Here is a 57,671-nt window from a genome sequence, read left to right on the forward strand (position 1 = left end):
AACAGGCCAGTATTTTGCAGCGATTTCAGATCCATCAACAGGCTGTGAGAGCATTTCAAGATTGACAGTTGATGTGATTGTAAGCGATCCGGGAACGCCAACTTTAGTAACAGCAGGACCACAAAGTTTCTGTAAAGAAGACCTTCCGACATTTGCAAGCATTCAGACAAACGAAACCAACATAGTTTGGTATACAGCTATAACAGGCGGAACATTGATTCCATCTACTACAGCTTTAACAACAGGCCAGTATTTTGCTGCAATCTCAGATCCATCAACAGGCTGCGAAAGCGCTTTAAGATTGACAGTTGATGTGATTGTGAATGACCCAGGAACTCCAACATTGGTGACTGCTGGAACGCAAAACTTCTGTAAGGAAGACCTTCCGACATTTGCAAGTGTTCAGTTCAATCAAGCAAATATTGTTTGGTATACAGCCATAACAGGCGGAACATTGATTCCATCTACAACAGCTCTTACTACAGGCCAATATTTTGCCGCGATTTCAGATCCATTGACAGGCTGCGAGAGCGCTTCAAGATTGACAGTTGATGTGATTGTAAATGACCCGGGAACTCCAACATTGGTGACTGCAGGAGTACAGAACTTCTGTCAGGAAGACCTTCCGACATTTGCAAGCATTCAGACAAACGAAACCGGCATAGTTTGGTATACAGCTATAACAGGCGGAACGTTGATTCCATCTGCCACGGCTTTAACAACAGGACAATATTTTGCAGCGATTTCAGATCCATCAACAGGCTGCGAAAGCGCTTCAAGATTGACAGTTGATGTGATTGTAAATGATCCGGGAACACCTACATTGGTTACAGCAGGACCACAAAGTTTCTGTAAAGAGGATCTTCCAACATTTGCAAGCGTCCAGTTTAATCAAACAAATATTGTTTGGTATACAGCCATAACAGGCGGAACATTGATTTCATCAACAACAGCTTTAACAACAGGCCAATATTTTGCCGCAATTTCAGATCCAGCAACAGGCTGCGAGAGTGCTTCAAGATTAACAGTTGATGTGATAGTTAATGATCCAGGAACACCAACATTGGTGACTGCGGGAGTACAGAATTTCTGTCTAGCAAATACTCCGACATTTGCAAGCATCCAAACAAATGAATCTAACATTGTTTGGTATACAGCTTTAACAGGCGGAACAGTGATTGCTCCAACAACAGCTTTAACAACAGGCCAATATTTTGCAGCAATTTCAGATCCAGCAACAGGCTGCGAGAGCGCTTCAAGATTGACAGTTGATGTGATTGTAAATGATCCGGGAACTCCAACATTGGTGACTGCGGGAGTACAGAACTTCTGTCAGGTAAATGCTCCAACATTTGCGAGTGTTCAGTTCAATCAAGCAAATATAGTTTGGTATACAGCTATAACAGGAGGAACATTGATTCCATCTACTACAGCTTTAACAACAGGCCAATATTTTGCAGCAATCTTAGATCCTGCAACAGGCTGCGAAAGCGCTTCAAGATTGACAGTTGATGTAATAGTTAATGATCCGGGAACACCAACATTGGTGACTGCAGGAACACAAAATTTCTGTAAAGAAGACCTTCCTACATTTGCTAGCATTCAGACAAACGAAACTAACATTGTATGGTATACAGCTATAACAGGCGGAACATTGATTCCATCTGCAACAGCTTTAACAACAGGCCAATATTTTGCTGCAATCTCAGATCCATCAACAGGATGCGAGAGCGCTTCAAGATTGACCGTTGATGTGATTGTAAACGATCCGGGAACACCAACTCTGGTGACTGCAGGAACACAAAACTTCTGTTTAGCAAATGCTCCAACATTTGCAAGTATCCAAACAAATGAATCTAACATTGTTTGGTATACAGCTTTAACAGGTGGAACAGTTATTGCTCCAACAACAGCCTTGGTAACAGGCCAATATTTTGCAGCAATTTCAGATCCAGCAACGGGCTGCGAGAGCGCTGCGAGATTGACAGTTGATGTGATTGTAAACGATCCGGGAACACCAACTCTTGTGACTGCAGGAACACAAAACTTCTGTCTGGTAAATGCGCCAACATTTGCAAGTGTTCAGTTTAATCAAGCTAACATCGTTTGGTACACAGCTTCAACAGGCGGAACAGTAATTCCATCTGCGACAGTTTTAACTAGTGGTACATATTATGCAGCAATTTTAGATCCAGCAACAGGCTGCCAAAGCGCTTCTAGATTAACTGTTGATGTGATTGTTAATGATCCAGCAACGCCAACAACAAATGCTGCCGCGCAGACTTTCTGTACAGGTACAAATCCAACAGTTGCTAATATTCAAGTGAATGAAAGTAACGTAGTTTGGTACACAACTCAAACAGGAGGGACAGCTTTAGCTTCAACAACCGCACTTACTACTGCAACTTATTTCGGAGCAATTAAAGACCCAGCAACAGGATGTGAAAGCAGTGTAAGATTACAAGTAGCTGTAACAGTTGGTAATACAATAAACCCAACAACAAATAATTCAGCACAGACTTTCTGTTCTGCAAACGCGCCAACAATTGCAAATATTCAAGTAAACGAAAGCAATGTAACATGGTTTACAGCTGCAACAGGAGGAACAGCAATTCCGGCAGGAACAGTACTTACTTCTGGAGTATATTTTGGAAATATTGTTGACCCAGCAGGTTGCGAAAGCTCAACTCGTCTTCAGGTAACAGTAACGATAGTTAACCCGGCTCCTACACCGACTACAGCTAATACAACTCAAAACTTCTGTACTTTAAATTCGCCTACAGTAGCAAATATTCAAGTAAATGAAGCAAACGTTGTTTGGTATAGTACAGCTACGGGAGGAACTGCAATTCCGCCAACAACAGCTCTTGCAACTGGTACTTATTATGGAGCAGTTTCAAGTGCAATAGGTTGCGAAAATCCAGCAAGATTGGCTGTTACGGTAAATGTAAATTCACCAAGCGTGATAACAACACCAAGAACAACACAAACTTTCTGTTTATCTGCAGTGCCAACATTGGCTAATATTTTGGTGAACGAAACAAATGTAGTTTGGTATGCGTCTGCAACTGGAGGAACTCCATTAGCAAATACAACTCCACTTACGGCAACTACTTACTATGCAGGATCGTTGGCTAACACATTTAATGGCTGTGATAACGGACCAAGATTAGGAATTACAATTGCATTCGAAAATGATGCTGCAGTTCAGCTTACTACTACAGATGATACACCATGTGTATTCAAAGGGGTGACTTATTCAATTGCAAATGGTAAATCTAATTATGTATGGACTATTAACGGAGGTACAATTGTTTCAGGCGGAGGTACAAACGATGGATCTGTAACCGTTTCTTGGTCAGATATTGGACCAGGAACTGTAACAGTGGCTTATGTTAACAATTGTAACGAAAGAACAATTAAAACTTTAAATGTTACTGTAGCAAGCTGTTCAGATTTAACGATTACTCATACAGTTGATAATCCAACTCCAAATTTTGGTGATCAGGTTACATTTACTATAACTGTAAATAATGTTGGTGAAGGAGATTTTATCAATACTCTTGTTAGTGATTTACTTCCTAGCGGTTTACAATTAGTAAGTTCATCTGCAACATCAGGAACATACGACCCAGCAACGCAGCTTTGGACAATCCCAACGTTAAATGCAGGTCAGAGTGTAGTATTGACAATTGTTGCAGAAGTATTGCCAAACGGTACTTATACAAGTGTAGCAACTGTAGAGACTTCAACTCCTTTAGATGTAGATGCTTCAAATAATTCAGCTTCAGTTACATTAGAACCAATTTGTTTAACTGTTTACAATGAGTTTACTCCAAATAATGATGGTAAAAACGATTTGTTCAGAATAGACTGTATTGAGTCTTATCCAAACAACGAGTTGAAAGTATTTAACAGATACGGAGCGTTAGTGTATAGTAAAGCACATTATGAAAATGATTGGAACGGAACAGCAAATGTATCCGGTGTAATTAATAGAGGAGATATGCTGCCAACAGGTACTTATTTTTATGTGATAACCATTGGAGATGGAACGGTTAAAAAAGGCTGGTTGTCTATCATGAGATAACCCACTTCTATTAATCATCTAATTAATTAAACTAAATAAGTATCGTTATGAAACTATATATAAAATCATTAGAAACATATTTCATTTTAATATGTTCTTTTATTACGGTTTGCGCTTCGGCACAGCAAGATCCCGAGTATACGCAGTATATGTATAACACTATGGCGGTAAATCCAGCGTATGCTGGATCTACCGGAACCATAGAAGCAGCACTTTTGTATCGTTCTCAATGGGTAGGAATGCCCGGCGCTCCAGAAACACAATCTTTCTCTGTTCATTCTCCACTTAGAAATGAAAAACTAGGAGTAGGTTTGAGTGTTGTAAATGATAAAATCGGACCTTCAAATGAACTATATCTTGATGGAAACTTCTCTTATTCGCTGCCTCTTGGTTACGAAAAAAGATTGGCTTTTGGTATTAAAGCTGGTACAAGAATGTTAAACGTCGATTGGTCTAAAGGAAGATATTATGATAATGATGATGTTTTATTAAATCAGAACATTAACAATCAGATGAAACTAGCAGTAGGAGCAGGGGTTTACTATTATACAGATAAATGGTATGTAGGATTTTCTATTCCGAGTTTTATTCAGAATGATTATTATGACGATGTTCGTGAATCTATTGATTATGATCGTTTGCATTACTATTTAATGGGAGGTTATGTTTTTGATTTGAATCCAAATTTGAAATTTAAACCAGCATTTTTAGTAAAAGCAGTAAGTGGGGCACCGCTTACAGCAGATATATCGGCAAATTTCATGATTCAGGAAAAGTTTGTTATAGGAGGAGCATATCGAACAGATGATTCGGTAAGCATATTGGCAGGTTTTCAAATTTCACCAAGTTTCTTTCTTGGATATTCTTTCGATTACACTGTAAGCCAATTGAATAAATACAACGATGGTTCACACGAATTCATCTTACGTTATCAATTTGTGCAAAAACAAAGTAAAATTAAATCTCCTCGATTCTTCTAAAAACAAAACTTATGAGAAAACTATATATCCTATGTTTAATTTTGAGCGTTACGTTTAGTTTCGCTCAAAAAACTAACTTAAAGAAAGCTGATGCTTTGTTTAGAAGCTTTTCTTATTTGGATGCTTCTAAAGCTTACGAAGAATGTTTGCAAAACATAAAAGATCCATCGGCGCAAACTTTGAAAAATGCAGCAGATTCCTATTATTTTATTTCTGATTCTAGAAATGCACTTAAATGGTACAAAAAGCTTTATGAAGTGCAAGGAAATAATCTGACTGATATTTACTATTTGCGTTACATCCAATCTATGAAAGCAGTTATGGATTATGATGAAGCAGATAAAATGACAAAAGAATATTTAGATAAAAAAGGTGATAAGGCAGAGATTAACAGATATGTTGCCCAAAAGAAATACATGGACAGCGTATCAAAAGCAAAACCTCTTTATACCATTAAAAATTTAGATATTAATACCAGTAAATCAGATTTTGGAGCTACATTCTTTAAAGATAATGTTGTGTTTACATCAGCTCGTGATACCACAAAGTTCAGTGAGAAATTGTATACTTGGAACAATCAGCCTTTTCTTAATCTGTATATCGCAGAAAGAAATCCAGCAGATGGAAGTTTATTTAATGAAACAGTTTTTCTTCCGAACATAATGACGAAGTATCATGAAGCTACGGCTAGTTTTGATAGTAAAGGAAATACAATTTATTATTCGACCAATATTGTAAAGAAAAACAAATTGGTGGTTGATGAAGGTAGAGTAAATAATTTCCAAATTGTCAAAGGATCAATTGTAAACAATAAATTAGAAAATCCTGAGAAAGTATTTTTTGACAGCGATGACTACTCTGTTGGACATCCAGCATTGAGCGAAGATGGAAAATTGCTTTTCTTTGCTTCAGACATGCCAGGCGGGCAAGGAGAAACAGATTTATATCTGGTAAAAATTGCGGCAGATGGTACAATGAGCTCACCTCAAAATCTAGGGCCAAATATTAATACCATTGGTAATGAGGTTTTTCCATTCTTCCAAAACGGAGTTTTATACTTCTCTTCTGACGGGCATTATGGCTGGGGAGATTTGGATGTTTACGAAAGTAAGCTTCAAGCAGACGGAACTTTTTCAGTGCCAAAAAATCTTGGTGCACCTATTAACAGCAACAAAGACGACTTTTCTTTTATAATTGACAAGACAGATGCTTATGGTTATTTTTCATCAAATAGAGCAGGAGGAAAAGGAGATGATGACATTTATTCTTTTGTAAAAGGAAAACCAGTTTGTAACCAAAGTATTTCTGGAATGGCAATAGATCGTAAAACGAAAAAGCCTTTAACAGATGTTACCATAATGGCATATAACTCTTTTAGTGAAGTTTTAGGAGAAACTAAAACAAATTTTGACGGAAAGTATGCGATTGAAGTTCCTTGTAACAAAGTAATCAAAATGATTGCTGCAAAACCAAATTACAGCAGTGATGACAAAACTGTAGAAACCACTGGTGAAAATGGAGGCGAGATAAAAGATGTCAATTTTGAACTGAGCAATTACGATGATTTGGTTGTTAAAAAACAAGGAGTAGAAAAAGTAGATGTAAACCCAATTTATTTTGACTACGATAAGTATGATATTACGCCAAAAGCAGTAGAAGAATTGTCTAAAGTTGTATTCATCATGCAGAAGTTTCCAAACATCAGAATCAAAATAGAATCTCATACCGATTCGCGTGGAAAAGATTCGTACAATTTGAAACTTTCAGACAATAGAGCAAAATCAACACGAGATTATATCCTTTCGCAAGGCATAGATGCTTCTCGAATTGAAAGTGCTATTGGTTACGGAGAAAGCCGATTAATTAATAAATGTAAAAATGGTGTAAAATGTTCTGAAGAAGAGCATCTCTTAAATAGACGTTCAGACTTTATCATTATTCAAAAATAATTTTATATTTTCGCTGTAATATATTGATTTTCAGTTAAAAATATAAAACGTTGAAACCATTTGGAAGTTGGTTTTTTTAATTCTTTTTTAAGAATAATGGACAAGGAGGAAATCAGATTGCATGAATTTGCAATCTGATTTTTGATTTTCTAAAACTTTTATTTTTTCTGCATTTGAACAAAAATAAATTCTAATTTTGATATTCAGTTTTTCATTACAATAATCTGCAATATTTTACTATTTATGAGCATTCAAGAGACCATTCAAGCATTACGAAATGAACTTAATCAGCACAACTATAATTACTATGTGTTAGACAATGCCACTATTTCAGATTATGACTTTGATATTAAGCTGAAAGAGCTTCAGGATTTAGAAAATAAACATCCTGAATTTTTTGACGAAAACTCGCCAACGCAAAGAGTTGGTGGAGCAGTGACCAAAAACTTCAAGACGATTGCACATCAGTATAGAATGTATTCTTTAGACAATTCATATTCTAAAGAAGATCTTTTAGATTGGGAGAACCGCATTCAGAAAGTCTTAGGAAACGTTAGTTTGCAGTACACTTGCGAATTAAAATATGATGGAGCTTCAATAAGCATTACATACGAGAACGGAAAATTAGTTCAGGCGTTAACACGTGGAGATGGTTTTCAAGGTGATGAGGTAACAACCAATATTAAAACTATAAAATCGGTTCCTTTACATTTAAAAGGAAATTATCCAGATAAATTTGATATCCGAGGAGAAATAATTTTGCCATTTGCTGGTTTTGAAAAAATGAATCAGGAATTAATCGAAATTGGTGAAACACCTTATTCAAATCCAAGAAACACAGCTTCTGGAAGTTTAAAATTGCAAGACAGCGCTGAGGTTGCCAAACGTCCGCTTGAGTGCTTGCTGTATTTTGTAACTGGAAACAATCTACCATTTAAAACACAATACGAAGGATTAGAATTGGCTAGAAGCTGGGGCTTTAAAGTGCCAAAAGAAGCAAAACTAGTCAACAGTATGAATGAGGTTTTCGACTTTATTGATTATTGGGATGTTCATCGTCATAATCTTCCTTACGAAACAGATGGAGTCGTTATTAAAGTTAACAGCATTCAGCATCAGGAAGAATTAGGCTATACAGCAAAATCGCCACGTTGGGCAATTGCATATAAATTCAAATCAGAACAGGTTTCAACCAAATTAAAATCTATATCATATCAAGTCGGAAGAACCGGAGCTATAACTCCAGTTGCTAATCTAGAGCCTGTTCAGCTAGCTGGAACTATTGTAAAAAGAGCTTCGCTTCACAATGCCGATCAAATTGAAAAATTGGATATTAGAATAAACGATACTGTTTTTGTTGAAAAAGGAGGAGAAATTATCCCGAAAATCATCGCAGTAGATTTAGAGAAACGACCTGAAAATTCAGAACCAACAAATTATATTACACACTGTCCAGAATGTGAGACAGAACTAGTTAGAAACGAAGGAGAAGCCAATCATTATTGTCCTAATTTTTACGGATGTCCTCCGCAGATTATTGGAAGAATCCAACATTATATTTCAAGAAAAGCAATGGATATTGAAGGACTTGGAGGAGAAACAGTTGCTTTACTTTTCAAAAATAATCTAGTGCACAATTATGCAGATTTGTATGAATTGAAAGTTGAGGATATTCTGCATTTAGAAAGAATGGCTCAGAAATCAGCAGAAAATTTGGTAAATGGAGTTCAGAAATCAAAAGAAATTCCATTTGAAAGTGTTTTGTTTGCACTTGGAATTCGTTTTGTAGGAGAAACTGTGGCGAAAAAACTAGCAAAACATTATAAAAATATAGATGCTTTGAGCCAAGCTTCGCTGATGGATTTAGTTTTAGTTGATGAAATTGGAGAAAGAATTGCCAAAAGCGTTATCGAATTCTTCGAAAATGAAGAAAACAGAAAAATTATCGATCGATTAAAAAGTTATGGAATTCAATTTGAAATTGAAGAAAAAATAAACCCAAATGCTACTGATAAATTTGTTGGGAAAACTTTTGTGGTTTCTGGCGTTTTTAGTCAATTTTCTAGAGACGAACTAAAGAAAGCCATTGAGGATAACGGAGGGAAAGTTGGAAGCTCAATTTCTGCAAAGACAGATTTTGTAGTTGCGGGAGATAATATGGGACCAGCAAAACTGGAAAAAGCGACAAAATTAAATATCACCATATTGTCTGAAGAAGATTTTATAAACAAATTAAATGAAGCCTAATAAACCATCATTAATTTTGTTTTTTCTGGGACTGTTTTGTACCATCATTTTTGATTGGACAAAGCAGGACTTTTTTGCGACCTATGCAAAAGCGATTGTACTTCCCGCGATTTTTATTTATTATTTAATCAGCAGTGAGTTTCAAATCAGAAAAACAGAAGGTTTAATTTTCTTCTTTTGTTTTGTTGGTCAGGTTTATGATTTAATGGATGTCGAGAGCTCTGAAATTGGAGGAGTACTCAGTTTTCTGATTGTCTATTCTTTAATCGTGACCATATTTATTCGGGAACACGAAAGAATAAAACTAACCAAACGGGATATTTTGCCTATTTCTATCGTAGTAGTTTTTATTGTCTATTTATTGATCTCTGTTTTAAGTCTACAGCTTGACAGTATGAGAAAGTTTATTACACTTTATACTGTATACGGAATCGTTTTGAGTGTACTTAGTTATTTCTGCTTTGTCAGCTACATTACAAAAGGCACACACATGGCATTGCTAATGTCGCTTATGGCAATAAGCTACATTTTCTCTGATATTTTTTATATTTTTAATGAGTATTTCTCGTATTCGGTTGTTCTAGTCCTAATACGAGATACAACTCAAATTCTAGCTTATTTCTTTATGGTAGAATACTTTTTAGAAAAAGCTAGAATTCAAAAAAAGACTATACCACAATAGTGGTGCTTTGGTTTGTATGTGCTTTGTCTTTATCAAAATAAAAGTCAATACGACCTAAATTAATTCCATAGCATCCCACTTGATTTACCAGAACATCTTTTCCAGCCTTGTTCTTTACAATTGTTGGTTTATCTAAGAAGGTATGTGTATGACCTCCGATAATTAAATCAATATCCTGAGTTTGTTCAGCAAAAGTCAAATCACTAATTTTTGTTGGCTCATCTTTATATTTATAGCCTAAATGCGAAAGACAAATAACAAGATCACATTTTTGTTCTTGCTTTAATAGTTTTGTCATATCCTGAGCAACTTCAACTGGATTATTGTAAACTGTTTCCAGATATAGTTTTTTATCAACCAAACCTTGAAGTTCAATTCCTACTCCAAAAACACCAACTTTAATTCCGTTTTTATTAAAGATTTTGTACGGTTTCACATGTCCGTCCATAACCGTGTTTTTAAAATCATAATTAGAGTTAATAAAGTCAAAAGTTGCATGCGGAAGCTGAGCATATAATCCGTCAAGACCATTGTCAAAATCATGGTTTCCAATTGTCGAAGCATCATATTTCATCATGCTCATCAATTTAAACTCCAATTCTCCTCCATAATAATTAAAATATGGAGTTCCTTGAAAAATATCTCCAGCATCTAATAAAAGCACGTTCGGATTTTCTTTACGGATAGCTTCAATTAATGTTGCACGACGAGATACGCCACCTTTATTAGGATTACGTGGATCATCGGCAGGAAAAGGATCGATATGGCTATGCACATCGTTTGTATGTAGAATTGTTAGATGTTTAATATCGTTGCTTTCAAAACTGCTCAAAGACAATCCTAAACTTAATAGGGCAGTACTTGCTGCTGTTTTTTCGATAAACTCTCTTCTTTTCATTTTGTATATTTTTTTGCCAGAGGCGCTATGTCGTTTTAATTTTTTTATCCACCAATTTCACGAATTAACACGAATTGGTTTTTCAATCATTTAAAAATTTGTGCAAATTGGTGTAATTCGCAGCAAACTCTTTTATTCTTCTGTAATTCTGATATTTTTTGGAGCAACTACCGTGTCTACTTCTTTAAAATAGTCAATTAGAACATCCCTAAGTTTGTAATTTAAGTCAAACTTCTGAGTGCTTTTTGAAAAGAAAGCCATACTGTCTCCGCCATTTGCTAAATAGTCATTTGTGGCAACATAATACGTCTTGTTTAAATCAAGCGGCTTGCCTTGTACCATGATATCCTTTGCCTTATTGTCTTTTGTGATAGTAAAAGTCATTCCAGATAATGGCTGAGGTTTTTTCTCCTTAATAATATATGCTGCAATATCTAAAATCTGATCACCTTTTAAAGCCATCACAACTAAACTGTTTTCAAAAGGCATAATTTCAAAAGCTGTTCTGGTTGTAACATTTCCTTTAGGAAGGATTGCACGAATACCGCCATGGTTTAAAAGACATACATCAATATTTTTCTTTTCTCTAGCATTAAAAACAATGTTTCCTCTTTGCACACAAACATCGGCCATCAAGCTTCCAATGCCAGTTTGCCATTTTCCTGTGCTTTTGTCAAGAGTTTCAGGGCAATACGCCAATACATTATCTAAATCCTTATTAATGTGATCGCGATAAGGTTTAATAAAGTTTTCAATTTCAGAAGTTTCTCCAGTCTTTTCGGTAACTGGAACTTGTTTTCCTTCGATTTTAGTTAAATTGTAGTTCTTCGTACTACAAGAAGAGATTGAAAAAAGTGTTAAGAATATAACAAAAAGTTTTAAAAATCCGTTATACTTTTTTAGTTTTACCATTTTAAATGCAACTTAAATAATTAATTTTGTAATCTAGTAAAAGTACTATGTTTTTAAATTATATAAAGGAATTTTTTGTAAAAAAATCATTAAATGTTAATTTAAATAATGAAAAAAGCGAAGTATTTACTAAAAACGTTCAAACAATTGGTTTATTGATAGATGAGAGCACTTTTGAATCTTCAGAAGCATTAATTACGGAGATAACACTCCATGGAATTGCTTTAGAAAACATAAAAATTCTTGCCTATAGAGAAAAATTTAAGGAAAAAGAGACCTATTTACGCCCAACTTTTGGTAAAAAACACATCAATTGGAAAGGGGAAATTGAAGAAGGTTTTTTGAATGAATTTGTAAATTCAGAATTTGATCTTTTGCTGAGCTATTACGATGTTGAAAATATATTTTTAATGTTTGTCACAAGTAAGTCAAAAGCTAAATTTAAAGCCGGATTTTCGGCTGTAGACCAAAATTTAAACCGTTTGATGATTAACACAGGATTAGGGAACTATAAACTATTCATATCAGAATTGTTTAGGTATTTAAAAAATATAAAATAAATTATAATTAATAATATGCAATCATTAATAGGAACTGGTGTTGCGCTTGTAACGCCATTTAAAAAAGATTTTTCAGTTGACATTGAAGCTTTACAACGAATTGTAAACTTTTCTATAGATGGCGGAGTGGAGTATCTTGTTGTAATGGGAACAACAGCAGAAAATGCAACCCTTACGGCAGAAGAGAAAGAATTGGTTATAAAGACTGTAATCGATGTGAACAAAGGAAGACTGCCTTTGGTTCTTGGAGTTGGAGGAAATAATACTATGCAGATTGTAGAAGAGTTGAAAACAAGAGATTTTTCGGCTTTTGAAGCGATATTATCTGTTTCTCCTTATTATAATAAACCAACACAGGAAGGGATCTATCAGCACTTTAAAGCAATTGCTGAAGCTTCTCCAGTTCCAGTAATTCTATATAATGTTCCGGGAAGAACGGCAAGTAATATGCTTCCTTCAACAGTGGTTCGTTTGGCTAACGACTTTAAAAATGTTGTAGCAATTAAAGAAGCTGCAGGAGATATGGCTCAAGCTATGCAGATTATTAAAAACGCTCCAAAAGATTTTTTAGTGATTTCAGGAGACGATATGTTGGCGCTTCCAATCGTTTTAGCGGGTGGAGCAGGTGTTATTTCTGTAATTGGACAAGGTTTTCCTAAAGAATTTTCAGAAATGATTCGTTTAGGATTGAATAAAAAAGCAGCAGACGCTTTCAAAACACATTACTTTTTATCAGACAGCATTGATATGATTTTTGAGCAGGGAAATCCAGCGGGAATCAAACAAATCTTCCAAGCACTTGGAATTGCTGAGAATACTGTTCGTCTACCTTTAGTTTCTGTTGATGAATCTCTAGCGACAAGACTAAATGACTTTGTAAAAAACAGCATTAAATAATTGTTAAAGTGTTAGTATTTTAAGATACTAAAAAATTATTTTGCAGTAGCTAAATTAATAACTAAATTTGCCACCGAAACTTCGGTGCGATTTCACTTTGGCATAATTGTCTGAGAGATTGTAATAACAGTAAGAAAATGAAAAAAACACTATTGCTTTTAATTGTTGTAACTCTTTTTTATTCTTGTGGAGAATATCAAAAAGCGTTGAAAAATGAAGATGTTGCAGCAAAATTTGAAATGGCAACAAAAATGTATGATGCCGGTAAATACACAAAAGCGATTCGTCTTTTTGAGCAATTAGCCACTTCTTACAGAGGAAAACCTCAGGCAGAAAAACTGTTTTACATGTTTTCGCAATCGTATTATAAAACGAAACAATATTATCTAGCTGGTTATCAGTTTGAAGCTTTTGTTTCAGGTTATCCACGAAGTGAAAAAGTGCAGGAGGCTGCTTTTTTGGGAGCTTATAGCTACTCTAAGTTGTCACCGGTTTACAGTTTAGATCAGGCAGATACAGTAAAGGCTTTAGAGAAATTACAGGCTTTTATTGATAATTATCCAAACTCAGAATATATTCCTCAAGCAAATGAGGCTGTACAAAAGCTAAATGGTAAATTAGAGAAAAAAGCATACGAGAATGCTAAAGGATACAATACAATTTCAGATTATAAATCGGCACTAATTGCTTTTGATAATTTTATCGCTGATTTTCCTGGAACACCTTTCAAAGAAGATGCATTGTTTTACAAATATGATTCAGCATATAAATTGGCAATTAACAGTATTCCTTCAAAAATGGAAGAACGTTTACATGTTGCGCAAACAGCTTATGCTAATTTGATCAAATTTAAAAGCGATACAAAATACAAAGAAAAGGCAGACGAAATGAATGCCAGAGTTGAAACAGATTTACAAAAATTTACTAAATAAAATAAAGTCATGGATTTAAAAAAGACGAATGCTCCTGTAAACACAATAACTTACAACAAAACAGTTATTGAAGAGCCAACAGGAAATGTGTATGAGGCAATTACCATTATGGCTAAAAGAGCAAATCAAATTAATTCAGAGATTAAAAAAGAATTGACTGAAAAATTAGAAGAGTTTGCTACTTACAATGATAGTCTAGAGGAAGTTTTTGAAAATAAAGAACAAATTGAAGTTTCTAAATTTTACGAAAAATTACCAAAACCACACGCTTTAGCTGTTCAAGAATGGTTAGACGGTAAAACTTACCACAGAAGTTCAAACAAATAATAGTACAATGTCAGTTTTAAACGGGAAAAAGATTTTACTGGGTGTTTCCGGTGGAATTGCAGCCTATAAAACAGCCACTTTAGTACGACTTTTTATAAAAGCAGGTGCACATGTCCAAGTGATCATGACACCTGCTTCTAAGGATTTTGTAACCCCACTTACATTATCTACCTTATCAAAAAATCCAGTACATTCAAGTTTCTTTAATCAGGATGATGAAGACGAGGTTTGGAACAATCATGTAGAATTGGCTCTTTGGGCAGATTTTATGCTGATTGCGCCAGCTACTGCGAATACTTTGTCTAAAATGGCGACAGGAAACTGTGATAATCTTTTAATAGCTACATATTTATCGGCAAAATGTCCAGTTTATTTTGCGCCTGCAATGGACTTGGATATGTATAAACATCCTTCAACTTTATCTAGCTTTGCTGCGCTAAAACAGTACGGAAACATTATGATTCCGGCTGAAAGCGGAGAACTGGCTAGTGGTTTGTCTGGAGAAGGCCGTATGGCTGAGCCTGAAAATATCGTTGCTTTCTTAGAAGCTGATTTAGAAAGCAAACTGCCTTTAAAAGGGAAAAAAATACTAGTTACAGCTGGTCCAACATATGAAGCAATAGACCCTGTACGTTTTATTGGAAATCATTCTTCTGGTAAAATGGGATTTGATATCGCCAATGAAGCGGCAAGCCTAGGAGCAGAAGTATTTTTGGTTGCAGGACCAACTCATTATAAAGCTAAAAATAGCTTGATAAAAACAGTTGATGTTGTTTCGGCACAAGAAATGTATGATGCCTGCCATTTGTATTTTAATGAAGTTGATGCGGCGATTGCAGCGGCAGCTGTTGCAGATTATAGACCAAAATTTGTTGCAGATCAAAAGATTAAAAAGAATACAGAAGAGTTTTCGATAGAACTGGAAAAGACAAAAGATATATTGTCTTCTTTGGGTGCTATCAAAAAAAATCAGTTTTTAATAGGCTTTGCATTAGAGACTGAAAATGAAATTGAAAATGCTAAGTTGAAAATTCAGAAAAAAAACTTAGATTTGATTGTTTTAAATTCCTTACAAGATAAAGGTGCTGGTTTTAAAAAAGAAACCAATAAAGTTACTTTTATTGATAAAAATTTTGAAATAGAACCAATGGAATTAAAATCAAAAGAATCTGTAGCGGTTGATATTCTGAATAAAGTTATTCTGCATTTTTCAAAATCATAAATTTAGAATATACGCCGAAAACATAAATTGGGAACAACTTATGTTTATAAAATTAATATCTAGACGATTATGAATAAGATAGTTACACTATTGGTGTTTTTAAGCTTTGGTTTTGTACAAGCTCAACAGCTAAATTGTACAGTGACTATTAATACAGAACGATTAACAAATCCTAATAATCAGGTTTTTAAAACGCTTCAGACTTCTTTAGCTGAATTTGTCAATAAAACTGACTGGACAGGATCGGTTTTGAAACAAAATGAAAGAATAAACTGTTCGATGTACATCACTTTGTCGTCAAATAGTTCAGATCAGTTTACGGGAACCATTCAGGTGCAATCATCAAGACTGATTTTTAATTCTACATATTCTTCCCCAGTTTTAAATTATAATGATAAGGATTTTAATTTCAGATATACAGAATACGAGCCATTACTATTTAATCCCAATACTTATGATTCGAATTTAGTTTCTGTAATTTCTTTTTATTGCTATATGATTTTAGGTATGGATGCTGATACTTTTCAAATGGGTGCAGGAAATCCGTATCTTCAAACTGCTCAGAATATTGCCAATGTGGCGCAGCAAGGCGGTTTTAAAGGATGGAATCAATCTGACGGACTTCAAAATCGTTACTACTTAATTAATGATATGATTGCGCCAACTTATAGTGATTTGCGTCAGACAACTTATGCTTATCATACAGGATTGGATGCAATGACTATGGATCAGAAAGCTGCAAAAGAAAAAATAAAAAATGCTTTACTTTTAATCGGAAAACTAAATTCAGTTAAGCCGAATGCTTTTATAACACGAGTTTTCTTTGATGCAAAATCAGATGAAATTGTTTCTATTTTTTCAGGAGGACCGAGCATTCCAATTACAGATTTAACAGATGTCTTAAATAAGGTTTCGCCGTTAAACTCTACTAAATGGTCACAGATTAAATATTAATCTTTTTTTTTATCCACTCAAACTTTTTGTTTCTCATTTTTACAAAATTGCCCTATGATTACATCACTGTCAATTAAAAATTATGCTCTTATCGAAAAGCTTTCCATAGATTTTTCTAAAGGTTTTTCTATAATTACGGGTGAGACAGGTGCAGGAAAATCAATTATTTTAGGAGCTATTGGTCTTGTTTTGGGCAAAAGAGCAGACCTTACTTCGTTAAAAAATAAAGAAGAAAAATGCGTTATTGAAGCGCAGTTTGAAATTGGAAAATACAATCTTAAAGATTTTTTTGAAGCCAATGATTTAGATTATGAAGATGAGACGATCATAAGAAGAGAAATTCTTCCTTCAGGTAAATCTCGTGCTTTTATAAATGACAGTCCGGTTAATCTTCAGGAATTGCAGGATTTAAGTTTGTATTTAATTGATATTCATTCGCAGCAGCAAACTCAAGAGCTGTCAGATGAGAGCGTTCAGTTTAAAATTATTGATGCTATTGCAGATAATTCAGAAGTAATTGCTGATTATCAAAAACTGCTTAAATCGTATAAAGCTGATAAATCTAAGCTAAATGCATTGTTGAAAAAACAAAGTGACGCGGGCAAAGAGCAAGAGTACCACACATTTTTATTAAATGAATTAGTTGCGGCGCAATTAAAATCTGGAGAGCAAGAAGAATTAGAAGTCGACTACGAAAAGCTGAATAATGTTGAGATTATTAAAGAGTCTTTAGATAAATCTTTAGCAATTGCAAATGAAGAACAATTTGGTGTTTTTCATAATTTGAATGAAATAAAGAATGCATTGCAAAAAGTGGCTCCTTTTGCATCAGAATATCAAAATCTATTCGAAAGAATTACAAGTTTGACTATTGACTTTGATGATATTTCTAAAGAATTAGAAAATTGCTCAGAGAAATTATTAAATGATCCTGCACAGTTAGAATTGATAAATCAAAAACTGCAAATGATTTATAATTTGCAGAAAAAGCATCAGGTGAGTTCTGTAGATGAGCTTCTTCAGATTCAGTCCGATTTAGGGAATTCTTTATTGGAATTGGATAATATGGATGAAGAAATTGCTTCTTTGTCTAAAATTATTGAAGAAAAGGCTATTGAGCTAGATGATTACGCATTGAAAATTCATGAAAATAGGGTAAATGCAATTCCAAGATTATCAGAGCAGCTAGTTTCTATTCTGGAAACTTTAGGGATGCCAAATGCTCGTTTTAATATGGAATTATTACCTTCAGAAAACTATTTCCAAAACGGAAAAGATGAACTTCAATTTTTGTTTTCTGCAAATAAAGGAACTGATTTTGGACTGTTAAAAAAAGTAGCTTCAGGTGGGGAAATGTCTCGTATCATGTTGGCTGTAAAAGCTATTCTAGCTAAGTATTCAAAATTGCCAACTTTAATTTTTGATGAAATTGATACAGGAGTTTCTGGAGAAATTGCTATCAGAATGGGCGAAATCATGAAAGAAATGAGTAATACGATGCAGATTTTTGCCATTACACATTTGCCTCAAATTGCTGCAAAAGGAGATTCTCATTTTAAAGTTTCTAAATCTACAATTGGAGACGATACACAGTCTGAATTAAAATTATTGTTTCATAACGAAAGAGTTACAGAAATAGCTCAAATGTTATCAGGCGCAAACATCTCTGATTCGGCATTAAATCACGCAAAAGAATTATTAAATTAAATAATTAAATTATATTTGCCACTAACCAAATTAGTATAAACTGGAAGAAATATGATTAGAAAAATACATGTTTTATTTTTTCTTTGCCTATTTGTGAGTAAGATTTGTGCACAAGATCAGGTTTTAAACGAAGCAACCGGAGCTAATAATGGGGGAACCAAATCTTATTTAGCAAAAGATTTTCCAGCAGGCGTTTACAGAACCTATGAAGATTTCATAGAAAAGAACGCAATCAATATGGGAGATGGAATAATAAGAAAAACGGTAATGGGTTACAAAACTCTTGACAGGACATTTCTTGCAGATCAAGTCTTTTTTGCTTGGACAAGAACTGATGTAAAAATTACTGATTTTTTTGCTATTAGTTATAATGGCAGTTTATATATACAGCAAAGATATTTTCATAAATTTTCTGTAAAAGAAGATAAAAATCAAGATGGAGATAATCCTAATTCTTATCATAGAGTTGTGAATGATGGGAAATTTTTATATCTAGAAGGATTGTTTGCAAATTCTTGGTCAAAAGCGTTTGCTTATGGTAGTGGAGGAGCAGTTGGAGGAACAATAGGAGCAAATTTGAATAGGTTAAAAGGTGTTGTTTTTGATGTGGAAAAAAAAGAGACTAATTTTATCAGAAATTGTGAAGATTTGAATCTTTTAATCGAGAAATACAACGGCAATAAAATCGAATGTAAAGAAAAAGATGTTGATATTTTGACGGTACGTGAAAACATTCAAAAAATTATAAAATAGTTTTAGAAGCTCTTTTAAAAAAAACAAATTAAAATAGAAAAATAAAGAATATGATTATAGAACCTAGAATGAGAGGATTTATTTGTTTGACTGCCCATCCAACGGGAGCTGAGCAAAATGTAAAAAATCAAATCGAATACGTAAAATCTAAAGGAGAAATCGCTGGTGCTAAAAAAGTTTTAGTTATTGGTGCTTCTACAGGTTTCGGATTGGCTTCAAGAATTACTAGTGCTTTTGGTTCTGGTGCGTCAACAATTGGAGTGTTTTTTGAAAAACCGCCAGTTGAAGGAAAAACAGCTTCTCCAGGATGGTACAATTCTGCAGCGTTTGAAAAAGAAGCTCATAAAGCAGGTTTATATGCAAAAAGTATTAATGGTGATGCATTCTCAAACGAAATTAAGAGAGAAACACTAGATTTAATCAAAGCAGATTTAGGTCAGGTAGATCTTGTAATTTATAGTTTAGCTTCTCCTGTACGTACAAATCCAAATACTGGTGTTACGCATCGTTCAGTTTTAAAACCAATAGGTCAGACATTTACAAATAAAACAGTTGATTTCCATACAGGAAAAGTTTCAGATGTTTCAATTGCTCCTGCAAACGAAGAAGATATTGAAAATACAGTTGCTGTTATGGGTGGAGAAGACTGGGCAATGTGGATTGATGCTTTGAAAGCTGAAAATTTATTAGCTGAAGGAGCTGCAACAGTTGCTTATTCTTATATCGGGCCAGCATTAACTGAGGCTGTTTACCGTAAAGGAACAATCGGTCGTGCAAAAGATCACTTAGAAGCTACAGCGTTTACTATTTCAGATTCTTTACAATCTATCGGAGGAAAAGCTTATGTTTCTGTAAATAAAGCTTTAGTTACGCAAGCAAGTTCTGCAATTCCTGTAATTCCGTTATATATTTCTCTTTTATACAAAATCATGAAGGAAGAAGGAATTCACGAAGGTTGTATCGAGCAAATCCAGCGTTTATTTCAAGACAGATTATACAATGGTTCTGAAGTTCCTGTTGATGAAAAAGGAAGAATCAGAATCGACGACTGGGAAATGCGTGAAGATGTTCAGGAAAAAGTGGCTAAACTTTGGTTAGAAGCTACAACTGAAACATTGCCAGAAATCGGTGATTTAGCAGGATACAGAAATGATTTCTTAAACTTATTCGGATTTGAAGTTCCTGGTGTTGATTACAACGCAGACACAAATGAAGTTGTTGAGATCGAAAGTATCAAATAATAATATTTTACTAGAAGTAAACGAAAAACCATCAGCCAAAAGTTGATGGTTTTTTTGTTAATATACCATATCTTTGTTAAAATTTTACAACACTAAAAATATACCCTTTAATAACGCGCATTCTGCTATGATTTTTTCTTTAATTATACCCGTGTATAATCGTCCAGATGAAGTTGATGAGCTTTTAGAAAGTCTCTCAAAATCTGATTATAATGAAGCTTTTGAAATTGTTCTTGTCGAAGATGGATCTTCAGTTCCATGTCGAGATGTGGTGATGAATTATCAAGGAAAATTAAATATATCATATTACTTTAAAGAAAACTCAGGTCCTGGCGATTCTAGAAATTTCGGAATGCAGAGGGCTAGAGGTGATTATTTTATCATTTTTGATTCAGATTGTATTATTCCTTCGCAATATTTGACAGAAGTACGTAAAGAATTAGATGCCAATTATGTGGACTGTTTTGGAGGGCCAGATAAAGCATTGGACAGCTTTTCGGATATTCAAAAAGCGATTAATTTTGCTATGACTTCATTTCTTACAACAGGAGGGATTAGAGGGGGCTCTGAGAAAATTAATAAGTTTCAGCCCCGTAGCTTTAACATGGGAATTTCTAAAAAAGCTTTTGAGGCTTCAAAAGGTTTTGGAAACATACACCCAGGAGAGGATCCTGATCTATCTATCCGTTTATGGAATCTTGGATTTGAAACAAGGCTTTTTAAAGAAGCTTATGTGTATCATAAAAGAAGAATTGACTGGGAGAAATTTTCAGTTCAAGTAAATAAATTTGGTATTGCAAGACCAATTTTAAATAGCTGGTATCCAGAGCATAATAAATTGACTTTTTTCTTTCCAACATTTTTTATACTCGGATTATTATTAGCTTTTTTATTGTTAATTTTTAATATCGATATTTTATTACAATTATATTTCGTATATTTCGTTATAATTTTTCTTACAGCCAGTGTTCAAAACAAAAGCATCAAAATTGGATACTTGTCTGTAATTGCTGTGTGGAAACAGTTTTATGGTTACGGGACAGGTTTTTTGAAATCATATGTAAAAGTGATTTTATTAAAGAAAAAACCGCAAGAAGCTTTTCCGCGTATGTTTTTTAAATTATAAGAATGACAAAAGTTATTGGTCTGACGGGAGGAATTGGCAGCGGTAAAACTACTGTAGCAAACTATTTTGAAGAAATGGGTGTCCCTGTTTATATTGCTGATGACGGTGCTAAAAGAGTAATGCAGTCAAAAAATATCCTCGCAGAAGTGAAATCTGCTTTTGGTGGCAACATTTTTGATAATGATATTTTAAATCGTGCCAAATTAGCGCAGGTTGTTTTTAATGATAAAGAGCAATTGGCAAAATTGAATGCAATTGTACATCCAGCAGTAAAATTAGATTTTGAAGAATGGGTGAAAGAGCATGAAAATCATGACTATGTAATTTATGAAGCTGCTATTTTATTCGAAAGTGGCCGATATAAAGATTGCGATGTAATTATCACCGTGACAGCTCCAGTAGAAGTTAGAATTGATCGAGTGATAAAACGTGATAAAACAACCCGCGAACAAGTTTTAAGCAGAATGAAAATGCAGTGGGATGATGAAAAACGAATTTCTAAGAGCAATTTCGTGATTAATAACAATAATCTTAAAAATGCTAGAGAAGAAGTTGTTAAAATTCTTAAAATTTTAAATATAAAACAAAAACAGTCTTAAATGTTAATATTTGGTTAATGTATTATTTAGTATATTGTTAAAATATTAATTTTGTTTCGATGAATAAATTATTTTTTAGAATACTTGTTTTATTGATGAGTCTGTCCTTGATAGGGATAATTCTGGTTCAAGTATTTTGGTTCAATTCTTCGTTCAAAAATAATGAAGAACAGTTTAAATACCATGTTACTCAAGTAATTGGAAATGTTGCAGATAAGCTGGAACAACAAGAAGAGTACAGTTTCTACGACAAATATAACCGTATAAAAGACAGTACGGGGAAAATTCCAAAAAAAGAAGATTTATTGCAAGTATTTTATGTTCAGAGAAATACTAAAACCAATAAAACGATAGTTTATTCTAATACCTTGACATCTGAAGATTATGATATCAATGGTTCGGTTTTTAACAAAAAATTCAGCAGTGAGCGTTTTAAAAATTTTAGTTCTAAAAGAGTAACTGAAGTTTATAATAACAACAATGGAATTGATAATAACAATAGTTTAGGACAAAGTATAATTCCTGATCTGAAAATTGAAAAATCAGGGAGTTTAGATATTTTAAATAAAGTTCAGCAGCAAATTCAATATAAAGACATTGCTTCTTTAACTCCAATTGAAGGGAGGATAACAAAAGATAAGCTTTTTAAATTATTAAAGAAAGAGCTTGAAGAATATGGCGTAAAAACCAAATTTGAATTTGGGATATACAGTAGTGGCAATCCGACAAAGATAAAATCCGACGGATTTCATTATGATAAAGAAGCTACTTACAGTATTCCGATATATACAGATAATGAAGGAAACAGCAGATATGAACTCTCTGTAACATTTCCTCATAAAAAGAAGTTCTTATTGTCCGAATTATTAAGTATTACTATCTTATCGATAGTCTTTACATTAATTATAATTGTAGCATATACAAGTGCCTTAAATCAGTTATTGCGTCAGAAGCATATTTCTGAAATTAAAACAGATTTCATTAACAACATGACGCATGAGTTTAAAACGCCAATTGCCACTATTAACTTAGCATTAGATGCTATTAGAAGTCCTAAGGTTATTGAAGATAAAGAGAAAGTTTACCGTTATCTTCAAATGATTAGGGATGAAAATAAGAGAATGCATGCTCAAGTCGAAAATGTACTGCGTATTTCTAAACTAGAAAAGAGGGAACTTGATATTACAAAAGAACCTACTGTAGTTACTGATATTATTGACGATGCAATTGAGCATGTTAATCTAATTTTGGAAGACAGACAAGGAACTGTCGAAAAGCATTATAATGCAGCCAGAACAACAGTTTTGATAAATGAAGTTCATTTTACAAACGTATTGGTTAATATTTTAGAAAATGCAATAAAATATTCTCCAGATGCGCCTAAGATTGAAATTTTTACAGAAAATGTGAAGGACATGATTCTGATAAAAGTAAAAGATCATGGTTTGGGAATGAGTAAGATAGCTCAGAAACGAGTTTTTGAGAAGTTTTACAGAGAACATACCGGAGATCTTCATAATGTAAAAGGACATGGTTTAGGATTGGCATATGTGAAAAGAATAGTGGAAGATCACAATGGTCAAGTATATGTAGAAAGCGAAAAAGGAAAAGGTAGCACCTTTATAATAAAAATACCATTAATAAATTAAAATATGGAAAATACTAACAAAAGAATACTTTTAGTAGAAGATGACCTAAATTTTGGGGCGGTTCTTAAAGATTATCTAATGTTAAATGACTTTGAAGTTACTTTAGCTAAAAACGGTATGGAAGGTTTCGAGAAATTCAAGAAGGATGTATATGATTTATGCATTCTTGATGTAATGATGCCTTATAAAGATGGTTACACTTTGGCCAAAGAAATTAGAGAAAAGAACAGTGAGGTGCCAATTATATTCTTGACAGCAAAATCTATGAAAGAAGATGTGTTAAAAGGATACAAAGCGGGTGCTGATGACTATTTAAATAAACCTTTTGATTCAGAAGTTCTTTTAATGAAAATTAAAGCAATCATTCAAAGAAAATCAGCAGATACAAAAGCAGAACAAGTACAGTTTGAATTTAATATTGGTAAGTTCCACTTAAATTCAAAATTAAGATTCCTTACTTTCCAAGATGAGGAGCCAATTAAATTATCTCCTAAAGAAAATGAATTGCTTAAAATGTTAATTCTTCATGAAAATGACTTAATGCCAAGAGAATTAGCTTTAACAAAAATCTGGAGAGATGATAACTATTTTACTTCAAGAAGTATGGACGTTTACATCGCTAAATTGAGAAAATACTTAAAAGCTGATGAAGATGTTGAAATCTTAAATATTCACGGAGAAGGTTTTAGATTGGTAGTAAAAAGCAAAGTTTCTGAATAATTAATTCATCGAAATATAATATAAGCTCTGAGAAATCAGAGCTTTTTTTATGCGTAAAAGTATTTTCAATTGCAATTACGCGCAATCTTGTCATTTCGACGAAGGGAAAATCTCCACAAGTGGCTCAATAAAGATTGGCGAAATTAGATATGGAGTCTTGCTCGCAGATTTCTCATTCGTCGAAATGATAAATAGTTTGAAAAAATGTTATAATTGGAAAATTTATCTTGCCATCTTTATTCTAATAAAAGTAAATTTAGATCTCTAATTATCAGGTAGATAATGCGTTTTTGTCAAGTTAATTAAATGTGCGATTTAATTGTTTTAAAGAATTTTCTTTAAAATAAATTTGGAAATTCAAAAAACAATTCTGAATATTTGCAGACGAAAAAAATAATAACCCTTTAAAAACGAAGAAAAAATGTTTGTACTTACATCGACATCACAAAGCTTCACACCAAATGAATTTGGTGCAGCGGTTCTTCGTGGCTTATTTCAATCTTAGAAATATATTTTTAGATATATAAAAAAGCCCGAAGACAATAAGTTTCGGGCTTTTTTTATTCTAGACACTTCAAAATTTTCCCGAAAATCGATTTTTAGAATTTATCCGCAAGGGTAAAAAATTTAAGCCTTTTTGGCTGTTAACTTAATACACGATAATTTTTTTATGGAAAATTATACGGTAGATGAGTATGCATTATGTACTCGTTTTAAAAGTAAAAGAAGAAAGAAAAGATTAGTAAAAGAAGATTTTGAAAAACAATTAATTCAGTTAAGAAAGCTTGAAGTTGAACTTTGGAAAAAGCGTAGAGACTTACCATTGGTTCCTTTAGAAATTCCTTATCAAAAAGGCTGGCAACGTAATTTTAAATTAAGAGATGATATTGCGAGATCAAGTGAGGCAACGTTTTACCGAGAATTATTGGAAAAAATAAATACATGGCAGTTTTCTCTTGAAAAATCTTTTAAAAGAAAGAAAAAGAGAAAAAGAAAACATGTGTATGTTGAAAAACTCCAAACTGTAAGAGAATTTTCGGAATGGGAATGGAGAAGTTCAAAACTGGAATTGACCGAAAAAGAAAAAGCACATTTTTATAAAAGGGAACGGTGGTGCAGCAATTGCAAACGATACAAAATTCATTATGTATTTAACGAACCATGGCGATATGTTCTTCGAGTAAGCCCTTATATGATAACACATACTAAGATGGTCGATTCAGATTTGGAAAGTCAAATTCAACTACTTGACAATTATATTGTTAATCATAATCTGAGGAATAAAATAAATAGATTAATACACGGCAGTTCTCATAAATGGAGTTATTATGAAAATGAAAATCCAAAAGAGATCAGCCCAATTAAAAATAAAAGTCTGCACATTTTGTATCAGCAATATGCAGACGAAATGATAGAAAATCATGGGAAATAAATTATCTGGAAAAGACCTGATTAAATTAGGTTTTCCAAAGAACAATTCAATAAACATTGCCTTAGGGCAGATAAACAGATATAGAAAAAGAGAAAAAAAAGAATCTATTCTAACAGAAGCAAAAGATGTTTTGTTAAATCCTGAAAAATATGAAGGAAATGGAACTTGGGGAAAGGTTGCTGAAGGTTTAATAAAGCCAGTTCAAGTTCGAATGCATCAGCTTAAAAATACGAGAGCGCCGTTTAAAATTTTTGGAGAAAATGAAATCGATGAGCAAGCAAAATTTCAATTGTATGATTCGCTGAAACTGCCAATTTCTGTTGCAGGAGCTCTAATGCCAGATGCACATTCTGGTTATGGATTGCCAATTGGAGGAGTTTTAGCAACCGACAATGCTGTAATTCCATACGGAGTTGGTGTTGACATTGGATGCCGAATGAGCCTTTCCATTTTTGATTTGCCAGCTTCTCATTTTAAAGGAAAAGAACACCAATTGGAAGCTATTTTAAAAGATAATACAAAATTTGGAATGTATGAAACGCACGCTTCAAGAGTAGATCATGAAGTGTTTTATAATAGTGGATTTCAAGATATTCCATTATTGAAAAATCTTTTGCCAAAAGCCTATAAGCAATTAGGGACTTCTGGAGGGGGAAATCATTTTGTAGAATTTGGAATCGCTAAAATTGAAAATCCTGAGAACGAATGGAAATTGGAAAAAGGAGAATATTTTGCCGTTTTGTCGCACAGTGGCTCTCGCGGATTAGGGGCTAACATTGCAAAGCATTATACGTATTTGGCAACAAAACAATGTCCGTTGCCAAAAAATGTGCAGCATTTAGCTTGGCTAGATTTGAATACGCATGACGGTCAGGAATATTGGCTGGCAATGAATTTGGCTGGAGAATATGCAAAAGCTTGTCACGATGATATTCACAGACGAATTGCTAAAGCAATAGGGAAAAGAGTAGTGGTAACTATTGAAAATCATCACAATTTTGCTTGGAAAGAAACCGTAAACGGTCAGGAATGTATTGTACATAGAAAAGGAGCAACTCCAGCTAGTGAAGGACAATTGGGAATTATTCCAGGTTCGATGACTGCGCCGGGTTTTATTGTGAAAGGAAAAGGGAATTCTGAAAGTTTGAATTCAGCTTCGCATGGTGCGGGACGCTTGTTTTCGAGAGCAAAATGCAAAAGCAGTTTTACACAAAGTCAAATCAATAAAGAATTGAAGAAACATGGAGTGACTTTGATTGGAGGAAATATTGATGAAGCGCCAATGGCATATAAAGACATTGAAAAAGTAATGGCAAACCAAACCGATCTAGTTGAAGTTCTAGGAACTTTTACGCCGAAGATTGTTAGAATGGATCGCTAAAGAAAGGGAAAGTAATGGAGAGAATAATTCAAATAACAGCTGGTCGCGGGCCTGCAGAATGCACTTGGGTTGTAGCCCAAGTGCTTAAAAAAGTTTTGGAAGAAGCTGAAGACCAGAATTTAGATGTGGTTTTATTGCAAAGAGAAAAAGGAGAAGAAAACGGAACAATTGAAACCGCTTCTATTTCTGTAAAAGGAAATAATGCAGATCAATTTGTGAATTCTTGGATTGGAACGATTCAATGGATTGGTCAGAGTCAGTTTAGGAAAATGCATAAACGCAAAAATTGGTTTATCGGAATTTTTGAAATTGAACAAAAAGAAAACAGTTTAGTTTCAGAAAATGATATTCAGTATCAAGCTATGAGAAGTTCTGGAGCTGGCGGCCAGCATGTGAATAAGGTGAGTTCGGCAATTCGTGCAACACATATTCCGACTGGAATTGCAGTTGTAGCGATGGACAGTCGTTCTCAGCATCAAAACAAAAAACTGGCAACAGAAAGATTATTAAAAAAACTAGAAGACGAGAAACTTACTCAGCTTAAAAATCATGTTGGAAAACAATGGGAAAATCAGCTCAATGTAGAGCGTGGAAATCCAATTAGAGTTTTTACTGGAAGTGATTTTAAGAAGAACAAAGTAGAGAAAAGCTACAAAGGAACTCGTCAGAAATTGAAAAACGATTTACGAAATGAAAACAACTGATAAATACCTTTTTCAAGCCTTGGATAATTATCCGTTTTGGCTTGAAGGAACAATTGAATCTCTAGATTATGCTTTTTCTTATGATGATAAAAACACGATGGTTTTGTGTTTGTACGGAAGAATTCAGGCTGAGCAATTGATGAATTATGAAGAAGCAAAATCTTATTTTCAGCTGGCTTTAGCGATTAATATTCATGCGCTTGAAGTATATCCGTATTATTTAAAGACGTTGATTTTAAACGAGGATTATGAAGAAGCGCGTAAGCTTATTGATTTTGCTTGAACGGTAAAAGGAATTAATAAATCAGAGATTTATATCAAAAAAGCAATTCTGTTAGAAGTGCAACATGAATTTAAGGATGCTTTAAAAGAAATTAAGCAGGCAAAATTATATTCGATTCAGCATGACTATGATTCGGGAATTAGTGAAGTTGAGAAAAGAATTAAAGGTAAAATGGATTTGTTAAAAAAGAAGGTGAAGAAATCTAAGAAAGGTTCTAAAAAGAAATCGAAATGATTTTGATAAAAAAAAAGATGCAATTTGCATCTTTTTTTTATATATACACCAAGTTTGTCATTTTGACGAAGGAGAAATCTCCACAAGAAGCTCTACAAAGATTAGACATTCGTTACGGAGTTACTTGCGAAGATTTGCTTCGCCTGTTCGCTATCGCTCGGGTTTCCTTCGTCGAAATGATAAATATTGCGGTAAAATAGGGAGGAAAGAAAACTTATTTATAAACTTCTTTTACTTCCAATGCAATTCTAAAGCAAAACAAGTTTTTTCGCCTTTTGTAATGCTAAATGTTGCTGTTGTATGATTGTCGTCTTCGCTTTCGTGAATTACAACATTATCTTGTAGCGAAAGTTCTTTCATGAAATTCATTTCGAAGCTTTTAACCTCTTGTTTCATAATTCTTTTTGGATCAACATGATCCAAACACCATTCCAGATATTTTACGTTATTGACGTGATTTACAATGTCTAAATCTGATAAATAAACTGTTTTTTCAAAAACAGCTTCTTTATCATGATTGATGTTGATTTTTGAAAATCCTTCTTCAGTTGCTCTTTTTTCTGGAAACAATTCGAAGTGTTCAAAAGGCAATGCTAAAGCTTCTGGACGGCGTGCTTTGGTGTTAAAAACGGCCCAATAGGTTTCGCTTCCAACAATCTTTTTTCCGTTAACATACATCTCAAGCGCACGAACAGAACGTGAATTTTCAAGACTGTTGATCCATGTTTTTACAGTTACAACATCTTGCCATTTTGGTAATGCTGTAATTTCAACACGCATTCGACTTAAAACCCATGCCTGATCAAATTCCTGCATATCAGTAAAGCTGATTCCACCAACTTCAGAATGTGCTGCAGCAGTTAATTGTAAAAGATTGCACAAATCAGTATATTTTAAGTAGCCGTTTGGCGTACACTGCGTGAAATTAATTTCCCAGTCTTTGCTTAAAACTGATATAAAATTGGGAGATATTGGCATTGTTAATTTTAGATTTTAGATGGATGATTTTAGATTTTCTTCGATGTAATGAATAATCTCATTTCTGTCAGTCGAATAATCAAACCATTTGGTGTTTTCATTTCGTTTGAACCACGTTAATTGTCTTTTGGAGAATCTCCTCGTGTTCTTTTTGATCTCTTCTATTGCAAAAGGCAAGGTGAATTCTCCGTCAAAATAACTAAATAATTCTCTATAACCGACCGTTTGGAGCGCATTTAACGCTTTATTAGGATAAAGTGCTTCGGCTTCTTTTAATAATCCTTCATTCATCATGATATCAACACGCTGGTTGATTCTGCTGTAGATGATTTCTCTATCGGCATCTAAACCAATTAGAATAGGAGTGAAGTCTCTGTTGTTTTTCTTTAAATTTAAGAAAGAAGAATAAGGTTTTTGTGACCCAATGCAAACTTCAACAAAGCGCATCATTCGCTGAGGGTTTTGCAAAGTCTGTGGATTTTCAGCTGTTATTTTTTGATAATATTCAGGATCTAAATTTTTAAGTTGTTCTTGAAGATACTCGATTCCGAGTTTTTCGTAGTTTGAATTTACTTCTGAACGAACTTTTGGGTCGATTTCTGGAAATTCGTCAAAACCTTTTAGAATGGCATCGACATATAATCCTGAACCGCCGATAAGAATAGCAAAATCATTGTTTTGAAATAGTTCTTCGATTTTGGTTAAAGCTTCTTTTTCGTAATCGCCAACAGTGTAGTTTTCAAAAATAGATTTGTTTTGAATGAAATGATGTTTAGCTGAATTTAATTCTTCTTGATTTGGAACTGCTGTTCCGATAGTCATTTCTTTAAAAAACTGACGGCTGTCGCAAGAAACAATTTCGCATTTAAAATGTTGTGCCAAAGCAATACTCAAGGCTGTTTTGCCTATAGCTGTTGGTCCGACAATGGTTATTAGGTATTTCATAGTTTTTAGCCCAGATGGAAATGGAAACCCCGGACTTATATTTGTTGAATTTTTTTGGTGTAAAAGAGCGACCAACGGAAGCTCCTTTTATGCCTTAAAAAATTACAAATATAAGGAGGAGTTGCAATGTACAGCTGGATTAGCTTCTTAAATTAATTATTTGGCAATTCGCTTCCGCATTCGTAACAATATTTAGCGTTGTCAAAATGGGTTTGTGATTGACATTTACGGCATGTTTTTTTCGTGCCTATAAAACTGCCTTTCAGACTACTTTTTGCAAATTCGGCAGTTACAATTCCAGTTGGAACAGCAATGATTCCGTAACCTAAAATCATTACAAGTGCTGCAATAAACTGTCCTAATGGAGTTTGTGGCGAAATGTCTCCGTAGCCCACTGTTGTTAAGGTTACAATTGTCCAGTAAATTGCCATTGGAATGCTAGTAAAACCTGATTCTTTGCCTTCAACTAAATACATAATGGTGCCAATGATTACTGTACTGACTAGAACAAAATAAATGAAAACCAGAATTTTTTCTTTACTGGCTTCTATGGCTTCTTTTAATTGTAATGATTGATGGTTGATTTGCGGAATGTGCAAAATCTTGAATAGTCGCAGAAAACGCAATGCTCTTACAATTGATAAAATGCTGGCGCCAGGAAAAAAGATGGACAAATACATGGGTAAAACGGCAAGCAAATCGATGATCCCATAAAAACTAAAAATGTATTTGATAGGTTTTTGAATTGAGATAATTCTCAGTATATATTCGATGGTGAAAAATACAGTAATTATCCACTCGCAAATTAATAATTGTTCATGATATTTAGAACTAACGCCTTGAACGGTGTCAAGCATTATCAAAAGAACGCTCAATAAAATTAAACCTAACAATACTAAATCGAACATTCTGCCTAAGATGGTGTTAGTGCCATATAGGACGATTTTGACTTTTTCTCTAAAGATTTCGTATTGAGATTTTGTTTTTTTCATATCCTTAAAGATAATGAAAGTTTAGATTTGTTAAAATTGAAGTATTTTTAATGATTTGCTTTTTCGGATATAACTCTGGATAATATTCTTTACATCGCGGTTATGCTGCATTGGAACTAGAATATTTTTTAAGATATCGATATTCGTGATTTGATAATTGAGATCGTAATAAGCGTAGCCTTTGTAAATTCCATCTTCGATAAGAATTGCGCTTCGTTCGTTTACATTTCTTCCTCTGTCTATCAGAACCATACTTTTGTTCTCAAAACTGTTTTCTGAAATAAATTGCTGTACTCTTAGATTGTAAATTTCAGGAGTGATTTCGCCAATGCAAGCTCCGTCACATTCTTTGATTTTGTATTGAAAGCACTCTTTTTTTGTTTGATATAAACCTGTGAGTTTTTGGCACAAATAGTATTTTGCCGTAATTTTAAAAAGCGCATTTTTTCCTTCCTGTAAAGAAGCGTAAGAAGTAATTTCTTTTTTGCGTCCGTCAGCTTTTTCTAGTTTTAGATTAATATAACCGTTAGCATCTTTTTCGGCATATAAGGCGAAAGGAAAAACGCTTTTCTTTTGCGAACGATTGTATCTTGGGCGATTGATTTTTATTTCCTGACTTTCTTTTAGAAGCGCGATTAATTCACTTCCAGTTTCGTCATAGGTAATCGTAAAAACTTCTGCTTGGATTCTTTTACTTTTGGTTGTGATTCCCGTAAAATGCTGGTTGACTCTTTTTTTGATATTTTGGCTTTTGCCAATGTATATTAAAGTTCCATCTTCTCTGTAGATATAATAAACTCCTGTTTTAGTAGGCATTTGATTTAAAATGTCTAAAAATTTTGGAGAAATTCCTTTTTCAACTTCGAGCTTTATAAAATCTTTTACGATGGTTTTTTCTACATCTTTTTCCAAAAGCATTTTAAAAAGTTTCGTGGTTGCCATGGCGTCTCCGCTCGCGCGATGTCTGTCGGCCATTGGGATTCCGAGTGAACGCACTAATTTTCCTAAACTGTAAGATGGCTGTTCTGGAATTAGTTTTTTTGCTAATTCTACTGTACAAAGCGTCTTGGCTTCAAAATCGTAGCCTAAACGTCTGAATTCTGTGCGTAGGATTCTATAATCAAATGAAGCGTTGTGAGCGACAATAACGCAGTCTGTGGTGATTTCTATAATTCGTTTGGCAACTTCGTAGAATTTTGGAGCAGAACGCAACATTGCATTGTTTATTCCTGTCAGTTTTACAACGAAAGGCTGAATGGGAATTTCGGGATTGACAAGGCTGATGAATTGGTCAATTACTTCATGTCCGTCAAATTTGTAGATGGCGATTTCAGTAATTCCCTCTTCATTAAATTGTCCCCCAGTGGTTTCTATGTCAAGTATTGCGTACAAATTAAGTGCTCAGTGTTCAGTTTTTAGTATTCAGTTTGTAGAGATGCACTGCAGTGCGTCTTTACGGCAGGTATTAACGACCGCCAAAAATGCTGCTTCCAATGCGAACCATTGTGCTTCCGCATTCTATTGCTAATTGATAATCTCCAGACATTCCCATTGATATCGTGTTCATACTGCAGTTTTCAGTTTTCAGCTCTTTTATCGAATCAAAAATAGATTTCAACTGGGTAAATTCTTTTTTAATCTGGTTTTGGTCTTCTGTGAAAGTTGCCATTCCCATTAAACCTAAGATACGAATATTTTTTAACTCTTTAAACTCTGGAGAAGTTAAAAGTTCATTTAATTCGTTTTCATCCAAACCAAATTTAGATTCTTCTTCTGCAATGTATATTTGAAGAAGACAATCTATAATTCTATTGTTTTTTAAAGCTTGTTTATTTATTTCTTGCAATAATTTCAAGCTATCAACGCCGTGAATCAAAGTGACATACGGCGCCATAAATTTGACTTTATTCGACTGAACATGACCAATCATATGCCATTGAATATCTTTTGGCATTTGTTCCCATTTTTCAGTCATTTCTTGAATTTTGTTTTCTCCAAAAATGCGCTGACCAGCTTCATAAGCCTGCATCAAGTCTGAAACAGGTTTTGTTTTTGAAACGGCAACGAGAGTTACATGTTCAGGTAAAGATGCTTTGATGTTATTTAAATTCGATTGAATCGACATGGTACTTCTTTTTATAAAAACTGCTTCGAAATTTTCTCTGCTTTTTTGCTTTCGCTATAATCGTAAAAACCTTCTCCAGATTTAACCCCAAGTTTTCCAGCTCTAACCATATTTACTAAAAGTGGGCAAGGAGCATATTTAGGGTTTTTGAATCCATCGTACATTACATTTAGGATTGCGAGACAAACATCAAGGCCAATGAAATCTGCTAATTGTAATGGTCCCATTGGGTGTCCCATTCCTAATTTCATTACAGTATCAATTTCGTAAACTCCAGCAACGCCATTGTATAACGTTTCAATTGCTTCGTTTAGCATTGGCATTAAAATTCTGTTTGCCACAAAACCTGGATAATCGTTCACTTCAACAGGAACTTTACCTAATTTTTCAGATAAATCCATGATGATTTTAGTCACTTCATCGCTTGTATTGTATCCGCGGATGATTTCGACCAATTTCATAATCGGCACCGGATTCATAAAGTGCATTCCGATAACACGTTCAGGATGCGCTACAACAGCTCCGATTTGTGTGATTGAGATTGAAGACGTGTTTGTTGCTAAAATCGTATTGTGAGAGCAATATTCGTTTAACTGTTTGAAAATATTCAGTTTTAACTCAACGTTTTCAGTTGCTGCTTCAACTACTAAATCAACACCAACAACTCCATCTTTTAGGTCTGTATACGTAATAATGTTAGTAATAGTTTTAGTAACATCATCTTGAGTGATGCTTCCTTTAGATAACATTCTGTCTAAGTTGGCAGCAATTGTTGCCATTCCTTTGTCTAATGATTTTTCAGAAACATCAATTAATTTTACGGTAAATCCGCTTTGCGCAAAGGTATGAGCAATTCCGTTACCCATTGTTCCTGCTCCAATTACAGCTATTGTTTTCATTTTATGCTAGATATTTTTTTATGATTTAGCCACGAATTCACCAAATAATTCGTGAATTCGTGGCTATTTATTTTGATTTACTTTTTTAAAACTATTTATTGAAACAATCAATAATCTGATAAGCTACGCGCAATGCATCAGTTGCCTGCTCAAGTGTTACAACTGGAGTTGTATCATTGTTAATTGCATCTGCAAACGAATTTAATTCATCTAAAATTGCATTGTTTTGCTCTACATCAGGATTTGTGAAATAGATTTGTTTTTTCACGCCTTCAGCATTTTGAAGGATCATATCAAAATCTCCAGGGACTTCTGGAGCATCTTTCATACGAACCACTTCACATTTTTTCTCTAAAAAGTCAACAGAAATGTAAGCATCCTTTTGGAAGAAACGTGACTTACGCATATTTTTCAATGAAATTCTGCTTGCCGTTAAATTGGCAACACAGCCATTTTCGAATTCGATTCTAGCATTGGCGATATCTGGCGTGTCACTAATTACAGATACACCGCTTGCGTGAATGTCTTTTACTTTTGAATTAACAACGCTTAAAATAGCATCAATATCATGAATCATTAAATCTAAAACCACAGGAACATCTGTACCACGCGGATTAAATTCTGCCAAACGATGCGTTTCTATAAACATCGGATTTTCGATCATGTTTTTTGTGGCAATAAAAGCGGGATTAAAACGCTCTACGTGACCAACTTGTCCTTTTACATTATATTCATTTGCTAAAGCAATAATTTCTTCAGCTTCTTCTACCGTATTGGCAATTGGTTTTTCAATAAAGATATGTTTTCCAGATTTTATCGCAACCTTTGCACATTTGTAGTGTGAAAGTGTTGGAGTTACAATATCAATCACGTCGACAGCGTGAATAAGTTTTGCAATTGTGCTGAAGTTTTTATAGCCAAACTCTTTTGAGATTTTTTCGGCATTTTCTTGATTTTCGTCGTAAAATCCAACTAATTCGTATTTGTCAGATTGTTGTAATAAGCGTAAATGTATTTTACCAAGATGACCAGCACCTAAAACTCCTACTTTTAACATGAGAATGTATTTTAAACAAAAATATAATTTATTTGTTTACCGTGAAAATGAATTTAGTGAATTATTGGTTGTTGGTTGTTAGTTATTGGTTGTTGGTCGTTTGAAGTTTGCAGTTTATTGCTCCTTTTAATTTTATAGTTTGTCACTCTGAGAGAAGTCGAAGGGCTAAACTGGTTGAAGGACTTCAATTCCGCTTATCCTGATAGATAGTGAGCTTTGGGCTTTCGACTTTTGACTTTACACTTTATTATTTAAAAATCAATATTTGAAATCCTGTTTTGTTTCTTATTTTTGCGAAAATAAAACCTACCTATTTTGAAAGATACTGCCAAACATCAAGGACTTCGTAATCAATTAGTAACTACTTTAGAGCAAAAAGGAATTACTGATAGAGCGGTTCTTGATGCGATAAAAAAAATCCCGAGACACCTTTTTTTGAATTCAAGTTTTGAAGATTATGCTTATCAAGATAAGGCTTTTCCTATTGGAGCCGGGCAGACTATTTCGCAACCTTACACGGTTGCTTTTCAGTCACAGTTATTAGAAGTAAAAAGAGATCACAAAATTCTTGAAATCGGTACTGGTTCGGGTTATCAGACTGCTGTTTTGTTTATGCTTGGTGCTAAAGTATATACGGTTGAGAGACAAAGTGAGTTGTTTAAAACGACATCTAATTTATTTCCGAAATTAAATATTCGTCCAAAACACGTTACTTTTGGAGATGGATATAAAGGATTGCCAAATTTTGCTCCGTTTGACAGTATTATTGTTACCGCAGGGGCACCGTTTATTCCACAACCTTTAATGGCTCAGCTTAAAATAGGAGGAAGACTGGTTATTCCGTTGGGAGAAGATGTTCAGATTATGACTTTATTAATTAGGAAAAACGAAACTCAATTTGAAAAACATGAGTTTGGAGAATTTAGATTTGTTCCTCTATTAGAAGATAAAAATTAAAAGAAAAGCCCGTTTTAAAGCGGGCTTTTTTATTGGGTAAGAATTGAAATATATCTTTCTAAGCTTTCTTTTTCTTTTTGAGCTATAAATAGAAAAAAATCTTCTTTGTCTTTTTTGGTTTGAGCAATTTCTAAAGACTGATAATATTGCATTCGAGTTTCGTAATCCCCTTTAATATTGGCTATTGGATAACCTTTTTGCATTAGTATTAAATTCATGATTAATCTTGAAGTTCTTCCATTCCCGTCAATAAATGGATGAATTGTAACTAATCTTTCATGCATTTCAGCAGCAAGAATAATAGGATGTAATTTATTTTTATTGATTTCGTACCAAGTAAAATATTCTTCCATTTCTTGTGGAACCATTAAAGGTTGAGGAGGCATGTGACTACTTCCTTGAATCATAATCTGAACTTTTCTGTAACGTCCTGCATCTTCTGGAATTATGCCGCGTAAGATTAAATTATGTATGGATAAAAGATCACGTTCGCTTAATGAATTGTTTTTGCCCATTAACTCTTTTATAGAGCCAATGGCTTCCTGATGATTAATGGCTTCAAGATGTTCTCGCATACTTTTTCCAGAAATTGTCAAGCCTTCATTGATAACCATATCAGTTTCACGAAGTGTCATGGTATTTCCTTCAATTCTATTGCTTTCAAAGGTATATTCTAATTCCAAAGCTTGTTTGATCTTAAAGCTGTCATACTGGCGATAGGAATCTAATTTTTCTTTTAGAGCATCAATCTCTTTTAGAATTTTTTCTAGTGAAGTAGATAATTTAAGATTCGAAACTGTTTTATTGTACTTAATTTCGTCTTCGGCAACTTTTAATGCTTTTAGAGCAAGATCATCATCACCGATTTCGTAAAGAATCTTTTCTTTAAGCCAAGCAACCATTAAAGTTTCGTAATCAATTTCTAAAAGCTGAGAAAGTTTAATTATTTGATCTTTGGTTGGTTTTCGTGTTCCAGATTCAAATTTACTTATCAAAGCTTGGTCAATTCCAGCTAACTGTGCTAATTCACGTGTTTTTAAACCTTTCTGTTCTCTAGCATTTTTTAGTAAAGATTTCATTTAATGAAAATTTTAGTCTTGACAAATTTAGTCAATTTTTTAATCAAAAGAAAAGCGATATTTAAATATCGCTTTTTTCTATAATTATTATTTTGGAGGCAGTGAGCCATCTTTTCTCATTTCCTTAACTACAGCTTGCATAATGGCATCAACTGTTTGGCCTAAATCTGTAACATATTGTGATTCTGTAGTTCCTGTCCAGATTAGTTTGTTTTGTTTTAATGAAAAAACATTGGTTTCTACCATGTAAGAAGTAGTTTCTTGATAGTATCCTGGATCATAAAAATTTGGAGAATACATTCCGTACCAATTCCCAAAACCATACCCATACATGCCTGTGTACATTCCGTCAAAACCTCCATAATACATTCCGGTGTAAGTGCCAGGAACGTAATTAACTTCTTTTTCTTTGCTGACCAATCGCATGCTGATTACTCCGTCAAAATTTTCATCTTGTAAAACCTTTAGTTTTTGTTCTTGTGTTAATTGAGAAGTTGCGTTTAAATATTGATACGAAGTTTTGAAAATCGGATTACCTGCCGCAATTCTATTTTCAGTAATTCGTCTCGAAGCTTCGTCTTTGACTAAAGCAACAACCAAAACTTTTTTAAAATGTTCTTGTGTAATCGTTACATCTGGATCTCTCCAGCTGTTTACAATTGAAGTATTACTGCCACAACTTGAAAACGCTGCTATAGCGAAAAACAAAACTAAGTACTTTTTCATATTTTACAGTTAAATTATTTTGTAATAAAAATAACAATAAAATATTATAAATGTATCATTCAGAGAAAATTAAATTTGGTTTTAATTGTAAGCTTTTTTAATACGGTCCAAATCGCGTTTAGTATCTTGTTCTTTCAGAGATTCGCGTTTATCATAGTTCTTTTTCCCTTTACAAAGTCCAATCTGTAATTTGGCTAAACCTTTTTCGTTTGTAAAAAGTTTCAAAGGTATAATTGTTAAACCTTTTGCTTGAACATTTTTATGAAGTGTTTTTAATTCCTTTTTGTTTAAAAGCAATTTTCTTTCGCTTCTTGATTTATGATTGAATTGGTTTCCAAAAGAATACTCTTCAATATAAGTATTAATAGCGAAAAGCTCCATGCCACTAAATTCACAGAAGCTTTCAGTAATATTTGCTTTTCCTAAACGTATAGATTTGATTTCTGTTCCTGCCAAAACAATTCCAGCAGTATAAGTGTCGATTATTTCGTAATCGAATCGGGCTCTCTTGTTAAGTATATTGACTGATTTTATCATAGATGCAAATGTAAGACAAAATTGAAAAACTGTGGCAGTTAAAGATAAATTAAAGTTTTTTTTAATCTATGATTTTAATCAGTCTTAAGCAAAAAGCTTACGCATAAGTTTGTCTTGTAATTAAAAAAAAACGAAATAAAATGAAAAAGATTGTAACATTATTGAGTATGGTATTAATCGGTTTAACTGCTAAAGCTCAAGATTCGTCTCAAGGATTAAAAGGTGCTTGGTTTGCAACTTCTCAGTTTGGTTATCAGCAGACTAAAAATGAGGGCAATAAAAACACAAATTTGTCTGTAATCCCAGTTGTAGGTACGTTTGTTACTCCGTCAGTTGCTGTTGGAGCAGGTATTGGATATATTAATATCAAAGCTCAGACAGATGCAGGAACAGCTGCAAAAACAGATTTAATTGTTGTTCAGCCTTTAATTAGAAAATATTGGAACGTAGCAGGTTCATTATATTTCTTCGGACAAGCAGCGATCCCTGTTATTACTGGAAAAGAGAAAGAAAGCGAGTTGAAAGTTAATCAAGTTGGACTTTCAGTATCAGGAGGTTTAGATTATTTTGTTACTAAAAACTTCTCAGTAGAGTTTTCTTATGATTTGGCTAATTTTACTTCTACAACACTAAAGGCTCAAAATGGAGAAAAAACAACTGTTACCAATTTTGGATTAGCGCATGTTGCAAATGTTGACCCATTTTATAACACAGCTTTGGCAGGAAGCAATCCAAACTTGACTTCTCCAGTTTCTGTAGGTTTTAAATTTATATTCTAATTTATTCTTTATTTGATTAATGTAAAATTCTATTTAGTAATTTTGCGAAAAAAGAAGACCGTACTTTTTTGAAGTACGGTCTTTTGATATTATTTAAAAAGTATAAAATGCAAAATCAATCCAAAGATCCTTTACACGGAATTACACTTCAAAAAATTGTCGAAACGCTTGTCGACTATTATGGGTTTGATACTTTAGGGGAATTAATTCCGATAAAGTGTTTTAACTCAAATCCAAGTGTAAAATCAAGTCTTACTTTTTTAAGAAAAACAGACTGGGCTCGTAAGAAAGTAGAAGAGCTTTATGTAAAAACACTTCCTGAATTAAGCTAATTTATAATTTATAAGAAATCATAACTCCGCCACGGTACGGAAGCCATTCTCCACTTTTATTCCAGTGAACTGCTTTTTCATATCTTCCTGGGGTTCCGTCATTATAGTATCCGTGATAAAAACCTTGATGCCATCCACCGCCTACAAAAAAGTCAAGTAAAAATTTATCGCTTAGTTTTAGATTGTAACCTACTGTTGCTCCAATTCTGTAACCAAATCCATCTTCGTAACGGTTGCTATCCCAATAATTCCACTTTTGTATTTCATATTTATCGGCTCCTATGTGTGCTCCAGCATAAAAACCATTGTATTTTTCTTTAAAATGATAACGAATTTCAGGAGTAATAGTAACAAACTTCATAGGATGGTGTCCATTAAAAGATTCCCAAAATGAAGCCATTACGTCGGCACTAAAAGTGGTTTTTTCTCCGATACTGGTTTCAATGCCAATGTTAGGAATGGCTAATAAAGCTGTAGCTCCGTTAAATTTTACAAATGTCTGACTTTGCATTTGCACACAAAATAGAAGAACAATTAGGGCGGGTATTTTTTTCATAAGGATTTTTTGGAAATCAAAATCAGCAATGGTTTTGCTGATTTTGCTCGCAAATATAACAGATAATGCTTAAGAACTATTATTTATAAGATTATTTTAACAAGTAGAAAAAATTACTTTTCTAGTAATGAATAGATTACCTTATCTATAAATCTTCCATCCCAAAATTCTACTTCTCTTAAATGAGCTTCTTTAACAAAACCACACTTTTGCAGTACCTTTTCAGAAGCATAATTCTCGGGATCAATTACAGCTTCGATTGAATGAAGTTTTAAATCTTCAAAACCATATTTAATCAATTGGTTAACAGCTTCTGTAACTATTCCTTTTCCATGATGGTCAGGTGAGAGAATATATCCTATTTCAGATCGATAATTCTCTGGTTGCATTCTGTAGAATCCAATAATTCCAATTAATTTAGAATCATTTTTAAATCGGATACTCCAGTTTATTCCTTCATTAGTATCAATCTTTTCATCAATCATTTTAATGAGTTCCAAAGCATCCTCATGATTTTTTGCCAGAGGTCTTGGGATGTATTTCATATTTTCAGGATTAGAGCGCAAGTCAAAAACTTCTTGTACATCTTTATCTGTTAGCCTATCTAAAATTAAGCGTTCTGTTTCTATTATTGGAAAAGGAGTAAAATTGAAATCTAACATTTTGCTGTTTTATAATATTGTGATACTAAATTTTGCACTAAAAGTTTTTTTTTCGTCTAAGACCAAAATGCCTTCTTTTTCATATAAATCTCCTGAATTTTCATCGGTATCAGAATAGCCTAACCAGGGTTCGATGCAGATAAATGGTGCATTTTCTTTTGTCCAGATTCCTAAACTTGGAAAGTCATTATAGCTAACTTTTACATACGGTTTTGAGTTGTTGAGGATAGTCAATGATTTGGATTCTAATGTTTTGAAAATTAAAGCATCATTCTTAAAAAGCTCATAATTTAAAGGGACTAAATTATATTTTGTTTCTAAAACTTTGGTCTTAGAAGAAATTAAATCATTTTCAAGAAGATAATATTTTAAATTTTCTTCTTTTTCGAATTGAAAAGCATAATCTTCAAAATTGTCTGGAAGGGCGATTGCTGGATGTGCTCCAATTGAAAAAGGCATTTTTTCTTTTCCGTTATTTATTACTTTATATTCAAGTTCTAATGCATTTTCAATAAGCGTATAAATAAGTTGCAATTCAAATTCAAAAGGATACTTCTGTAATGTTTCTTCAGAAGATTTAAGAGAGAAGATAGCCTTGTTTTCAGTTTTTTCGATCAATTCAAAATCCATGTCACGAGCAAAACCATGACGTGGCAGATGATATTCTTTTTCATTGATTGTGTAAGTGTTGTTTTTTAAAGTCCCTACAATTGGAAAAAGAACAGGGGAGTGCTTACCCCAAAAATCTGGATTGCCTTCCCATATATATTCGTCGTTTTGATTGTTTTTTATAGAAAATAATTCAGCTCCCGCATGTTTAATAGAAGCTTTTAATATAGAATTTGAAATAGTTGTAGTCACAATGTTGAGTCTAAAATGAATGTTCTTTTGATAGATGTAAATATATTTTATAAAATTTAGTTTTTTAAGAAAAAGGCTTAAATTATTTTATTGATAAAATTATGCTAAAATTAAATTTATGTTTTAAAATTTCTCTGTAAATAGCTTTTTTTTTCATTAATTTGCTACATAAACAGCTAAAAAATATGAAAAAGCAATCTGCAAAAGCCATTTTAACCGCGGCTTTATTTTTTGGGATTTCTTCAGTTTGGGCGCAGCAAACTCCTTCAGCACCAACAGCAAATCCAGTAAACAATTACAATTATCATGATGCCTTTGGACCTCATTTTTACACCAAAAATGCTACATCAACTCGTACTGCGAGCGGTGAGCCAGGAATAGAGTATTGGCAGAATAGAGCCGATTATCAGATTACGGCAAAATTAAACGGAACTACAAATGAGATTGTAGGAACAGATGAAATTACTTATACTAATAATAGTCCTAATAAGTTAGGATTTCTTTGGCTAAATTTAGATCAGAACTTATTTAAAGAAGATTCTAGAGGAAATGCTGTTGTGCCTTTAACAGGAAGCCGTAACGGAGCTCAAGGACAAGTTTTTGATGGTGGAAATAAAATAAAATCGGTTAAAGTAATTTCTGGCGGAAAAAACAAAACTGAAGTCGATGCTAAGTATATAGTTACAGATACCAGAATGCAGATTTTCCTTCCTCAGGAATTGGCAGCAAAAGGAGGTTCTGTAAAGGTGAAAATTGAATTCTCTTTCATTGCACCTTTTGAAGGATCTGACAGAATGGGAGTTTTAGAAACTAAAAACGGAAAAATCTTTACAATTGCACAATGGTACCCACGTATGTGTGTGTATGATGATGTAAGAGGATGGAATACAGCTCCTTATTTAGGGGCGTCTGAGTTTTACTTAGAATATGGTGATTTTGATGTGAAATTAACTGTTCCAGGAAATCACTTTGTAGTAGCTTCTGGTGAATTGTTAAATGGCCAAGAAGTGCTTTCTGCAGATCATTTCAAAAAATATAAAGATGCAGCAAACAGTGATAAAACTGTAACAATTCGTTCTGAGCAAGAAGTAAATTCAGCTTCAAATGCAAATGCAGGAACAGAAAAAACATGGCATTATAAAATCAAAAATGCACGTGATTTTTCTTGGGCATCATCTCCAGCTTTCATTTTAGATGGAGCAAAAATTAATCTTCCAAGCGGTAAAAAATCATTAGCACTATCAGCTTATCCTGTTGAAAGTGCTGGGCAAGGTGCTTACGGACGTTCTACAGAATATGTAAAAGCATCGATTGAGCATTACTCTAAACAATGGTTTGAATATCCTTATCCAGCAGCTACAAACGTTGCAGGAAACGAAGGTGGTATGGAATATCCTGGAATTGTTTTCTGCGGATGGAAATCTAAAGGACAAGATCTATGGGGAGTTACAGATCATGAATTTGGACATATTTGGTTCCCAATGATTGTGGGTTCAAACGAAAGATTATTTGCTTGGATGGATGAAGGATTTAATACTTTTATTAATTCATTAAGTACTGCTGCATTTAACAACGGTGAGTATAAAGAAGAGCCAACAAATTTGCATGAAATGGCAGAACCGTTTACTAGACCAGATTTAGAAACGATTATGAGCTCTCCTGATAATATGAAAGAGGCTAATATTGGTATGTTATGCTACTTTAAGCCAAGTGCAGGTTTAGTGATTTTAAGAGAGCAGATTTTAGGAAAAGAGCGTTTTGATACCGCTTTTAGAACCTATATTGAGCGTTGGGCATACAAACACCCGCAGCCAGATGATTTCTTCAGATCTATGGAAAATGTTGCTGGTGAAGATCTAAGCTGGTTTTGGAGAAGCTGGTATGTAAACAACTGGAGATTTGATCAAGGAATCAACTCAATTAAATATGTAAAAAATGACCCTGCAAAAGGTGCCGTAATTACAGTTGAGAATTTTGATAAAATGCCAATGCCAATTATTTTAGATGTGAAAACAAAAAGCGGAAAAGTGACTAGAGTTAATCTTCCGGTAGAAATCTGGCAAAGAAATAATTCTTGGTCTTTCAAACACAATTCTACTGAAGAGATTGATAGCATTACTTTAGATCCAGATAATGCTTTTCCAGATAATAATACGTCGAATAATGTTTGGACAGCAGGAAAAGGAAAAATAGAAAAAGATATTATTTTAGATCCTTTTGTTGGTAGCTATGTTACATCAAAATCACCTTTGACAATTGAATTGACTGAGAAAAACAGTGTTTTAAATGCAGAACTTCCAAACTATCCTAAATTTGCTTTGAAGCCTGTTGAAAACGAAAAAGATACATTTGAATCATCAAGAGCTGGTTTAAAAATTAAATTTAATGAAGCTAAAAACGGTTTCGATTTAATACTTTTAGGAAATGGTCAAGTAATACCTTTTACTAGAAAATAATAGAATTAAAGCAAAAAAAACGTAAAGCCCGATGGTTATCTTAACTATCGGGCTTTCTTTTGTTTTTAAGTTTCAAGCTTATTCTGTTTAATTTTTAAAAATTAAAGACTCAGAACCTCAGTATCTTAGAGTCTTGGTGTTTTTAAAGAATAACAAAACTTAAAAAAAATGTTAGAATTTTATTTTTTTGTTTTGTGAATTAAAAAATAATGTAATTTTGCACCGATGAATAAAATAAGTTTACATATAACTTCTTTGTCACGGACAAACTCACCGATTACTTCTCCCGAAGTACGGACACTATCTCTATAGTGTTCACTGAGTTTTATAGCCGTATATTTATTCATACCCATTTTACATTTTGAAATCATATAATTTGTCCATTGGACAAACATATCCTAAAAGTATTTATTATTTTGTAAATTTTCATGGTCAAGTTTTTGATTTTGAGAATGTTACTTCTATTTTGCTTAATTTTATTGGATTCAATTCTGGATTTCAAACGAATCAATATGCTTTAATTTTTAACTCTAACTTCAATAATTGAAATGAAGATCTCTATTGTTGTTACCCAGGAAGAACACTTTAAATACGCACAAGAAATCTGCGATACGATAGAATCATCTGCCTTGTTAAGAGGTACGGGGATTGCTAAAAGAACTCCTGAGTACATTCAGAAAAAAATGGCAAACGGTGATGCAATGATCGCTTTGGCTGACGGAAAGTTTGCAGGTTTTTGTTACATAGAAAGCTGGCAGCATGGAAAGTTTGTTGCGCATTCTGGGTTAATTGTACATCCAGATTATAGAAGTCATGGTTTGGCCAAAAAGATAAAATCAAAGGTTTTTGAGTATTCTTTAAAAAGATTTCCAGACGCTAAAATATTTGGAATTACGACTGGTTTGGCCGTGATGAAAATTAACTCTGAATTAGGTTATAAACCAGTTCCTTTTTCAGAATTAACAACTGATCCAAGTTTCTGGGCTGGTTGCAAAACGTGTACAAATTATCATATCCTGCAAAGTAAAGAGAATAAAATGTGCCTTTGTACAGGAATGTTATACGACCCAAAAGAAAAACAAAAAACACCACCAAGACATCCTTTTAACGAGGCTGTTTTAAATAGACTTAGAAAAATAAAACAGGCTTTATTCTTAAATAAAATCTTGTCATTGTTTGTTTAAGTCAAATGAATTAGAAAAAATCTCAAACTGCTATATACGAAAGTATTAGCCTAAATTATAAAAAATGAAAAAAGTAGTATTAGCTTATAGCGGAGGATTAGATACCTCGTATTGTTTGAAATATTTAAAAAATGAAAAAGGATACGAAGTTCACACTGTTCTTGTTGACACAGGAGGATTTTCTGCTGAAGAATTAACAGCTATAGAAAAAAGAGCTTACGAGTTAGGAAGTGCACAACACGCCAACTTAACGATTTTAGATAAATATTACGATAAAGCTATAAAATACCTGATTTTCGGAAACGTATTAAAAAACAATACTTATCCATTATCAGTAAGTGCTGAGCGTGTTTTTCAAGCAATTGAAGCTATAAAATATGCGAAAAAAGTAGGAGCAACTGCAATCGCACACGGAAGTACTGGTGCAGGAAATGATCAAATTCGTTTCGATTTGATTTTCCAAACTATTGCTCCAGAAATCGAAATTATTACTCCAATTAGAGATTTAAAATTATCAAGACAAGAAGAAGTAGATTATTTGGCTCAAAACGGAGTTCACTATTCTTGGGAAAAAGCACAGTATTCTATCAATAAAGGACTTTGGGGAACAAGCGTTGGAGGAAAAGAAACTCTAACTTCTAGTCAGCCATTGCCAAGTGAAGCTTATCCTTCGCAATTGCAAAAAGAAGGTGAAGAAAAAGTAACGCTTCATTTTGAGCAGGGAGAATTAGTTGGTTTAAACGGAAAAACAGATAAACCATCAAATAATATTGTGGCTCTTGAAAAATTAGCAAGCGCTTATGCAATTGGTAGAGATATTCACGTTGGAGATACAATTATCGGAATTAAAGGAAGAGTTGGTTTTGAAGCTGCTGCTCCATTAATTATTATCAAAGCGCACCATTTATTAGAGAAACATACTCTTGGAAAATGGCAGCAATATTGGAAAGAGCAATTAGGAAATTGGTACGGAATGTTATTCCACGAAGGTCAGTTCTTAGATCCAGTGATGAGAAACATTGAAACTTTCTTGCAAGACACTCAAAAAACAGTAAATGGAACCGTAACAGTTTCATTAAAACCATACCATTTCTCACTTGACGGAATCGAATCTGAAAACGATTTAATGAACACAGGTTTCGGTCAGTACGGAGAAATGAACAATGCTTGGACATCTGACGATGCAAAAGGATTTATCAAGATTCTTGGAAATGCACAAAACATATTCTCATCTGTAAACAAATTAGATCATGATTAATGTCGGAATTATTGGTGGTTCAGGCTACACGGCCGGAGAACTCATCAGAATTTTAATGTATCACCCAAAAGTAAACATCGATTTTGTTTACAGTACAACAAATGCTGGAAAGCCACTTTCTGTAGCACACCAAGATTTGATGGGCGATATTGAAATGAATTTCACAGCTGAAATCAATCCAAATGTGAACGTTGTCTTCTTGTGTTTAGGTCACGGAAAATCAATTTCATTTTTGAAAGAAAATCAGTTTGCAAGTCATACTAAAATCATCGATTTAGGAAATGATTTCAGATTGAATAAAGATGCACATTTCGAAGGAAAAGATTTCGTTTACGGATTGCCTGAAATTAATAAAGCAGAAATCAAAAAGACAAATTATATTGCAAATCCAGGTTGTTTTGCAACTGCTATTCAGTTGGCTTTGTTGCCTTTAGCAAAACATAATTTGCTGAATAATGATGTTCATATTAATGCCACAACAGGAAGTACAGGAGCAGGAGTAAGTCTTTCAGAAACTTCTCATTTCAGCTGGAGAAACAACAATATGTCGCATTATAAAGCTTTTGAACATCAGCATTTAGGAGAAATTTCAGAAAGTTTGGTGCAATTGCAAGACGATTTTGACAGCGAATTGCTTTTTATTCCGAATAGAGGAGATTTTCCAAGAGGGATTTTTGCAACGCTTTATACATTATGCGATGATAGTTTGGAGCAATTGGTTGCCAAATACGAGGATTTCTATAAAAATGAGCCTTTCGTAACCGTTACCACAACAAATATCAACATGAAACAAGTGGTGCAAACGAATAAATGTATTATTAGTTTATTGAAAAAAGGAAACCGGGTTCTCATAACATCAATTATCGATAACTTAACCAAAGGTGCTTCAGGACAAGCGATTCAAAACATGAATTTAATGTTCGGATTAGAAGAAACCACAGGTTTACATTTGAAACCAAGCGGATTTTAGAAAAAATTTGTTTCAGGTTTTAAGTTTCAAGTTTCACGTTCTGTGTACAACTTGAAACATGAAACATGAAACTTTAAACAAAAAAAACACATGAACTTATTCAACGTTTACCCATTATACGACATAACTCCAGTAAAAGCAGTAGATTGCACAATCATTGATGATAAAGGAGTAGAATATTTAGATTTATACAGCGGACATGGTGTGATTTCTATCGGACACACACAACCGGATTATGTAGCAAAACTTAAAAATCAAATTGACAATTTAGGTTTTTATTCTAATGCGATTCAGAATCCATTACAAGTGGAATTGGCTCAAAAATTAGGAAAACTTTCTGGTCTTGAAGATTACGAATTGTTTTTATGCAGTTCTGGTGCTGAAGCAAATGAAAATGCTTTGAAATTAGCTTCTTTCCATAACGGAAAATCAAGAGTTGTGGCTTTTGATAATTCTTTCCACGGAAGAACTTCTGCAGCGGTTGCGGTTACGGATAACAAAAAAATTGTTGCTCCAATTAATGCACAGCAAGTAGTTACTTTTTTACCTTTAAACCAAATCGAATTAGTTGAAGCTGAATTAGCTAAAGGCGATGTTACAGCAGTAATTATCGAAGGAATTCAGGGAGTTGGAGGTTTAGACCAAGGAACAACAGAATTTTTTCAAGCTTTAGAAAAAGCATGTAAAAAACATGATGTTGTTTTGATTTTAGACGAAGTGCAATCTGGATACGGAAGAAGCGGAAAATTCTTCGCTTTCCAACATCACGGAATCAACGCTGATATTATTTCGGTTGCAAAAGGAATGGGGAACGGTTTTCCTGTTGGAGCGATCTTAATTTCTCCAAAATTCGAAGCAAGTTTCGGATTACTAGGAACTACTTTCGGTGGAAGCCATTTATCTTGTGCGGCAGGAATTGCAGTTTTAGATGTAATTGAAAAACTTGATTTACAGAAAAATGTAAATGAAGTTTACGAATATTTCTTAGAAAAAATCAAAGAAGTTGAAGGAATCAAACAAGTAAAAGGAAAAGGCTTAATGCTTGGAGTGGAGTTTGATTTTGATGTAGCTGCTTTAAGAAAGAAATTAATTATCGAAAAACACATTTTTACAGGAAGCGCGAACAATAAAAATCTATTAAGAATTTTACCGCCTTTAACTGTCAAAAAAGCTGATATCGATACGTTTGTAAAAGCTTTAAAAGAAAGTTTAGAAGAACTTAAAAACTAAGTTTGCCTACAACTGTTAATTCGTTTAATCGTTTAACTGGTTAATCGATTAAACGAATTATCGATTAACCAATTAAACCAAAAAAATGAAACCATTATCAATTGAAACACGCAATGCGGTTTTGCGTACTATGGCAAAGCTGGTTGAGCAGGAGCGGAATGAGATAATCTTGACCAATCAGGAAGATCTTGCCGATTACGACGGCTCTGATTTAGCGATGGAAGAACGCTTAAAAGTAGATGATAAAAAAGTTGACGAAATGATTTTATCACTCAACCAATTAGCTTCTCAGGAAGATCCCGTTGGCGTTGAGCGTTTTCATTTTACTCATGATAATGGAATAAAAGTGGTCAATAAAACCGCTGCTTTTGGAACGATTTTAATTATTTACGAATCTCGCCCAGACGTTACAATCGAAGCGGGAGGGATTGCTTTTAAATCCGGGAATAAGATTCTATTAAAAGGAGGAAAAGAGTCTTTAAAATCAAATTTGAAAATAGTAAGTCTTTGGCACAAAGCTTTGGAAGAAAACGGAGTTTCAAAAGACTGGGTGGAATATCTGAATTACAACAGAACAGAAACTCAAGCTTTCTTAGAAAAACCAACTCAAAAAGTCGATTTAATAGTTCCGAGAGGCGGAGAAAAACTTATTGAATTTGTAAAAGCACACGCAACTTGCCCAGTAATTGTAAGCGGACGAGGAAATAATTTTGTTTACGTTCATGAAAAAGCAGATACTGATTTGGCTCTAAAAGTAATTTTGAATGCTAAAACATCTAAAATTTCGGCTTGTAATGCTTTGGATAAAGTTTTAATAGATTCAAAATTGCCAAACTTTGAAGGTTTTGTTGCAATGTTGATAGAAGCTTTAATAGAATCAAAAGTGGAGGTTATTGTAGATAAATCTTTAGAGTATTTTGAAAACACCAAAACAATTGAAAATGAAGATATTTGGTACGAAGAATTTCTAGATTATAAAATCGTAATCGGAACCATAGATTCTCAGGAACATGCTATTGATATGATTAATAAGTACTGTGGAGGTCATTCTGCAGCAATTATAACGAGAGATGATGAAGTTGCACAACAGTTTATGGAATCGATCGATGCCGCAGCAGTTTATCAAAATGCTTCAACCCGTTTCACAGACGGAGGACAATTCGGTTTAGGAGGAGAGTTAGCAATAAGTACTGATAAATTACATCAACGCGGTCCAATTGGTCTTCAACATCTTGTTACCAATAAATGGTACGTGTATGGAGAAGGACAGATTAGATAATTTTAGAGTTCAGATTTTAGATTGATGATTAACGATTTTTGATTTAAGATTATTGAAATTTGGATCTTAATTGTAGATAAAGCTTTGCGAACTTAGCGTTTGTAAACACAAACAATATAAAAAAACTTTGTGCCCTTTGCGTTAAAAAAACTTAGAGCCTTAGCGCCTTCGTGGCAAAAACAAAAGACATGGCAAAAAAACGGATTTTATTAAAAATAGGAAGTAATACTTTAACCAAAGAAACCAATCATATTTCGCGGGGAAAGATTGAAGATCTTGGGATACAGATTGCAGCTTTAAACGACGAATATGAGTTTATCATAGTAAGTTCAGGAGCAATTGCGGCAGCAAAGCAATTTGTAAAGCTGGATAATCAAGATAAAGATGTTTTTGTAAAACAGGCTTTAGCTTCAATCGGACAGCCACATTTAATGCGGATTTACAATGAAAACTTTAAGGATTTAGGTTTAAATACATCGCAGTGTTTACTTTCTTATTCTGATTTTGAAAAAGAGCAGACAAAAAAGAACATTGTAAATACCATTAATGTATTGGTTAAAAACAATTACATTCCGATTATTAATGAAAATGATACCGTTGCTACAGATGAGATTCGGTTTGGAGATAATGATAAATTAGCGGCTTTAACAGCGGTTCTTTTAAATGTTGATATTCTGATAATTGCGACCAATACAAACGGAATTTACACAAAGAATTCAATTCACGATGAAAATCCGGAAACAATCAAATTGGTAAATGATTTGAAGTCACTTGAAAAAGAAATCGGCGAATCAAAATCATCACATGGAACAGGAGGGATGCAATCTAAAATAGAGGCAGCAGCAATTTCAAAAGCAGCCAACATCGAAACTTGGATTGTCAATGGATTGAATGATAATTTTATTCTGCGAGCATTGAAAGATGAAATTCCTTTTACTAGGATTGTGTGAAATTGAACGCGGATGAAACGGATTCGCTATCGCGAAGACGCGGACTAAAGCGGATTTTATCTTTAGTTTTAATTTAAATGTAGTATATTTCATTCAAATTTGTTTTTATGAAATTATTACATCAAGAGTTAACCGAAGTTATTATCAAAACTTTTTATGAAGTTTATAATGAGTTGGGATATGGATTTTTAGAAAGAGTTTATCAAAATTCATTGTATTTAGAATTGAAAAATAAAGGTCTGTATGTTGAAGCTCAGAAGAAAATTAAAGTTTATTATAAAGGAATCGAAGTTGGAGAATATTATGCTGATTTAGTAGTTGAAGATTTAATTATTTTAGAACTAAAAGCTGTTAATTGCATAGTAATAGAATTTGAAAATCAAATTTTGAATTATTTAAAAGGTACAAACTGTGAAGTAGGTTTACTTTTAAATTTTGGAACAAAACCAGAATTTAGGCGGAAAGTATTTGAAAACAGTAGAAAAATAAGAATATAAAAAATCCGCGTTAATCTGCGTCTTCGCGATAGCGAATCAGTAAAATCCGCGTCTAATTTTTACAAACCAATAAGAAAAACAAAGAACAATAAGATGAACTATATCTCAATAAAAGAAATCAACTCATTATCAAAATGGGTAAAACAAGCGATTAAAATCAAAAAAAATCCGCTTAAAAATCAAAGTTTAGGAAAGAATAAAACTCTTGGAATGTTATTCTTCAATCCGAGTTTAAGAACGCGTTTGAGTACTCAAAAAGCTGCAATGAATTTAGGAATGAACGTTATGGTAATGAATTTTACCAATGAAGGATGGACATTAGAATTCGAAGACGGTGCTGTAATGAATTCTGGTGCTTCAGAACATATTAAAGAAGCTGCAGAAGTAGTTTCTCAATATTGTGATATTATCGCAATCCGTGCTTTTGCTGGTTTGGTTGATAAGGAAAAAGATTATCAAGAAACAGTAATTTCAGGATTTTTGAAATACGCTACAGTGCCAATTGTTAATATGGAAAGTGCTATTCGCCACCCGTTGCAATCGTTGGCAGATGCGATTACAATGGAAGAATTCAAACCTAGACACAAAGATAAACCAAAGGTGGTTCTTTCTTGGGCGCCGCATCCAAAAGCGTTACCGCAGGCAGTTGCTAATTCATTTGTAGAAATGATGCAGATGCAGAAAGATATGGATTTTGTAATCACACATCCAAAAGGTTACGAGTTAAGCCCAGAAATCACACAAGACTGTAAAATCGAATACGATCAAAACAAAGCTTTCGAAAATGCTGATTTCGTTTACGTAAAAAACTGGAGCAACTTCAACGATTATGGAAAAGTAACCAATAGCGATCCAAATTGGACGGTTACGGCAGAAAAAATGGCTTTGACCAATAACGGAAAATTCATGCACTGTCTTCCAGTTCGTCGTAACGTAATTGTAAGTGACGAAGTTTTAGATGGAGAAAATTCAATTGTAATCGAACAAGCGAACAATAGAACGTATTCAGCACAATTAGTTTTACAAAAGATTCTTAAGAAAATATAATTTAAGGTGCAAAGGTTCAAAGTTGCAAAGGGGCAGAGGTTTAAAACCTCGAGAAAAACCTTTGCACCTTTGTACCTCTGAGCCTCTGAACCTTAAAGACAATGAATGTATCAGTAATCAAAATAGGTGGAAACATCATCGATAATCCAGCAGAATTAGAGCAATTTTTAACCGATTTTTCTAAAATAGAAGGCTATAAAGTTTTAGTTCACGGAGGTGGAAAATCAGCTACAAAAATGGCGCAGAGTATTGGCTTGGTTCCGCAAATGATTGACGGACGCCGAATTACAGATGCTCCAATGCTTGACGTTGTCGTGATGATTTACGCTGGACAAATCAATAAACATATTGTAGCGCAATTGCAGGCGAAAGACAATAACGCGATTGGTTTTTCTGGAGCTGACGGAAATTTAATTCAGTCAACAAAAAGAAATCACCCAACAATCGATTACGGATTTGTAGGTGATGTAAAACAAGTCAATACTAAACTGTTAGCGACTTTGTTGGAAACTGGAGTTGTTCCCGTTTTCTGTGCGATTACACACGACAAAAACGGACAATTACTAAACACCAATGCTGATACAATTGCAAGCGAATTATCAATTGCTTTATCTGAAGTTTTTGATGTTACGCTGACATATTGTTTTGAAAAGCAAGGTGTTTTGATGGATTCAGAAGACGATTCGTCTGTAATTACAGAAATCAACGAAGCATTATATAATAAACTAAAAGAAGAAAAAGTAATCCATTCCGGAATGATTCCAAAACTGGATAACTGTTTAAATAGTTTATCAAGAGGTGTGCAGAAAATCAAAATTGGACATCACAGAATGCTCCAAAACTCAGATATTTCGCATACAACGATTACGTTGTAAAGTTATAGCCACGAATTACACGAATTGATACTAATTTTTTTCTGCTTAAAAAAGAGAAAATAATTTTAAACAGACAGTAAAAAGTTTATTTTGATTTTAAATCTCTAACAAAAAGATAATTTGTGAAAATTCGTGCAATAAGTGGCAAAAAAACAGGACTGCGCAATACTTTTAAATATTAATTTAAGAAATTTGCGCAAATTAATTTTCTGGCTAAGATTTAGTAAAAACATTGCTTAAATAACTTAGAATCTCAGTCCCGATAGCTATCGGGATAGCCTCAGAACCTAACAAAAATGAAAAATATAGATACGCTTACCCAAGAAGCAATTAGTTTATTAAAAAGTCTAATCGAAACCCCTTCATTTTCAAGCGAAGAAGATCAAACGGCTCTTTTAATTGAAAATTGGTTCAATCAGAATGAAATTCCTTTCAAGAGAGAAAACAACAATGTGTGGGCTTTCAACAAATATTTTGACGAAAATAAACCAACACTTTTATTAAACTCACATCATGATACGGTACGTCCAAATCAGGCGTATACAAACGATCCGTTTAAAGCAATTGAAAAAGACGGAAAATTATTTGGTTTAGGAAGTAATGATGCTGGAGGATGTTTAGTTTCGTTACTAGCGACTTTCGTTCATTTTTACGAAAATCAAAACCTTTCTCACAATATTGTAATTGTAGCTTCCGCTGAAGAAGAAAGCAGCGGAAAAAATGGTTTAAATAGTGTTTTAAAGAGTTTGCCAGAATTAGATTGCGCTATTGTTGGCGAACCAACTTTAATGCAATTAGCAGTTGCAGAAAAAGGTCTTTTGGTTTTAGATGTAAAAGTAAAAGGAACTGCCAGCCATGCCGCACATCAAAACGATGATAACGCATTATACAAATCAATTCCGGTAATGGAATGGTTTAAAAACTATAAATTCGACAAAATCTCAGATGTTTTAGGTCCTGTAAAAATGACCGTAACACAGATCAATGCAGGAAAACAGCATAATGTCGTGCCTTCAGAATGTGATTTGGTTGTAGATATTCGCGTAACAGATCGTTATACAAATGCTGAAATTCTAGAAGTAGTGAAAGCTAATGTAAACGCAGAAGTTACACCAAGATCAATGCATTTAAACGCCTCTTCTATTCCAGTAGCACATGGTTTAGTTCAGGCCGGAATTGCTTTAGGAAGGACAACGTATGGTTCGCCAACACTTTCAGATCAGTCGGTTTTAAGCTGTCAGTCTTTAAAATTAGGACCAGGAGAAACATTGCGTTCGCATTCAGCAGACGAATTTATTTTTGTAAATGAAATTGAGGAAGGAATCGACTTGTATATCAAAATACTAACTGATTTCTTTAAATTATAATTAAACGAAATTAAACCCGACAGGTTTTTAAAACCTGTCGGGTTTCTAAAAATAGTACCTATGAAACTTTGGGAAAAAGGAATACCAACAGATAAACAAATCGAACAATTTACCGTTGGAAACGATCGTGAACTGGATTTAGTTTTGGCAAAGTATGATGCTTTGGGTTCAATCGCTCATGCTAAAATGTTGGGGCAGATCGGTTTATTGACTCCAGAAGAAACAACATCTTTAGTTGATGCATTAAACGAAATCATCGCTGATATCGTAGTTGGAAATTTCGAAATCGAAGACAGTTTCGAAGACGTACATTCTAAAATAGAATACCTTCTAACTGTAAAACTAGGCGATGCCGGAAAGAAAATCCACACCGCACGTTCTCGTAACGATCAGGTTTTAGTAGACGTTCATTTATATTTAAAAGACGAATTAAAAGCGATAAAAGAACAAGTGAAAACCTTGTTTGATTTGTTGATGGAATCGGCAGAAAAACACCAAAACGTTTTATTGCCTGGTTACACACATTTGCAAATCGCAATGCCATCGTCATTCGGAATGTGGTTTTCTGCTTATGCTGAAAGCTTAATTGATGATGTAACTATGTTGAATGCAGCTTCAAAAATTGTAGATCAGAATCCGTTAGGATCTGCAGCGGGCTACGGAAGTTCATTTCCTATCAACAGAACATTTACGACCAAGGAACTAGGTTTTGAAACCTTAAAATACAATGCCGTTGCAGCACAAATGAGCCGTGGAAAAGCTGAAAAAGCGGTTGCTTTTGCGATGACAAGCGTTGCAGGAACGTTATCAAAATTTGCGATGGACGTATGTTTGTATATGAGCCAGAATTTTGATTTTATTGGTCTTCCAGCGCATCTTACAACAGGTTCGAGCATTATGCCTCATAAGAAAAACCCAGATGTTTTTGAATTAATCAGAGGAAAATGCAATAAGATTCAGGCGCTTCCATACGAAATCACTTTAATTACAAATAATCTTCCAAGCGGTTATCATAGAGATTTACAGCTTTTGAAAGAAGGTTTGTTTCCAGCGATTCAAAACTTAAAGGCTTGTCTAGATATTGCTATATTTTCAATTAAAGATATTACGGTTAAAGATCATATTTTAGAAGATAAAAAATACGATTATTTGTTTACGGTAGATACTTTAAACGAAATGGTTGTAGAAGGAATGCCGTTTAGAGATGCTTACAAAGCTGTTGCAGAACAATTGGAAGCAGGAACGTATAAATCACCAAAAGCTACAAAGCACACGCATGAAGGAAGTATCAATAACTTATGTCTTAATGCAATTAAAGATAAAATGAAAGCTGCTTTTTAATTTCTGGTAAGATTGTAAAAAGTGAAATGTAAAAAGTAAAAAGGTCATTGATTTGTTTCAATGACCTTTTGTTTTATACAAGAATTAGTTTTTTACTAGTTTAAATGTTTTGCTTCTGTTGTCTATTTGAACTTTACAGACATAAATTCCTTTTGCAAGATTACCAACGTTTAATTCTAATTTTTCATCTGGAGAAACATTTTGAGAATGTGAATATATTTTTGATCCATTAGAAGAAAATAAATTCACTTCGGCTAAACCATTATCAGAACTTGAAAAATCGATATTTAACAGACGATTTATAATTGATGGATAATACTTTAAATCGAGATTATTTACATTGTCATTAAGCCCCAAATTGTTGCAGCTTGTAGAAAGTGCGCCTTGAGCAGTAACTTGAAGTGTCGCTCCAGCGCCGCATGAAGCGTTGGAAATATATCCTGAAACGTTAGCAATAGGCAAAACACTATAAGTATATGAAGGTTTTGTTACTGTAGTTCCAGAATTTGCAGGTGCATTCAAACAATCAGTAAAAGCAATTCCAATTGTTCCGCCGTCAGTGCTTACGTAGCTTTTAAAAGCAGTTCCGATTTTGGCAAAATCTGTTCCTTCAACATAACAAGTTGTATTGTTGCTTCCGCCACCTAAACCAATTGCCAATGAACCTGATACAGAAGTATTATAATAGCAGTTTAAAATATGAAGTTCAGCATTTCTAGCCCTTGGCATTCTTTCTTTGCAACCTTCTGCCCAATAGCAGTTTTTAAAAGTAATGCTGTAATGTCCGTCAGAGGGAGCATCCGTTTTAGAAGAACCAACTAAATCTGAAAATCTATGATCATCAGCACCGCCGGCACCTCCAGCTTTTGGAGCTTTCAAATAAATAAATTTACACCAAGAAACAGTTACATTATCGGCTGCACCTTTATTGTCAAAATTGCCATCCATCCCGTCTTGAAATTCACAATGGTCTACCCAAAGATTAGTTGCTTCAGAGGTAAGGTTATCACGTCCGTCTACATCATAAGCACCAGGACCTTCAAAAATTAAATTTCTGATGATAATATTATTAGAACCAGGTTTTAAACTTAGAATTCCTGAGCCAGCAGCCGTTTGATCCAAGTTAATTAATCGTGCCCCAGGAAGTCCAATTATAGTTTTGTCATTGACTAGTAAGCTTGTATATGTGCAATTGATGGTTCCTGAAACTAAAATAACTTGAGGAGTAGTTAATTTTAGCTTTGCTGTTAAAT

The 57,671-nt window shown here is 33.6% G+C and carries 54 protein-coding genes (1 of these 54 running past the window's edge); 37 read left to right on the top strand and 17 right to left on the bottom strand.

Going from position 1 to position 57,671, the window contains the following annotated elements:
• The 5 genes from DMA14_RS04085 to DMA14_RS04105 form a co-directional block, all read left to right on the top strand.
• Window positions 1–4,090, top strand: a 4,090-nt coding sequence (locus DMA14_RS04085) for an Ig-like domain-containing protein (protein WP_157957666.1), incomplete at its 5' end; no start/stop codon positions are given.
• A gap of 47 nt (window positions 4,091–4,137) precedes the next feature.
• Entirely contained in the window at window positions 4,138–5,070 is a 933-nt protein-coding gene (locus tag DMA14_RS04090) for a PorP/SprF family type IX secretion system membrane protein (protein ID WP_111423355.1), read from the top strand.
• Between the two features lie 11 nt (window positions 5,071–5,081).
• The gene (locus DMA14_RS04095) at window positions 5,082–7,019 is read left to right on the top strand and encodes an OmpA family protein (RefSeq protein WP_111423357.1); all 1,938 of its coding nucleotides are present in this window, start codon (window positions 5,082–5,084) and stop codon (window positions 7,017–7,019) included.
• Between the two features lie 243 nt (window positions 7,020–7,262).
• Window positions 7,263–9,266: an NAD-dependent DNA ligase LigA gene (gene ligA / locus DMA14_RS04100; protein WP_111423358.1), complete on the top strand. Its 2,004-nt coding sequence runs from the start codon at window positions 7,263–7,265 to the stop codon at window positions 9,264–9,266.
• Entirely contained in the window at window positions 9,256–9,948 is a 693-nt protein-coding gene (locus DMA14_RS04105) for a hypothetical protein (protein ID WP_111423360.1), read from the top strand. Before ligA ends, DMA14_RS04105 begins: the two co-directional genes overlap by 11 nt.
• On the opposite strand, the gene DMA14_RS04110 is transcribed toward DMA14_RS04105, so the two are convergent.
• Both DMA14_RS04110 and DMA14_RS04115 read right to left on the bottom strand, forming a co-directional pair.
• Window positions 9,935–10,846 (bottom strand): bifunctional metallophosphatase/5'-nucleotidase, encoded by a 912-nt coding sequence (locus tag DMA14_RS04110; protein WP_111423362.1) that lies wholly within the window; start codon window positions 10,844–10,846, stop codon window positions 9,935–9,937. The two genes, DMA14_RS04105 and DMA14_RS04110, sit on opposite strands and share 14 nt — an antisense overlap.
• A gap of 132 nt (window positions 10,847–10,978) precedes the next feature.
• A complete protein-coding gene (locus DMA14_RS04115; RefSeq protein ID WP_111423364.1) occupies window positions 10,979–11,758 on the bottom strand; it encodes a 5'-nucleotidase C-terminal domain-containing protein in 780 nt (259 codons plus the stop codon).
• A 47-nt stretch (window positions 11,759–11,805) separates the two neighbouring features.
• On the opposite strand from DMA14_RS04115, the gene DMA14_RS04120 reads away from it, so the two are divergent.
• The 17 genes from DMA14_RS04120 (at window position 11,806) to DMA14_RS23090 (ending at window position 28,245) form a co-directional block, all read left to right on the top strand.
• Window positions 11,806–12,318, top strand: coding sequence for a DUF6913 domain-containing protein (locus DMA14_RS04120; protein WP_111423365.1), 513 nt, complete (start codon window positions 11,806–11,808; stop codon window positions 12,316–12,318).
• Window positions 12,319–12,333: 15 nt separating this feature from the next.
• Window positions 12,334–13,215, top strand: coding sequence for a 4-hydroxy-tetrahydrodipicolinate synthase (dapA, locus tag DMA14_RS04125; protein WP_111423367.1), 882 nt, complete (start codon window positions 12,334–12,336; stop codon window positions 13,213–13,215).
• A gap of 137 nt (window positions 13,216–13,352) precedes the next feature.
• The gene (locus DMA14_RS04130) at window positions 13,353–14,147 is read left to right on the top strand and encodes an outer membrane protein assembly factor BamD (protein ID WP_111423368.1); all 795 of its coding nucleotides are present in this window, start codon (window positions 13,353–13,355) and stop codon (window positions 14,145–14,147) included.
• Window positions 14,148–14,156: 9 nt separating this feature from the next.
• Window positions 14,157–14,474 (top strand): DNA-directed RNA polymerase subunit omega, encoded by a 318-nt coding sequence (locus DMA14_RS04135; protein WP_008463064.1) that lies wholly within the window; start codon window positions 14,157–14,159, stop codon window positions 14,472–14,474.
• A 7-nt stretch (window positions 14,475–14,481) separates the two neighbouring features.
• Window positions 14,482–15,696 carry a bifunctional phosphopantothenoylcysteine decarboxylase/phosphopantothenate--cysteine ligase CoaBC gene (gene coaBC / locus DMA14_RS04140; protein ID WP_111423370.1) on the top strand — a complete coding sequence of 405 codons (1,215 nt, stop codon included), beginning with the start codon at window positions 14,482–14,484 and terminating at the stop codon, window positions 15,694–15,696.
• A gap of 69 nt (window positions 15,697–15,765) precedes the next feature.
• Window positions 15,766–16,650 carry a type IX secretion system protein PorD gene (porD, locus tag DMA14_RS04145; RefSeq protein ID WP_111376838.1) on the top strand — a complete coding sequence of 295 codons (885 nt, stop codon included), beginning with the start codon at window positions 15,766–15,768 and terminating at the stop codon, window positions 16,648–16,650.
• Window positions 16,651–16,704: 54 nt separating this feature from the next.
• Window positions 16,705–18,357 carry a DNA repair protein RecN gene (gene recN / locus DMA14_RS04150; RefSeq protein ID WP_111423371.1) on the top strand — a complete coding sequence of 551 codons (1,653 nt, stop codon included), beginning with the start codon at window positions 16,705–16,707 and terminating at the stop codon, window positions 18,355–18,357.
• A gap of 51 nt (window positions 18,358–18,408) precedes the next feature.
• Complete coding sequence (locus tag DMA14_RS04155) at window positions 18,409–19,110, top strand: hypothetical protein (protein ID WP_111423373.1); 702 nt, start codon at window positions 18,409–18,411, stop codon at window positions 19,108–19,110.
• A gap of 50 nt (window positions 19,111–19,160) precedes the next feature.
• Window positions 19,161–20,351, top strand: coding sequence for an enoyl-ACP reductase FabV (gene fabV / locus DMA14_RS04160; protein ID WP_111423375.1), 1,191 nt, complete (start codon window positions 19,161–19,163; stop codon window positions 20,349–20,351).
• Between the two features lie 127 nt (window positions 20,352–20,478).
• Entirely contained in the window at window positions 20,479–21,477 is a 999-nt protein-coding gene (locus DMA14_RS04165) for a glycosyltransferase (RefSeq protein WP_111423376.1), read from the top strand.
• 2 nt (window positions 21,478–21,479) lie between these two features.
• Window positions 21,480–22,076, top strand: coding sequence for a dephospho-CoA kinase (gene coaE, locus DMA14_RS04170; protein WP_111423378.1), 597 nt, complete (start codon window positions 21,480–21,482; stop codon window positions 22,074–22,076).
• A 59-nt stretch (window positions 22,077–22,135) separates the two neighbouring features.
• Window positions 22,136–23,725 (top strand): sensor histidine kinase, encoded by a 1,590-nt coding sequence (locus DMA14_RS04175; RefSeq protein ID WP_111423380.1) that lies wholly within the window; start codon window positions 22,136–22,138, stop codon window positions 23,723–23,725.
• Window positions 23,726–23,728: 3 nt separating this feature from the next.
• The gene (locus tag DMA14_RS04180) at window positions 23,729–24,445 is read left to right on the top strand and encodes a response regulator transcription factor (RefSeq protein ID WP_008463080.1); all 717 of its coding nucleotides are present in this window, start codon (window positions 23,729–23,731) and stop codon (window positions 24,443–24,445) included.
• Between the two features lie 637 nt (window positions 24,446–25,082).
• Window positions 25,083–25,877 carry a hypothetical protein gene (locus tag DMA14_RS04185; RefSeq protein ID WP_162536275.1) on the top strand — a complete coding sequence of 265 codons (795 nt, stop codon included), beginning with the start codon at window positions 25,083–25,085 and terminating at the stop codon, window positions 25,875–25,877.
• Window positions 25,867–27,258, top strand: a complete 1,392-nt coding sequence (locus DMA14_RS04190) for an RtcB family protein (protein WP_111423383.1) — start codon at window positions 25,867–25,869, stop codon at window positions 27,256–27,258. The genes DMA14_RS04185 and DMA14_RS04190 overlap by 11 nt, the downstream gene beginning before the upstream one ends.
• Window positions 27,259–27,272: 14 nt before the next feature.
• Entirely contained in the window at window positions 27,273–27,962 is a 690-nt protein-coding gene (prfH, locus tag DMA14_RS04195) for a peptide chain release factor H (RefSeq protein WP_111423385.1), read from the top strand.
• Window positions 27,949–28,245, top strand: a complete 297-nt coding sequence (locus DMA14_RS23090) for a hypothetical protein (protein WP_317047242.1) — start codon at window positions 27,949–27,951, stop codon at window positions 28,243–28,245. Before prfH ends, DMA14_RS23090 begins: the two co-directional genes overlap by 14 nt.
• Before the next feature lie 465 nt (window positions 28,246–28,710).
• Here DMA14_RS23090 and DMA14_RS04210 read toward each other — a convergent pair whose 3' ends face one another.
• From DMA14_RS04210 to DMA14_RS04240, 7 genes are all read right to left on the bottom strand, one after another.
• On the bottom strand, window positions 28,711–29,457 hold the full coding sequence (locus DMA14_RS04210) for an acyl-[acyl-carrier-protein] thioesterase (RefSeq protein WP_111423388.1): 747 nt from the start codon (window positions 29,455–29,457) through the stop codon (window positions 28,711–28,713).
• Between the two features lie 15 nt (window positions 29,458–29,472).
• The gene (gene miaA / locus DMA14_RS04215; RefSeq protein ID WP_111423654.1) at window positions 29,473–30,402 is read right to left on the bottom strand and encodes a tRNA (adenosine(37)-N6)-dimethylallyltransferase MiaA; all 930 of its coding nucleotides are present in this window, start codon (window positions 30,400–30,402) and stop codon (window positions 29,473–29,475) included.
• Between the two features lie 152 nt (window positions 30,403–30,554).
• Complete coding sequence (locus tag DMA14_RS04220; protein ID WP_111423390.1) at window positions 30,555–31,394, bottom strand: ion transporter; 840 nt, start codon at window positions 31,392–31,394, stop codon at window positions 30,555–30,557.
• Between the two features lie 30 nt (window positions 31,395–31,424).
• A complete protein-coding gene (locus DMA14_RS04225; RefSeq protein ID WP_111423392.1) occupies window positions 31,425–32,786 on the bottom strand; it encodes an exonuclease domain-containing protein in 1,362 nt (453 codons plus the stop codon).
• Window positions 32,787–32,859: 73 nt separating this feature from the next.
• Window positions 32,860–33,519, bottom strand: a complete 660-nt coding sequence (locus DMA14_RS04230; RefSeq protein WP_111423394.1) for a YggS family pyridoxal phosphate-dependent enzyme — start codon at window positions 33,517–33,519, stop codon at window positions 32,860–32,862.
• A gap of 11 nt (window positions 33,520–33,530) precedes the next feature.
• Window positions 33,531–34,418, bottom strand: coding sequence for a 3-hydroxyacyl-CoA dehydrogenase family protein (locus DMA14_RS04235; RefSeq protein WP_111423396.1), 888 nt, complete (start codon window positions 34,416–34,418; stop codon window positions 33,531–33,533).
• 91 nt (window positions 34,419–34,509) lie between these two features.
• Window positions 34,510–35,475, bottom strand: a complete 966-nt coding sequence (locus DMA14_RS04240; RefSeq protein WP_111423398.1) for a Gfo/Idh/MocA family protein — start codon at window positions 35,473–35,475, stop codon at window positions 34,510–34,512.
• 315 nt (window positions 35,476–35,790) lie between these two features.
• On the opposite strand from DMA14_RS04240, the gene DMA14_RS04245 reads away from it, so the two are divergent.
• Window positions 35,791–36,432, top strand: coding sequence for a protein-L-isoaspartate(D-aspartate) O-methyltransferase (locus tag DMA14_RS04245; protein ID WP_111376854.1), 642 nt, complete (start codon window positions 35,791–35,793; stop codon window positions 36,430–36,432).
• Window positions 36,433–36,461: 29 nt separating this feature from the next.
• Here DMA14_RS04245 and DMA14_RS04250 read toward each other — a convergent pair whose 3' ends face one another.
• The 3 genes from DMA14_RS04250 to smpB all read right to left on the bottom strand — a co-directional run bounded on the left by DMA14_RS04250 (window position 36,462) and on the right by smpB (window position 38,774).
• Window positions 36,462–37,511, bottom strand: a complete 1,050-nt coding sequence (locus DMA14_RS04250; RefSeq protein WP_111423399.1) for a Fic family protein — start codon at window positions 37,509–37,511, stop codon at window positions 36,462–36,464.
• Window positions 37,512–37,598: 87 nt separating this feature from the next.
• Window positions 37,599–38,237: a hypothetical protein gene (locus tag DMA14_RS04255; RefSeq protein WP_111423401.1), complete on the bottom strand. Its 639-nt coding sequence runs from the start codon at window positions 38,235–38,237 to the stop codon at window positions 37,599–37,601.
• A gap of 81 nt (window positions 38,238–38,318) precedes the next feature.
• Window positions 38,319–38,774 (bottom strand): SsrA-binding protein SmpB, encoded by a 456-nt coding sequence (gene smpB, locus DMA14_RS04260; RefSeq protein WP_008463103.1) that lies wholly within the window; start codon window positions 38,772–38,774, stop codon window positions 38,319–38,321.
• 140 nt (window positions 38,775–38,914) lie between these two features.
• On the opposite strand from smpB, the gene DMA14_RS04265 reads away from it, so the two are divergent.
• Together DMA14_RS04265 and DMA14_RS04270 are read left to right on the top strand one after the other, a co-directional pair.
• Window positions 38,915–39,553 carry an outer membrane beta-barrel protein gene (locus DMA14_RS04265; protein ID WP_111423402.1) on the top strand — a complete coding sequence of 213 codons (639 nt, stop codon included), beginning with the start codon at window positions 38,915–38,917 and terminating at the stop codon, window positions 39,551–39,553.
• A gap of 107 nt (window positions 39,554–39,660) precedes the next feature.
• On the top strand, window positions 39,661–39,885 hold the full coding sequence (locus DMA14_RS04270; RefSeq protein ID WP_111423404.1) for a VF530 family protein: 225 nt from the start codon (window positions 39,661–39,663) through the stop codon (window positions 39,883–39,885).
• Between the two features lies 1 nt (window position 39,886).
• Here the strand turns inward: DMA14_RS04270 and DMA14_RS04275 are convergent, their stop codons facing one another.
• The 3 genes from DMA14_RS04275 to DMA14_RS04285 all read right to left on the bottom strand — a co-directional run bounded on the left by DMA14_RS04275 (window position 39,887) and on the right by DMA14_RS04285 (window position 41,964).
• Window positions 39,887–40,441, bottom strand: a complete 555-nt coding sequence (locus tag DMA14_RS04275; protein WP_111423406.1) for a DUF3575 domain-containing protein — start codon at window positions 40,439–40,441, stop codon at window positions 39,887–39,889.
• 113 nt (window positions 40,442–40,554) lie between these two features.
• Window positions 40,555–41,103, bottom strand: a complete 549-nt coding sequence (locus DMA14_RS04280) for a GNAT family N-acetyltransferase (protein ID WP_111423407.1) — start codon at window positions 41,101–41,103, stop codon at window positions 40,555–40,557.
• Window positions 41,104–41,112: 9 nt separating this feature from the next.
• Entirely contained in the window at window positions 41,113–41,964 is an 852-nt protein-coding gene (locus tag DMA14_RS04285; RefSeq protein ID WP_111423409.1) for an aldose 1-epimerase family protein, read from the bottom strand.
• A gap of 185 nt (window positions 41,965–42,149) precedes the next feature.
• Here DMA14_RS04285 and DMA14_RS04290 point away from each other — a divergent pair, with 185 nt between their 5' ends.
• The gene (locus tag DMA14_RS04290) at window positions 42,150–44,420 is read left to right on the top strand and encodes a M1 family metallopeptidase (protein ID WP_111423411.1); all 2,271 of its coding nucleotides are present in this window, start codon (window positions 42,150–42,152) and stop codon (window positions 44,418–44,420) included.
• Between the two features lie 179 nt (window positions 44,421–44,599).
• On the opposite strand, the gene DMA14_RS04295 is transcribed toward DMA14_RS04290, so the two are convergent.
• Window positions 44,600–44,767, bottom strand: coding sequence for a hypothetical protein (locus DMA14_RS04295; protein ID WP_157957667.1), 168 nt, complete (start codon window positions 44,765–44,767; stop codon window positions 44,600–44,602).
• A gap of 201 nt (window positions 44,768–44,968) precedes the next feature.
• Between DMA14_RS04295 and DMA14_RS04305 the strand changes: the two genes are divergently transcribed.
• The 11 genes from DMA14_RS04305 to argH all read left to right on the top strand — a co-directional run bounded on the left by DMA14_RS04305 (window position 44,969) and on the right by argH (window position 56,418).
• Complete coding sequence (locus DMA14_RS04305; RefSeq protein WP_111423417.1) at window positions 44,969–45,604, top strand: GNAT family N-acetyltransferase; 636 nt, start codon at window positions 44,969–44,971, stop codon at window positions 45,602–45,604.
• Window positions 45,605–45,668: 64 nt separating this feature from the next.
• Window positions 45,669–46,862 (top strand): argininosuccinate synthase, encoded by a 1,194-nt coding sequence (locus DMA14_RS04310; RefSeq protein ID WP_073409232.1) that lies wholly within the window; start codon window positions 45,669–45,671, stop codon window positions 46,860–46,862.
• Entirely contained in the window at window positions 46,855–47,832 is a 978-nt protein-coding gene (argC, locus tag DMA14_RS04315) for an N-acetyl-gamma-glutamyl-phosphate reductase (protein ID WP_111423418.1), read from the top strand. The genes DMA14_RS04310 and argC overlap by 8 nt, the downstream gene beginning before the upstream one ends.
• A gap of 90 nt (window positions 47,833–47,922) precedes the next feature.
• Window positions 47,923–49,062 (top strand): aspartate aminotransferase family protein, encoded by a 1,140-nt coding sequence (locus DMA14_RS04320; protein ID WP_111423420.1) that lies wholly within the window; start codon window positions 47,923–47,925, stop codon window positions 49,060–49,062.
• Between the two features lie 85 nt (window positions 49,063–49,147).
• Window positions 49,148–50,341: a glutamate-5-semialdehyde dehydrogenase gene (locus tag DMA14_RS04325; RefSeq protein WP_111423422.1), complete on the top strand. Its 1,194-nt coding sequence runs from the start codon at window positions 49,148–49,150 to the stop codon at window positions 50,339–50,341.
• A 188-nt stretch (window positions 50,342–50,529) separates the two neighbouring features.
• The gene (gene proB, locus DMA14_RS04330; RefSeq protein WP_111423656.1) at window positions 50,530–51,291 is read left to right on the top strand and encodes a glutamate 5-kinase; all 762 of its coding nucleotides are present in this window, start codon (window positions 50,530–50,532) and stop codon (window positions 51,289–51,291) included.
• Between the two features lie 107 nt (window positions 51,292–51,398).
• Window positions 51,399–51,788 (top strand): GxxExxY protein, encoded by a 390-nt coding sequence (locus tag DMA14_RS04335; RefSeq protein WP_111423423.1) that lies wholly within the window; start codon window positions 51,399–51,401, stop codon window positions 51,786–51,788.
• A gap of 93 nt (window positions 51,789–51,881) precedes the next feature.
• Window positions 51,882–52,835, top strand: a complete 954-nt coding sequence (locus DMA14_RS04340) for an N-acetylornithine carbamoyltransferase (RefSeq protein WP_111423425.1) — start codon at window positions 51,882–51,884, stop codon at window positions 52,833–52,835.
• A 101-nt stretch (window positions 52,836–52,936) separates the two neighbouring features.
• The gene (argB, locus tag DMA14_RS04345; RefSeq protein ID WP_111423427.1) at window positions 52,937–53,710 is read left to right on the top strand and encodes an acetylglutamate kinase; all 774 of its coding nucleotides are present in this window, start codon (window positions 52,937–52,939) and stop codon (window positions 53,708–53,710) included.
• 296 nt (window positions 53,711–54,006) lie between these two features.
• Complete coding sequence (locus DMA14_RS04350) at window positions 54,007–55,077, top strand: M20 family metallo-hydrolase (RefSeq protein WP_111423429.1); 1,071 nt, start codon at window positions 54,007–54,009, stop codon at window positions 55,075–55,077.
• A 60-nt stretch (window positions 55,078–55,137) separates the two neighbouring features.
• Window positions 55,138–56,418, top strand: coding sequence for an argininosuccinate lyase (gene argH, locus DMA14_RS04355; protein WP_111423431.1), 1,281 nt, complete (start codon window positions 55,138–55,140; stop codon window positions 56,416–56,418).
• An 84-nt stretch (window positions 56,419–56,502) separates the two neighbouring features.
• Here argH and DMA14_RS04360 read toward each other — a convergent pair whose 3' ends face one another.
• A protein-coding gene (locus DMA14_RS04360) for a pectate lyase family protein (RefSeq protein WP_238989914.1) crosses the window boundary here: on the bottom strand, window positions 56,503–57,671 show its 3' portion. The gene runs 79 nt beyond the window's last position; the window shows 1,169 of its 1,248 coding nt (coding positions 80–1,248); its start codon lies beyond the right edge, outside the window; the stop codon is at window positions 56,503–56,505.

This window comes from Flavobacterium sharifuzzamanii (genome assembly GCF_003254585.1).
Lineage (GTDB): Bacteria > Bacteroidota > Bacteroidia > Flavobacteriales > Flavobacteriaceae > Flavobacterium > Flavobacterium sharifuzzamanii.

What these genes read in the sequence shown, in the direction of transcription:
- DMA14_RS04090 (WP_111423355.1), top strand. Translation starts at nt 4,138, where the DNA reads ATGAAACTATATATAAAATCATTAGAAACATATTTCATTTTAATATGT.
- DMA14_RS04095 (WP_111423357.1), top strand. Translation starts at nt 5,082, where the DNA reads ATGAGAAAACTATATATCCTATGTTTAATTTTGAGCGTTACGTTTAGT.
- ligA (WP_111423358.1), top strand. Translation starts at nt 7,263, where the DNA reads ATGAGCATTCAAGAGACCATTCAAGCATTACGAAATGAACTTAATCAG.
- DMA14_RS04105 (WP_111423360.1), top strand. Translation starts at nt 9,256, where the DNA reads ATGAAGCCTAATAAACCATCATTAATTTTGTTTTTTCTGGGACTGTTT.
- DMA14_RS04110 (WP_111423362.1), bottom strand. Translation starts at nt 10,846, where the DNA reads ATGAAAAGAAGAGAGTTTATCGAAAAAACAGCAGCAAGTACTGCCCTA.
- DMA14_RS04115 (WP_111423364.1), bottom strand. Translation starts at nt 11,758, where the DNA reads ATGGTAAAACTAAAAAAGTATAACGGATTTTTAAAACTTTTTGTTATA.
- DMA14_RS04120 (WP_111423365.1), top strand. Translation starts at nt 11,806, where the DNA reads ATGTTTTTAAATTATATAAAGGAATTTTTTGTAAAAAAATCATTAAAT.
- dapA (WP_111423367.1), top strand. Translation starts at nt 12,334, where the DNA reads ATGCAATCATTAATAGGAACTGGTGTTGCGCTTGTAACGCCATTTAAA.
- DMA14_RS04130 (WP_111423368.1), top strand. Translation starts at nt 13,353, where the DNA reads ATGAAAAAAACACTATTGCTTTTAATTGTTGTAACTCTTTTTTATTCT.
- DMA14_RS04135 (WP_008463064.1), top strand. Translation starts at nt 14,157, where the DNA reads ATGGATTTAAAAAAGACGAATGCTCCTGTAAACACAATAACTTACAAC.
- coaBC (WP_111423370.1), top strand. Translation starts at nt 14,482, where the DNA reads ATGTCAGTTTTAAACGGGAAAAAGATTTTACTGGGTGTTTCCGGTGGA.
- porD (WP_111376838.1), top strand. Translation starts at nt 15,766, where the DNA reads ATGAATAAGATAGTTACACTATTGGTGTTTTTAAGCTTTGGTTTTGTA.
- recN (WP_111423371.1), top strand. Translation starts at nt 16,705, where the DNA reads ATGATTACATCACTGTCAATTAAAAATTATGCTCTTATCGAAAAGCTT.
- DMA14_RS04155 (WP_111423373.1), top strand. Translation starts at nt 18,409, where the DNA reads ATGATTAGAAAAATACATGTTTTATTTTTTCTTTGCCTATTTGTGAGT.
- fabV (WP_111423375.1), top strand. Translation starts at nt 19,161, where the DNA reads ATGATTATAGAACCTAGAATGAGAGGATTTATTTGTTTGACTGCCCAT.
- DMA14_RS04165 (WP_111423376.1), top strand. Translation starts at nt 20,479, where the DNA reads ATGATTTTTTCTTTAATTATACCCGTGTATAATCGTCCAGATGAAGTT.
- coaE (WP_111423378.1), top strand. Translation starts at nt 21,480, where the DNA reads ATGACAAAAGTTATTGGTCTGACGGGAGGAATTGGCAGCGGTAAAACT.
- DMA14_RS04175 (WP_111423380.1), top strand. Translation starts at nt 22,136, where the DNA reads ATGAATAAATTATTTTTTAGAATACTTGTTTTATTGATGAGTCTGTCC.
- DMA14_RS04180 (WP_008463080.1), top strand. Translation starts at nt 23,729, where the DNA reads ATGGAAAATACTAACAAAAGAATACTTTTAGTAGAAGATGACCTAAAT.
- DMA14_RS04190 (WP_111423383.1), top strand. Translation starts at nt 25,867, where the DNA reads ATGGGAAATAAATTATCTGGAAAAGACCTGATTAAATTAGGTTTTCCA.
- prfH (WP_111423385.1), top strand. Translation starts at nt 27,273, where the DNA reads ATGGAGAGAATAATTCAAATAACAGCTGGTCGCGGGCCTGCAGAATGC.
- DMA14_RS23090 (WP_317047242.1), top strand. Translation starts at nt 27,949, where the DNA reads ATGAAAACAACTGATAAATACCTTTTTCAAGCCTTGGATAATTATCCG.
- DMA14_RS04210 (WP_111423388.1), bottom strand. Translation starts at nt 29,457, where the DNA reads ATGCCAATATCTCCCAATTTTATATCAGTTTTAAGCAAAGACTGGGAA.
- miaA (WP_111423654.1), bottom strand. Translation starts at nt 30,402, where the DNA reads ATGAAATACCTAATAACCATTGTCGGACCAACAGCTATAGGCAAAACA.
- DMA14_RS04220 (WP_111423390.1), bottom strand. Translation starts at nt 31,394, where the DNA reads ATGAAAAAAACAAAATCTCAATACGAAATCTTTAGAGAAAAAGTCAAA.
- DMA14_RS04230 (WP_111423394.1), bottom strand. Translation starts at nt 33,519, where the DNA reads ATGTCGATTCAATCGAATTTAAATAACATCAAAGCATCTTTACCTGAA.
- DMA14_RS04235 (WP_111423396.1), bottom strand. Translation starts at nt 34,418, where the DNA reads ATGAAAACAATAGCTGTAATTGGAGCAGGAACAATGGGTAACGGAATT.
- DMA14_RS04240 (WP_111423398.1), bottom strand. Translation starts at nt 35,475, where the DNA reads ATGTTAAAAGTAGGAGTTTTAGGTGCTGGTCATCTTGGTAAAATACAT.
- DMA14_RS04250 (WP_111423399.1), bottom strand. Translation starts at nt 37,511, where the DNA reads ATGAAATCTTTACTAAAAAATGCTAGAGAACAGAAAGGTTTAAAAACA.
- DMA14_RS04255 (WP_111423401.1), bottom strand. Translation starts at nt 38,237, where the DNA reads ATGAAAAAGTACTTAGTTTTGTTTTTCGCTATAGCAGCGTTTTCAAGT.
- smpB (WP_008463103.1), bottom strand. Translation starts at nt 38,774, where the DNA reads ATGATAAAATCAGTCAATATACTTAACAAGAGAGCCCGATTCGATTAC.
- DMA14_RS04265 (WP_111423402.1), top strand. Translation starts at nt 38,915, where the DNA reads ATGAAAAAGATTGTAACATTATTGAGTATGGTATTAATCGGTTTAACT.
- DMA14_RS04270 (WP_111423404.1), top strand. Translation starts at nt 39,661, where the DNA reads ATGCAAAATCAATCCAAAGATCCTTTACACGGAATTACACTTCAAAAA.
- DMA14_RS04275 (WP_111423406.1), bottom strand. Translation starts at nt 40,441, where the DNA reads ATGAAAAAAATACCCGCCCTAATTGTTCTTCTATTTTGTGTGCAAATG.
- DMA14_RS04280 (WP_111423407.1), bottom strand. Translation starts at nt 41,103, where the DNA reads ATGTTAGATTTCAATTTTACTCCTTTTCCAATAATAGAAACAGAACGC.
- DMA14_RS04290 (WP_111423411.1), top strand. Translation starts at nt 42,150, where the DNA reads ATGAAAAAGCAATCTGCAAAAGCCATTTTAACCGCGGCTTTATTTTTT.
- DMA14_RS04295 (WP_157957667.1), bottom strand. Translation starts at nt 44,767, where the DNA reads ATGAATAAATATACGGCTATAAAACTCAGTGAACACTATAGAGATAGT.
- DMA14_RS04305 (WP_111423417.1), top strand. Translation starts at nt 44,969, where the DNA reads ATGAAGATCTCTATTGTTGTTACCCAGGAAGAACACTTTAAATACGCA.
- DMA14_RS04310 (WP_073409232.1), top strand. Translation starts at nt 45,669, where the DNA reads ATGAAAAAAGTAGTATTAGCTTATAGCGGAGGATTAGATACCTCGTAT.
- argC (WP_111423418.1), top strand. Translation starts at nt 46,855, where the DNA reads ATGATTAATGTCGGAATTATTGGTGGTTCAGGCTACACGGCCGGAGAA.
- DMA14_RS04320 (WP_111423420.1), top strand. Translation starts at nt 47,923, where the DNA reads ATGAACTTATTCAACGTTTACCCATTATACGACATAACTCCAGTAAAA.
- DMA14_RS04325 (WP_111423422.1), top strand. Translation starts at nt 49,148, where the DNA reads ATGAAACCATTATCAATTGAAACACGCAATGCGGTTTTGCGTACTATG.
- proB (WP_111423656.1), top strand. Translation starts at nt 50,530, where the DNA reads ATGGCAAAAAAACGGATTTTATTAAAAATAGGAAGTAATACTTTAACC.
- DMA14_RS04335 (WP_111423423.1), top strand. Translation starts at nt 51,399, where the DNA reads ATGAAATTATTACATCAAGAGTTAACCGAAGTTATTATCAAAACTTTT.
- DMA14_RS04340 (WP_111423425.1), top strand. Translation starts at nt 51,882, where the DNA reads ATGAACTATATCTCAATAAAAGAAATCAACTCATTATCAAAATGGGTA.
- argB (WP_111423427.1), top strand. Translation starts at nt 52,937, where the DNA reads ATGAATGTATCAGTAATCAAAATAGGTGGAAACATCATCGATAATCCA.
- DMA14_RS04350 (WP_111423429.1), top strand. Translation starts at nt 54,007, where the DNA reads ATGAAAAATATAGATACGCTTACCCAAGAAGCAATTAGTTTATTAAAA.
- argH (WP_111423431.1), top strand. Translation starts at nt 55,138, where the DNA reads ATGAAACTTTGGGAAAAAGGAATACCAACAGATAAACAAATCGAACAA.